At 39.1% G+C, this 57,671-nt stretch carries 45 protein-coding genes, 6 tRNA genes and 2 rRNA genes (1 of these 53 running past the window's edge); 25 read left to right on the top strand and 28 right to left on the bottom strand.

Annotated elements, in window-relative coordinates:
• Nucleotides 1-124 carry the start of a type II secretion system secretin GspD gene (gene gspD, locus A6E06_RS08065; protein WP_065593289.1) on the bottom strand. 1,910 nt of this gene lie to the left of the window's left edge, so only the first 124 of its 2,034 coding nucleotides appear in the window; it begins with the start codon at nucleotides 122-124; the stop codon falls past the left edge of the window.
• Between the two features lie 32 nt (nucleotides 125-156).
• A complete protein-coding gene (gene gspC, locus A6E06_RS08060; protein ID WP_065593288.1) occupies nucleotides 157-1,065 on the bottom strand; it encodes a type II secretion system protein GspC in 909 nt (302 codons plus the stop codon).
• 278 nt (nucleotides 1,066-1,343) lie between these two features.
• On the opposite strand from gspC, the gene hslR reads away from it, so the two are divergent.
• The 4 genes from hslR to A6E06_RS08040 all read left to right on the top strand — a co-directional run bounded on the left by hslR (nucleotide 1,344) and on the right by A6E06_RS08040 (nucleotide 6,832).
• Nucleotides 1,344-1,745 (top strand): ribosome-associated heat shock protein Hsp15, encoded by a 402-nt coding sequence (gene hslR / locus A6E06_RS08055; protein ID WP_065593287.1) that lies wholly within the window; start codon nucleotides 1,344-1,346, stop codon nucleotides 1,743-1,745.
• Between the two features lie 93 nt (nucleotides 1,746-1,838).
• Nucleotides 1,839-2,714, top strand: a complete 876-nt coding sequence (gene hslO / locus A6E06_RS08050) for an Hsp33 family molecular chaperone HslO (protein WP_065593286.1) — start codon at nucleotides 1,839-1,841, stop codon at nucleotides 2,712-2,714.
• Between the two features lie 344 nt (nucleotides 2,715-3,058).
• Nucleotides 3,059-4,684 (top strand): phosphoenolpyruvate carboxykinase (ATP), encoded by a 1,626-nt coding sequence (gene pckA / locus A6E06_RS08045; protein WP_065593285.1) that lies wholly within the window; start codon nucleotides 3,059-3,061, stop codon nucleotides 4,682-4,684.
• A gap of 177 nt (nucleotides 4,685-4,861) precedes the next feature.
• Nucleotides 4,862-6,832 (top strand): AsmA family protein, encoded by a 1,971-nt coding sequence (locus A6E06_RS08040; protein WP_065593284.1) that lies wholly within the window; start codon nucleotides 4,862-4,864, stop codon nucleotides 6,830-6,832.
• Between the two features lie 83 nt (nucleotides 6,833-6,915).
• Here A6E06_RS08040 and A6E06_RS08035 read toward each other — a convergent pair whose 3' ends face one another.
• The gene (locus tag A6E06_RS08035) at nucleotides 6,916-8,133 is read right to left on the bottom strand and encodes an EAL and HDOD domain-containing protein (RefSeq protein ID WP_065593283.1); all 1,218 of its coding nucleotides are present in this window, start codon (nucleotides 8,131-8,133) and stop codon (nucleotides 6,916-6,918) included.
• Nucleotides 8,134-8,378: 245 nt separating this feature from the next.
• On the opposite strand from A6E06_RS08035, the gene A6E06_RS08030 reads away from it, so the two are divergent.
• Complete coding sequence (locus tag A6E06_RS08030; RefSeq protein WP_065593282.1) at nucleotides 8,379-9,344, top strand: alpha/beta fold hydrolase; 966 nt, start codon at nucleotides 8,379-8,381, stop codon at nucleotides 9,342-9,344.
• A gap of 137 nt (nucleotides 9,345-9,481) precedes the next feature.
• Nucleotides 9,482-10,279 carry a Cof-type HAD-IIB family hydrolase gene (locus A6E06_RS08025; protein WP_065593281.1) on the top strand — a complete coding sequence of 266 codons (798 nt, stop codon included), beginning with the start codon at nucleotides 9,482-9,484 and terminating at the stop codon, nucleotides 10,277-10,279.
• Between the two features lie 146 nt (nucleotides 10,280-10,425).
• Here A6E06_RS08025 and xerC read toward each other — a convergent pair whose 3' ends face one another.
• The 5 genes from xerC to A6E06_RS19560 all read right to left on the bottom strand — a co-directional run bounded on the left by xerC (nucleotide 10,426) and on the right by A6E06_RS19560 (nucleotide 14,378).
• The gene (gene xerC, locus A6E06_RS08020) at nucleotides 10,426-11,337 is read right to left on the bottom strand and encodes a tyrosine recombinase XerC (RefSeq protein WP_065593280.1); all 912 of its coding nucleotides are present in this window, start codon (nucleotides 11,335-11,337) and stop codon (nucleotides 10,426-10,428) included.
• A complete protein-coding gene (locus A6E06_RS08015; RefSeq protein WP_065593279.1) occupies nucleotides 11,330-12,031 on the bottom strand; it encodes a DUF484 family protein in 702 nt (233 codons plus the stop codon). The genes xerC and A6E06_RS08015 overlap by 8 nt, the downstream gene beginning before the upstream one ends.
• The gene (gene dapF, locus A6E06_RS08010; protein ID WP_065593278.1) at nucleotides 12,028-12,858 is read right to left on the bottom strand and encodes a diaminopimelate epimerase; all 831 of its coding nucleotides are present in this window, start codon (nucleotides 12,856-12,858) and stop codon (nucleotides 12,028-12,030) included. Before dapF ends, A6E06_RS08015 begins: the two co-directional genes overlap by 4 nt.
• 78 nt (nucleotides 12,859-12,936) lie before the next feature.
• Nucleotides 12,937-14,190, bottom strand: coding sequence for a diaminopimelate decarboxylase (gene lysA / locus A6E06_RS08005; RefSeq protein ID WP_065593277.1), 1,254 nt, complete (start codon nucleotides 14,188-14,190; stop codon nucleotides 12,937-12,939).
• Nucleotides 14,191-14,258: 68 nt separating this feature from the next.
• Nucleotides 14,259-14,378, bottom strand: coding sequence for a lipoprotein (locus A6E06_RS19560; RefSeq protein WP_080889821.1), 120 nt, complete (start codon nucleotides 14,376-14,378; stop codon nucleotides 14,259-14,261).
• An 81-nt stretch (nucleotides 14,379-14,459) separates the two neighbouring features.
• On the opposite strand from A6E06_RS19560, the gene cyaY reads away from it, so the two are divergent.
• Nucleotides 14,460-14,774 (top strand): iron donor protein CyaY, encoded by a 315-nt coding sequence (cyaY, locus tag A6E06_RS08000; protein WP_065593276.1) that lies wholly within the window; start codon nucleotides 14,460-14,462, stop codon nucleotides 14,772-14,774.
• Between the two features lie 127 nt (nucleotides 14,775-14,901).
• Nucleotides 14,902-16,335: a M48 family metalloprotease gene (locus tag A6E06_RS07995; RefSeq protein ID WP_083190300.1), complete on the top strand. Its 1,434-nt coding sequence runs from the start codon at nucleotides 14,902-14,904 to the stop codon at nucleotides 16,333-16,335.
• Nucleotides 16,336-16,571: 236 nt separating this feature from the next.
• Here A6E06_RS07995 and prlC read toward each other — a convergent pair whose 3' ends face one another.
• A complete protein-coding gene (gene prlC, locus A6E06_RS07990; RefSeq protein ID WP_065593274.1) occupies nucleotides 16,572-18,614 on the bottom strand; it encodes an oligopeptidase A in 2,043 nt (680 codons plus the stop codon).
• Nucleotides 18,615-18,766: 152 nt separating this feature from the next.
• On the opposite strand from prlC, the gene A6E06_RS07985 reads away from it, so the two are divergent.
• Together A6E06_RS07985 and gorA are read left to right on the top strand one after the other, a co-directional pair.
• Complete coding sequence (locus tag A6E06_RS07985) at nucleotides 18,767-19,606, top strand: 23S rRNA (adenine(2030)-N(6))-methyltransferase RlmJ (protein ID WP_065593273.1); 840 nt, start codon at nucleotides 18,767-18,769, stop codon at nucleotides 19,604-19,606.
• A gap of 213 nt (nucleotides 19,607-19,819) precedes the next feature.
• Nucleotides 19,820-21,175, top strand: a complete 1,356-nt coding sequence (gene gorA / locus A6E06_RS07980; RefSeq protein ID WP_065593272.1) for a glutathione-disulfide reductase — start codon at nucleotides 19,820-19,822, stop codon at nucleotides 21,173-21,175.
• 84 nt (nucleotides 21,176-21,259) lie between these two features.
• Here the strand turns inward: gorA and A6E06_RS07975 are convergent, their stop codons facing one another.
• On the bottom strand, nucleotides 21,260-21,841 hold the full coding sequence (locus A6E06_RS07975) for a hypothetical protein (protein ID WP_065593271.1): 582 nt from the start codon (nucleotides 21,839-21,841) through the stop codon (nucleotides 21,260-21,262).
• Nucleotides 21,842-22,079: 238 nt separating this feature from the next.
• Here A6E06_RS07975 and A6E06_RS07970 point away from each other — a divergent pair, with 238 nt between their 5' ends.
• Genes A6E06_RS07970 through A6E06_RS07945 form a run of 6 tightly spaced genes read left to right on the top strand, consistent with a single transcriptional unit; the run spans nucleotide 22,080 to nucleotide 29,886 of the window.
• Nucleotides 22,080-22,643: an outer membrane beta-barrel protein gene (locus A6E06_RS07970; RefSeq protein WP_065593270.1), complete on the top strand. Its 564-nt coding sequence runs from the start codon at nucleotides 22,080-22,082 to the stop codon at nucleotides 22,641-22,643.
• Nucleotides 22,644-22,664: 21 nt separating this feature from the next.
• Nucleotides 22,665-24,002 (top strand): serine/threonine-protein kinase, encoded by a 1,338-nt coding sequence (locus A6E06_RS07965; protein ID WP_065593269.1) that lies wholly within the window; start codon nucleotides 22,665-22,667, stop codon nucleotides 24,000-24,002.
• 3 nt (nucleotides 24,003-24,005) lie between these two features.
• The gene (locus tag A6E06_RS07960; RefSeq protein ID WP_065593268.1) at nucleotides 24,006-25,442 is read left to right on the top strand and encodes a chromosome partitioning protein ParA; all 1,437 of its coding nucleotides are present in this window, start codon (nucleotides 24,006-24,008) and stop codon (nucleotides 25,440-25,442) included.
• The gene (locus tag A6E06_RS07955; RefSeq protein ID WP_065593267.1) at nucleotides 25,442-26,008 is read left to right on the top strand and encodes an ECF-type sigma factor; all 567 of its coding nucleotides are present in this window, start codon (nucleotides 25,442-25,444) and stop codon (nucleotides 26,006-26,008) included. Before A6E06_RS07960 ends, A6E06_RS07955 begins: the two co-directional genes overlap by 1 nt.
• A 48-nt stretch (nucleotides 26,009-26,056) precedes the next feature.
• Entirely contained in the window at nucleotides 26,057-27,661 is a 1,605-nt protein-coding gene (locus tag A6E06_RS07950) for a hypothetical protein (RefSeq protein WP_065593266.1), read from the top strand.
• Nucleotides 27,662-27,681: 20 nt separating this feature from the next.
• On the top strand, nucleotides 27,682-29,886 hold the full coding sequence (locus A6E06_RS07945; RefSeq protein WP_065593265.1) for a hypothetical protein: 2,205 nt from the start codon (nucleotides 27,682-27,684) through the stop codon (nucleotides 29,884-29,886).
• Between the two features lie 105 nt (nucleotides 29,887-29,991).
• Here A6E06_RS07945 and A6E06_RS07940 read toward each other — a convergent pair whose 3' ends face one another.
• Complete coding sequence (locus tag A6E06_RS07940; protein ID WP_065593264.1) at nucleotides 29,992-30,855, bottom strand: hypothetical protein; 864 nt, start codon at nucleotides 30,853-30,855, stop codon at nucleotides 29,992-29,994.
• 245 nt (nucleotides 30,856-31,100) lie between these two features.
• On the opposite strand from A6E06_RS07940, the gene A6E06_RS07935 reads away from it, so the two are divergent.
• Nucleotides 31,101-34,025, top strand: a complete 2,925-nt coding sequence (locus A6E06_RS07935; protein WP_065593263.1) for a hypothetical protein — start codon at nucleotides 31,101-31,103, stop codon at nucleotides 34,023-34,025.
• A gap of 77 nt (nucleotides 34,026-34,102) precedes the next feature.
• Here A6E06_RS07935 and A6E06_RS07930 read toward each other — a convergent pair whose 3' ends face one another.
• Both A6E06_RS07930 and A6E06_RS07925 read right to left on the bottom strand, forming a co-directional pair.
• Nucleotides 34,103-34,366 carry a hypothetical protein gene (locus A6E06_RS07930; protein WP_065593262.1) on the bottom strand — a complete coding sequence of 88 codons (264 nt, stop codon included), beginning with the start codon at nucleotides 34,364-34,366 and terminating at the stop codon, nucleotides 34,103-34,105.
• Nucleotides 34,350-35,234: a hypothetical protein gene (locus A6E06_RS07925; RefSeq protein WP_065593325.1), complete on the bottom strand. Its 885-nt coding sequence runs from the start codon at nucleotides 35,232-35,234 to the stop codon at nucleotides 34,350-34,352. The genes A6E06_RS07930 and A6E06_RS07925 overlap by 17 nt, the downstream gene beginning before the upstream one ends.
• Before the next feature lie 177 nt (nucleotides 35,235-35,411).
• Here A6E06_RS07925 and A6E06_RS07920 point away from each other — a divergent pair, with 177 nt between their 5' ends.
• Both A6E06_RS07920 and A6E06_RS07915 read left to right on the top strand, forming a co-directional pair.
• The gene (locus tag A6E06_RS07920) at nucleotides 35,412-37,292 is read left to right on the top strand and encodes a DUF294 nucleotidyltransferase-like domain-containing protein (RefSeq protein WP_065593261.1); all 1,881 of its coding nucleotides are present in this window, start codon (nucleotides 35,412-35,414) and stop codon (nucleotides 37,290-37,292) included.
• Nucleotides 37,293-37,302: 10 nt separating this feature from the next.
• On the top strand, nucleotides 37,303-38,019 hold the full coding sequence (locus tag A6E06_RS07915) for a 3'-5' exonuclease (protein WP_065593260.1): 717 nt from the start codon (nucleotides 37,303-37,305) through the stop codon (nucleotides 38,017-38,019).
• Nucleotides 38,020-38,108: 89 nt separating this feature from the next.
• On the opposite strand, the gene A6E06_RS07910 is transcribed toward A6E06_RS07915, so the two are convergent.
• The 10 genes from A6E06_RS07910 to A6E06_RS07865 all read right to left on the bottom strand — a co-directional run bounded on the left by A6E06_RS07910 (nucleotide 38,109) and on the right by A6E06_RS07865 (nucleotide 46,541).
• Complete coding sequence (locus A6E06_RS07910) at nucleotides 38,109-39,689, bottom strand: BCCT family transporter (protein ID WP_065593259.1); 1,581 nt, start codon at nucleotides 39,687-39,689, stop codon at nucleotides 38,109-38,111.
• 239 nt (nucleotides 39,690-39,928) lie between these two features.
• Nucleotides 39,929-40,870: an ABC transporter permease gene (locus A6E06_RS07905; protein ID WP_065593258.1), complete on the bottom strand. Its 942-nt coding sequence runs from the start codon at nucleotides 40,868-40,870 to the stop codon at nucleotides 39,929-39,931.
• Between the two features lie 2 nt (nucleotides 40,871-40,872).
• Nucleotides 40,873-41,850: an ABC transporter permease gene (locus A6E06_RS07900; RefSeq protein ID WP_065593257.1), complete on the bottom strand. Its 978-nt coding sequence runs from the start codon at nucleotides 41,848-41,850 to the stop codon at nucleotides 40,873-40,875.
• Between the two features lie 162 nt (nucleotides 41,851-42,012).
• Nucleotides 42,013-43,566, bottom strand: coding sequence for an ABC transporter substrate-binding protein (locus tag A6E06_RS07895; protein WP_065593256.1), 1,554 nt, complete (start codon nucleotides 43,564-43,566; stop codon nucleotides 42,013-42,015).
• 74 nt (nucleotides 43,567-43,640) lie between these two features.
• On the bottom strand, nucleotides 43,641-45,344 hold the full coding sequence (locus A6E06_RS07890; protein ID WP_065593255.1) for an ABC transporter ATP-binding protein: 1,704 nt from the start codon (nucleotides 45,342-45,344) through the stop codon (nucleotides 43,641-43,643).
• A 558-nt stretch (nucleotides 45,345-45,902) separates the two neighbouring features.
• Nucleotides 45,903-45,979, bottom strand: a tRNA-Pro gene (locus tag A6E06_RS07885).
• Nucleotides 45,980-46,063: 84 nt separating this feature from the next.
• Nucleotides 46,064-46,139, bottom strand: a tRNA-His gene (locus A6E06_RS07880).
• 42 nt (nucleotides 46,140-46,181) lie between these two features.
• A tRNA-Pro gene (locus A6E06_RS07875) sits at nucleotides 46,182-46,258 on the bottom strand.
• Between the two features lie 85 nt (nucleotides 46,259-46,343).
• A tRNA-His gene (locus A6E06_RS07870) sits at nucleotides 46,344-46,419 on the bottom strand.
• Nucleotides 46,420-46,464: 45 nt separating this feature from the next.
• Nucleotides 46,465-46,541 (bottom strand) — tRNA-Arg (locus A6E06_RS07865).
• A gap of 280 nt (nucleotides 46,542-46,821) precedes the next feature.
• Here A6E06_RS07865 and A6E06_RS07860 point away from each other — a divergent pair.
• Nucleotides 46,822-47,232: a cytochrome c5 family protein gene (locus A6E06_RS07860; RefSeq protein ID WP_065593254.1), complete on the top strand. Its 411-nt coding sequence runs from the start codon at nucleotides 46,822-46,824 to the stop codon at nucleotides 47,230-47,232.
• Between the two features lie 73 nt (nucleotides 47,233-47,305).
• Here the strand turns inward: A6E06_RS07860 and rep are convergent, their stop codons facing one another.
• On the bottom strand, nucleotides 47,306-49,321 hold the full coding sequence (gene rep, locus A6E06_RS07855; protein ID WP_065593253.1) for a DNA helicase Rep: 2,016 nt from the start codon (nucleotides 49,319-49,321) through the stop codon (nucleotides 47,306-47,308).
• 187 nt (nucleotides 49,322-49,508) lie between these two features.
• On the opposite strand from rep, the gene A6E06_RS07850 reads away from it, so the two are divergent.
• From A6E06_RS07850 to A6E06_RS07835, 4 genes are all read left to right on the top strand, one after another.
• Nucleotides 49,509-50,075, top strand: a complete 567-nt coding sequence (locus tag A6E06_RS07850; protein WP_083190299.1) for a TetR/AcrR family transcriptional regulator — start codon at nucleotides 49,509-49,511, stop codon at nucleotides 50,073-50,075.
• Nucleotides 50,076-50,093: 18 nt separating this feature from the next.
• Nucleotides 50,094-51,200: an efflux RND transporter periplasmic adaptor subunit gene (locus A6E06_RS07845; protein ID WP_065593251.1), complete on the top strand. Its 1,107-nt coding sequence runs from the start codon at nucleotides 50,094-50,096 to the stop codon at nucleotides 51,198-51,200.
• Nucleotides 51,201-51,211: 11 nt separating this feature from the next.
• On the top strand, nucleotides 51,212-54,283 hold the full coding sequence (locus tag A6E06_RS07840) for a multidrug efflux RND transporter permease subunit (protein ID WP_065593250.1): 3,072 nt from the start codon (nucleotides 51,212-51,214) through the stop codon (nucleotides 54,281-54,283).
• A gap of 108 nt (nucleotides 54,284-54,391) precedes the next feature.
• A complete protein-coding gene (locus A6E06_RS07835; RefSeq protein ID WP_065593249.1) occupies nucleotides 54,392-54,643 on the top strand; it encodes an accessory factor UbiK family protein in 252 nt (83 codons plus the stop codon).
• A gap of 81 nt (nucleotides 54,644-54,724) precedes the next feature.
• Here the strand turns inward: A6E06_RS07835 and ilvC are convergent, their stop codons facing one another.
• Complete coding sequence (gene ilvC / locus A6E06_RS07830; RefSeq protein ID WP_065593248.1) at nucleotides 54,725-56,209, bottom strand: ketol-acid reductoisomerase; 1,485 nt, start codon at nucleotides 56,207-56,209, stop codon at nucleotides 54,725-54,727.
• 126 nt (nucleotides 56,210-56,335) lie between these two features.
• Between ilvC and ilvY the strand changes: the two genes are divergently transcribed.
• Nucleotides 56,336-57,220 carry an HTH-type transcriptional activator IlvY gene (ilvY, locus tag A6E06_RS07825; RefSeq protein WP_065593247.1) on the top strand — a complete coding sequence of 295 codons (885 nt, stop codon included), beginning with the start codon at nucleotides 56,336-56,338 and terminating at the stop codon, nucleotides 57,218-57,220.
• A gap of 49 nt (nucleotides 57,221-57,269) precedes the next feature.
• Here the strand turns inward: ilvY and rrf (A6E06_RS07820) are convergent.
• The 3 genes from rrf (A6E06_RS07820) to rrf (A6E06_RS07810) all read right to left on the bottom strand — a co-directional run bounded on the left by rrf (A6E06_RS07820) (nucleotide 57,270) and on the right by rrf (A6E06_RS07810) (nucleotide 57,657).
• A 5S ribosomal RNA gene (gene rrf, locus A6E06_RS07820) occupies nucleotides 57,270-57,385 on the bottom strand.
• 17 nt (nucleotides 57,386-57,402) lie between these two features.
• Nucleotides 57,403-57,479: transfer RNA gene (locus tag A6E06_RS07815), tRNA-Thr, on the bottom strand.
• 62 nt (nucleotides 57,480-57,541) lie between these two features.
• Nucleotides 57,542-57,657, bottom strand: a 5S ribosomal RNA gene (rrf, locus tag A6E06_RS07810).
• Nucleotides 57,658-57,671 lie beyond the last annotated feature (14 nt).

Raw genomic sequence — 57,671 nt, 5'->3', positions numbered from 1 at the left:
CAATGTTAATGAACTCTTGAATATCCGTGCCTTTAAAGCTGGCACTAAAGTCATTTGCGATAGCCGATGTCCACATCATGCTACCCGCAAGTAATAAGGCTCCCTTGCCCATCCACTTTTTCACAGTACACCCTTACTCATTTTTTCATCTACCAGCTATAAACCGATAAAAATGTCATGTAGTTGTCCGTCACGTTGAACGGTTAAATTAAGCTCTGTCATTTCTGACATATTTTTCCACAATGTGCCCATTGCAGCAGGATCCGTTAAATCAATCCCATTTAAATTTTTTGCAATATCACCAGGCTTCAAACCTACCGAATCAAATAACTTTCGGTCTTTACCTGGGTTCACTCGATAACCTTCTATTTTTCCATCATTACTGACTTGAGAAAGACGAATGTACTTCAAAACAGATTGCGGATTCTTCGCCATTTCTTGACGAATAGTATCTAACTCATTTTGATCTGAATGTTGACGATTATTCCCTAAGACCGTACCTGAGCTGCCTGTACGATTTGGTTCTATTGAAATTTTTGTGTATTCAATTCCTTCCAGCATTAACGTTTCATCACGGCCATTATTTGCAATAATAATGCGATCTACGCTAATGGCTTTCACTGTTGCTCTTGTGCCATCAATGGTTTCATCAATACCATAAGTGTTCTGTTTTCCTCGATTTCCGATCACCGCTAAACTCAATTTAGGATTAGAACTCGCGACCACACCTGATAATGTCAGATTAAGCTTGGTTTTAGGTGCATCTTTTACTTCAACAGCCTTCGGCTGCTCTATGGCTTTTTCAGCATTAAACTGCCCAAACACTTGACCATTTAATAAACCAGATAAAGAATCATCATTATTTGTCTTTGATGAGGCATTGATAGCGACGGTTTTTGGTGACCATTGAGAAACAGAGGTTTGTGGAGCCAGCATCGACCAAAAAAGAGAGCCACAAATCCACGCGAGACAAGCCACCAAAACAACGGTTACCCCTTTCGATATTGCAGACTGATATATTGACCAATATTGAGAAATTTTTTCGATTTTCATATTAGCTATCATTAGGTACTGTTCTTCCTTTTCTGTCTCACAGAGCAATTAAACATTTGATGTATTTATGAATTATAAAATAACCAGTCATAATTTCCGCAAATGATTCTAATTTCTTAAATTACTAGAATACACATCACGTAATTGATGAAGATAACCGTGTATTAGAGCATTATTTCTCATTAATGACTCTACTTGCTTATCAATTTTGATTAATTCCCCCCAAAAGATTGAAAAAAAAAATCCTGACTCCATCTTAATAAGCAGAGATAAGACATTAGGTACCCATAATGAGTTCAAAATCCAATACTAGCGATGGTATCAGACTCGATAAATGGCTTTGGGCGGCTCGTTTTTACAAGACTCGTTCTATTGCTCGTAATATGGTTGATGGCGGGAAAGTTCATTATAATGGACAACGAACCAAACCAAGCAAATTAATTGATCTTGGTGCTGAAGTTAAACTTCGGCAGGGCAATAACGAAGAAATTGTCGTGATCATCGAGATCCTTTCAGATCAACGCCGTGGCGCTCCTGTTGCACAAACGCTTTACAAAGAAACATCAAACAGTATCAAACAACGTGAAGAAAATGCGAAATTACGCAAACTCAATTCACTTGGCAGCCCACACCCTGATAAACGTCCAGATAAGAAACAACGACGTGACATAATGAAGTTTAAGCAGCAATAAATCCGCTCTTTCTGTTTCACCCCTTATTTATATTGGCTGTTGTCGCTATACTAGAGCGACAACAACCCTCTAATACAATTGCTGGAGTATTTCATGGCAAATAACACATTGCATCGCTACCTATTTGAAGATTTATCTGTTCGTGGTGAACTGGTTCAATTAGACGATGCTTACCAACAAATTATTTCTAGCAAGGAATACCCAAAAGCAGTACAAAACCTTTTGGGTGAGCTATTAGTTGCAACCACACTATTAACTGCAACATTAAAATTTGAAGGCTCAATTACGCTTCAACTTCAAGGTGACGGTCCTGTTTCTCTTGTTGTCATTAATGGCGATAATGATCAAAAAGTTCGTGGTGTTGCTCGCTTTGATGGCGAAATTGCTGATGATGCCACACTGCACCAATTAATGGGTAAAGGTTACCTAGTTATTACTATCGCGCCAAAAGACGGTGAACGTTACCAAGGTGTTGTTGCACTTGACGGTAAAGATTTAGCCGCGTGTTTTGAAGGTTACTTTGAGCGTTCTGAGCAATTAAAAACTCGCTTATGGTTACGTCTGGGTGAATTTGAAGGCAAACCTCATGCTGCTGGTATGCTTCTACAAATTATGCCTGATGGCACCGGTTCAGCAGATGACTTCGAGCACTTAGAACAACTGACTGATACGATCAAAAACGAAGAGCTATTTGGCCTAGAAGCGGAAGACGTTCTGTACCGTTTATACAACCAAGATAAAGTACAACTGTTTGAACCTCAAACGGTTGAGTTTTTCTGTGGCTGTTCTCGTGAACGCAGCGCGGGTGCAATCGTAACGATTGATCGTGCTGAAGTTGACGATATTATAAAAACAGAAGGTAAGGTTTCTCTGCACTGTGACTATTGTGGTACAAGCTACAATTTTGACAGCATCGATGTCGCTAATATTTTTGAAGAAGCAACAAAAGGTAATGATACCGTTCATTAATTCTTCATACAGAATAAGTTCTTTATATTGTTTTAAAGCCAGCCATTAGGTTGGCTTTTTTTATACCTTTTTTTGATATGAAGCACATTTTGAATCGACTTATCCACACTTAATTTTGGTCAAATAATAATCAATTGCATCTAGCGCAATTGATTTCATTAAGAGTAGAATAGACATGTTTCTGTTTTGTGATGGTGATTAAATAACCTGTACTATTTTGTGGTTATTTCATGATATGACTCCCTGTTTTAATTTACCGCGTTGGTAGCATGGGTAGCAGTAAACAATATTAAAAAATAATTAAAATATTAAAAATCCCTACAAAATTCCTTTAAGGAGCACCTATGACTGTAATGGAACACAACAAGGCTGCACAACTTGATCTTACTCAATATGGCCTAACTGGCGTTACCGATATTCTCCGTAACCCAAGCTATGACCAGTTGTTTGAAGAAGAGACTCGCCCTGACCTAGAAGGTTATGAGCGTGGTGTTATGACTGAGCTTGGCTCAGTTTCGGTAGATACTGGTATTTTTACGGGTCGTTCTCCAAAAGACAAATACATCGTAAAAGATGAAACAACCAAAGATACACTTTGGTGGTCTGATCAAGGTAAAAACGACAATAAAGCCATCACTCCTGCTATTTGGGATGATCTAAAAGCCTTAGTCACAGAACAACTCTCAGGTAAGCGTCTATTTGTTATTGATGGTTACTGTGGTGCAAACCCTGATACTCGTTTATGCGTCCGTGTCATTACAGAGGTGGCATGGCAAGCGCACTTTGTAAAAAATATGTTCATTCGCCCAACAGAAGCAGAATTAGAAAGTTTTGAACCTGATTTTGTTGTCATGAACGGCGCGAAAGCGACAAACCCTAATTACGAAGCACAAGGTTTAAACTCTGAAAACTTTGTTGCCTTCAACCTAACTGAACGTGTTCAAATCATTGGTGGTACTTGGTACGGCGGTGAAATGAAAAAAGGCATGTTCGCAATGATGAACTATCTTCTACCACTGAAAGGCATTGCTTCTATGCACTGCTCTGCAAACGTGGGTAAAGAAGGTGATGTCGCTGTATTCTTTGGTTTATCTGGTACCGGTAAAACAACCCTTTCAACCGATCCAAAACGTCAACTGATTGGCGATGATGAACACGGTTGGGATGATGACGGTATCTTCAATTTTGAAGGCGGCTGTTACGCAAAAACAATTCGTCTATCTAAAGAAGCAGAACCTGATATCTACAATGCAATCCGTCGTGATGCACTACTAGAAAATGTCACCGTTCGTAACGATGGCACGATTGATTTTAATGATGGCTCAAAAACAGAAAACACTCGCGTTTCTTACCCGATTCATCATATAGATAATATCGTTAAGCCAGTATCAAAAGCAGGTCATGCAAATAAAGTCATTTTCTTAACGGCTGATGCATTTGGTGTCCTACCTCCTGTAGCGAAACTGACTCCAGAACAAACTAAGTACCACTTCTTATCAGGATTTACGGCAAAATTAGCAGGTACAGAACGTGGTATTACAGAACCAACACCAACATTCTCTGCAGCCTTTGGCGCGGCGTTCTTAACGCTACACCCAACTCAATATGCAGAAGTGTTAGTAAAACGTATGGAAGCGGTTGGCGCAGAAGCGTATATCGTCAATACTGGTTGGAACGGTACAGGCAAACGTATCTCTATCCAAGACACTCGTGCGATCATTGATGCGATTTTAGATGGCTCAATTGATCACGCTGAAACGAAAAATATTCCTGTGTTTAACTTTGAAGTACCAACCTCACTTCCTGGTGTTGATAAATCAATCCTAGACCCTCGCGATACTTATACTGACCCTCTACAGTGGGATAGCAAAGCAGAGGATCTTGCACAACGCTTCATCAAAAACTTTGCTCAATACACAGATAATGACGAAGGTAAGGCGCTTGTAAAAGCAGGCCCTCAACTTGACTAACCCAAGTTAATACCTCGATAAATTCAAGCCCTTCGGTAACGAAGGGCTTTTTTTATTCCTTTGATTCTCGTCTGGCTTTCAAAACAGTGATTACCTTTGAGTAAAACATTACAATAGCTTGATTGAACCTCACTTTTAATCCACTCTTTCTATTCTTATTTCTTTCTGGAGTTAACAATGTATACCATGCTGAAAAGCCTTGGTTGGTTTATCACTTTCTGCCTACTACTTGTGGTCGCATTTTTATCCCTTTTGCATACCCCTTATGCTCAGCCATTGTTAAATCCACTCGTTGAAAAATTATCGGATCAAACAATCTCTTTTGGTAAACTTAATTACTCAATTCAAGATCCTTTGCATCTTACGCTGTCAGAAATCACCATCCACACAGAGAATCAATTGCTCATACAACATGTCGATTTTTGGTTGTCTCAGCACCCTATACAACAACATAAATTGGCGTTTGATAGCATCAAAATTGATGGGTTAAGTTTACAAAATGGATTACCAAAGACGGAGCACCTCGATTGGATTTCGATTGCTCAATTAAGCATCTCTAATTTAGATTTTGCCAATGACGATCTGGTTATTCGCGACGCCCAAGCCCAGCTCACCAATTGGTCTGTTGAAAAAGAAAAAACATTGCCATTTGAAGGCGACTTCCAATTTTCGACTCAACAATTATATTGGCAAGGCGAAGCGCTTGATGATGTATTGATCGATGGCTACTACAGCGAAGATTACACGGCACTACATGGCATATCGCTCACTTGGCGTGATAGCACCATCACCGCTCAAGCTGAACTCAAAGAGAATAGATTATGGGTGATCCCTCAATTCACGCTGCGAAAATTTAATTTAGAGTCTGACAATGCCGACATTATTGGTAAGCCATTAGCATGGCTTGGTGAGCAACATTTCACTTACCAATTTGAACGAATTGATCTTTTAGATATTAATATTGAGCTTCCTCAGTTCTCAGTAAACAATTTAAGTTTGTCTGCTGAGAACGTACTACTGCCTTATCATTTATGGCAACAAAGTAATGCTAATATTTCTTTTAATGCCGATAGCTTGGTATGGAATGAACACCTCATTGAGAAACCTATTTTCAACCTAATGCTCAATGGTAAAGAGGCAAACATCTCAACGCTTTCTTTTGATATTTTTGATGGTAATGTTCAACTTGAAGGTAAAATATCCCCTACCGAAATAAACTTAAAGTCCCTAACATTAAGCCAAATAAAATGGCTACTTAGCGAAAAAGAAGTCTCCACTATTCAACAATACATCAAGCGACTTGAACAAGTTAACATCGCGGATCTGGACATTAATAACATTCAACTGATTCAACTTGATAATGGACATCCCTACCAAGTTTCAGGAGTAAACGTTGAAGGTCGCGATCTCGATTTATTACGCTATTACCAATGGGGATTATGGGATGGAAAACTGTCTTTTAGTGCCTCTAACGCCAGCTTTAATTACCTATTAAGTCAGCAGGTATTGATAGAGATGAACGCTGAAAATGGGTTATGGACAATAGAACGGGCACTCTTTCCTTTGGCAGAAGGACTTGTTGGATTAAATGGCAGTATTTATTTAACTCAAGATAGCCAGCCTTGGCAATTAGAAGCTTATGGTGATGGTTTACCAATCAGTTACCTCACCGCTTTCTTCCCAAATACCATCCCCTTAGAAGGTGTGGCTGAATTCAACTTAAATGCGAATGGTCTTGCGGCTAATCGAGACAGTTTTAATTACAGCTTTAATGGTGAATTAGCGATTATTCCAAGAGAGATGACAACCACCAAAACAGCGCAAGAATTATGGCAATTAAAATTAGGGTTAATGCCCGATAATGAACACCTTGAACCATCGCAACAAGAAAAAATCATTAATACAAAAGTACCACTAAGAACCTACCCTATTCAGGTTGATCCGATTAAAATAACGGCAAATAGAGGGCGAATTTCAATTGCACCAATAAATATTATTGGTGATGCCTTTAATTTCAATATTGAAGGGGATTACGATTTGGTCAATCCAGAAAAAGCGCAAACCGTGACTTCAATAACTCAGCAATGCCATCAATTAGTACAAAAACTGTTTTCCAAAGAAGTTCAGATCATTAACTATTGTCAGTAATAGTTATTACTGACATCAAACAAAAAGCCCCATCAACAGATCGCTGTTGATGGGGCTTTTATATTTTATAAGAAATAATCATTCTATTTCATCAAAATGCCTTGATACCAAGCTTCAGCCTCTTGATATGTTTTTTCTACCGTCTTAGGAGAAAAACCAAGTAAGCGGCTGTTTTTATCAATAAGATCCCAGTCACCAGACTTAATGCTTTCATATAATTCTAACATTGACCCAAGTAAACCCACACGAAGTAGGATCGCTTGTTCAATTTCGTCCGTTAATGACAACTGCTCTAAAACATCATCTAATTTACGATCAAGCAGAGCATCAAGTAGGGAAAATAAACCCACAATAAAAGCTTGTTGTCCTGGAGTTCCATTTTGACAACGGCAAATCATTAATTCACAAAAGCGTCCTTTTATTAAAGACTGCTTATAAAGCTCTTTTGGTTTATTAATTGCGGCATGTGCAGTGGCAACTAAAGTGACAAACAGTTTAATTTGTTCTTCGCCTAAATAAACTAACGCTTGTTTGAATGAAGATATTGGTTTTTCAAGTCGAACAGAGGTTGTGTTTACAAACTTAAGAAGCTGATAAGACAAGGATACGTCTTGGGCAATTAATTGCTCAATCCGAGCGAAATTTACCTCTTCACGGCACACTTCCTGAAATAACTGCATCGTTAATACTTCTTCAGGTTTCACGACTCGATTTTTAATAATTTGTGGCTTACTAAAAAAGTAACCTTGATAAAAATGAAAACCCGCGTCAAATGCTTGCTCAAACTCGTTGTAAGTTTCTACGCGCTCAGCTAAATAATGGCGCTTGCAGCCCTCTTTCTTTTTCTTTTTGACATAATCACACGCAACATCAATGCCTAATTGCATAATGTCTAATTTAACAATGTGTGAATACGGTAAAAATCGGTCCCACTCAGGATCCAAACTAAAATCATCTAAAGCAATAATGTAGCCCATTCGATGAAGATGTTTAATTGCACTAAAAAGTTCATCATTAGGAATACAGGTTTCTAATACTTCGACCACTATCTTTCGCTTAGGGAAAGCCGTTGGAATAAGAGAAAGTAAAGATTCTTGAGGAAAATTTATAAAACTACGAGGAGACTCTAATGCAGGGTTAGTTCCCGCCGACATAAAGTTTTCAACTAATAATCGACACGTGGCCTGATTTGCTTCCATCTCAGGAAACGCATTAGTCTCACCATCACGAAAAAGTAACTCATACCCTATCGTTTGTTTTTTTCGATTAAGTATCGGTTGTCGGGCAACGTATGCATACATAACTGGAAAACGGTATCCTGTGAAAATATATAGGTATGATAAACAATCATATCGGCGAATAACTCCAAATCTTGAGTAATTAAAATCAATGCCGACCTACTAAAAAAGCATAGTAGTCTAATCAAATGAGTAAAAAAATGCGCTTGCTTAAGAACTGTGCAAGAACTTACCAAAATATGATACACATTTCATTATTGTTATTATAATAATATGGAACCCGTATTAATAATCATGCTGTGAGCCTAATGAAAAAAGTCATCTTTACCCAAGAAGCAAACTACCTTGAAGCAATAAAAAACAACATCACCCCTTTTTGGGAAAAACGTCAATACGGATTCTTTCAAGGAGAAAAAGAGACCTCTCTTCATTGGATTAGCTTTACCAGCCCTACAAACACCAAAGCTATTATGGTGGTAAATGGACGTATTGAAAGCGTTCATAAATACCAAGAATTATTTTATGACCTGTTTTGCCAAGGGTATGATATTTATTCTTTTGATCACCGTGGGCAAGGTTTATCCGAGCGATTAACAGCAAATAGTGACATCGGCCATATCGAAGATTTTAATGATTATGTTCTCGATCTAAATAACATAACTCAGCACTTAATTACTCCCGAGCATTATCAAGATTGCTATTTACTCGCCCACTCTATGGGGGGAGCTATTGCAACCCAATATGTTGAAACTCATCCACATCCATATTCAGCACTCGCATTAAGCGCACCAATGCACGGTATTCATATACAACCTTGGTTAAAACCAATAGCGGGTCCAATTAGCCATTATTTGAGCCGCTGGGCTTCACAACCGTCCTATGCATTGGGCCAAGAACCTTATCATGCAAAACCTTTTCTAAATAACACGCTGACTCACAGTGAAGTTCGTTACCAGTGGTTTAGAGAATTATACGACTCAAAACCTGAACTTCAAATTGGTGGCCCAAGTAATCATTGGGTAAACCAAAGCTTAAAAGGCTCAAAGCGATGCATTAAACAAGCAGCATCTTGTGTTATCCCAACCTTGTTATTGCAGGGAGAAAATGATCGTATTGTCGATAATAATGCGCACATCGCCTTTCAAAAAAAAGCAGCCAATTGCCAACTCATCACTATTAAAGAAGCAAAGCATGAACTTCTATTTGAATCCGACGTGTGTCGAAATCAAGCCCTGACCGAGATCTTAGCTTTCTTTTCTCAACATAATAAATAATTAAAAACGTGACGATCCACTAAAGAAAAAAGAGGAAGGTCAATATTATTATCTTTACCCTCTTTTTTCCTTATAAAGTCACGTAAACTGACCTCAGTTGACTTCGAGTCTATTCTTTTCTTTTCCTCTGAGGCTTTATGATTACTATTGTTGCATCTGATCTTGACGGCACACTGCTTACTCCAGAACACAAAATTGCTGATTTCACTAAAAAAACACTTAATAAACTGCACCAACAAGAATTAACCTTTATTTTTGCGACTGGTCGCCACCACATTGATGTGGGCAATATTCGCAATGATGTGGGTATCCCTGCTTACATGATCACCTCTAATGGTGCTCGTGTTCATGATATTGATGACAATCTTATTTATAGCAAGAATGTTCCTGAAGCCTTAATTCCTCAAGTTATCGACCTGTTAAAGCATGATGAAAAGCTGTCTATTCACATGTACTCAGACGACAAATGGTTCTTAAACCAAGAAGATGAGAAGCTAAAAGAATTTCATGATAATGGGTTCACTTACACTTTATTTGATGTGAATAATCCGCCAGTAGAAAACATGGCGAAAATATTCATCACCATGCCTGAACATGAATATTTAGTTCAATATGAAGACCAATTAAAAGCACAGTTTGGTGACCAACTCATGGTGGCATTCTCTACACCTTGGTGTTTAGAAGTGATGGCCTCAGAAGTATCTAAAGGCGCAGCGTTAGAAGCGGTTGCTAAATTATTAGGTAAGACATTAGAAAACTGCATCGCGTTTGGTGATGGCATGAATGATTATGAAATGTTAAGCATGGCAGGTAAAGGGATCGTGATGGGCACATCGCATGAGAAAGTAAAAAAAGCCCTGCCAAATAATGAAGTTATCGGCTCATCTGTCGACGAAGCCGTTGCTCATTACTTAGAAAACTTACTGCTAAAATAAGCTTATTGACTGATTGGCCCATTATAGGCCAAATGGTTAACTACTGTTTAAAAACAAACAGTTAATATAAAAAAGTAGCGAACATAAAAAAGCCAGATGCGTAGTTATACTCATCTGGCTTTTTCTATTTTCATCCGGTCACTTTGTTATTTTTTCTTCGCCCTTGGGTGGGCTTTGTCATACGCTTGAGCAAGATGTTGAAAATCTAAATGGGTGTATATTTGAGTCGTAGAAATATTTTGATGGCCCAGTAACTCTTGTACTGCACGTAAATTACCACTCGATTCAAGCATGTGTGTAGCAAAAGAGTGACGCAATTTATGCGGGCTAATATGACTATTTACCCCTTGCTTCATTCCCCATTCCGCCATTCGTTTTTGCACATTTCGATGCGAAATACGAACGCCCAATTTAGAGACAAATAACCCTTTTTCTTCCGGTTTTGCCAATTGGTTTCGTACTTGTAGCCAATGACCTAACCACTCTTTCGCCTGACCAGAAAACGGAACTTTACGCTCTTTATCCCCTTTACCGATGACGCGCAGTTCGCCTTGACGTAATTGAATATCACGAACGTCAATCCCGACGAGTTCAGCCAAACGTAAACCTGCACCATACATCAACTCCATCATCGCTCGGTCTCGAATTGATAATGGGTCATCTCCATTTACTTCTAGTAATTGCCCCATTTCATCCACATCAATATTTTTCGGTAATGGACGAGATTTACGAGGCGCAGATACCCCTTTAGCAGGATTTGCCGTTAATACGTTACGGAATACAAGAAAATCAAAAAAACTGCGTAATGAAGATAATCGAGTCGATAGACTGCTCGCTTTTAACCCTGAGCGCATCCCTTTACTGGTAATTTGGCGAACCCAGCCCGCATCAACATCTTGCCAAGACTCCACACCAAGTTCGACTAATTGCTCTGCGATGGTAGTGAGTTGGCGCTTATAGCTACGCTGAGTATAAATACTTAAGCCTTTTTCATTACGTAAGAATTCATAAAAAGCATCAAGGTGTTTTGAATATTGAAGTGGAAGTGCATCACTCATGAGAAGTTTTCGACCATTGCATTAATAAATAATGGAACACACTAACCAGCTGTTCTAAAAATAGCGTATCCATATTCGGTTCAAAGTGCCCGCCATCACGACTAGCAAATGCCATGATCCCAACAGGCTTAGATTGCCCTAATGGAAGAATAGCAAATGAACCCAATTGGGTACTTGATTGGTTTAGCCCATCATAGGCCAATAAGTTATCACGCTCAGCTTGACGCAAGCGTCCTAAATAGGCGGAATGCCCATTCAAAAACTTTTTGGTGAAATTATCGAGTGCGATTTTATTAATATTATATTTAGGGTGAGAGTGATCAATAATTTTAATGTGCGCAGTTAAATTAAGAGACAGTGCTTTTTGTTCAATGATTTTTGCCGCTTGAGAAAACCCCTCGCAAGCCAACAGTTGTTTTTGTACATTTGAAAAATCATGAAATAAACGATCATTCTTTGCTGCAAGCGACATGAGCTGAGTAATTTCTTCTTCTAAATCACCAATGCGCTCACGTAATTTACTGACTTGCACTTCAACCAAAGAAACCACGCCTCGTTCAGGCGTGTCTACTTTTATTCGTCCAAGTAATTCTGGATGCTGCTGAAAAAAATCAGGATGGTCCATCAAAAATTGAGCCACAATATCTTCAGTTAGCTGAGTGGATTGCGGCTCGATTGGTGTTACGCCATTCATATAGATAATTGACCATCATAAACATGTGTTGCGGGACCGGTCATAAACAATGGGTAACCTGGGCCTTTCCATGAAATTTGTAAATAACCACCAGGTAAAGATACCTTAACGTCTTCCCCTAATAGTTCTTGCATGATACCGACAGCAACCGCACCACACGCGCCACTTCCACACGCTTGAGTTTCACCAGCGCCGCGTTCATAAACACGTAATTTCACTTCATTTGGTGACACGATTTCCATAAAGCCAGCATTCACACGCTCAGGAAAACGCTCATGACCTTCCACTAACGGGCCGTATTTATCAACGTCATAATTATCAACATCATCCACGACAGTGACACAATGTGGGTTGCCCATACTAACGACACCACAAAACAGTGTTTTATCATCGGCACGTAGTAAATACGTTTTCTCAGCTTGTGTTGCTTTAAATGGAATTTTATTTGGTTCAAATACAGGTTCACCCATGTTCACTGTAATTTGATCGTCATCTTCCACTTTTAAGGTCATTTTGCCTTTTTTAGTACTGACTAGAATACTTATTTTATTGGTTAGACCTTTCATTCTAACGAAACGTGCAAAACAGCGAGCGCCATTACCACATTGCTCTACTTCTGTGCCATCAGAGTTAAAAATACGGTAGTGAAAATCAGTTTCAGGATCATAGGGAGCTTCAACCACCAATAGCTGATCAAAACCAATACCACGATTACGATCCGCTAGGCGACGAATTAAATCTGGTGAAAAGAAAATATTTTGAGTTAAGCAGTCAACCACCATAAAGTCATTGCCAAGCCCGTGCATTTTAGAAAAATGAAAGTGCATAGTTGTTCTTCTTTTTTATATTTTAGGTTGAATACCAAAAGAGCAAGTAACGTTAAGCTGCTTGCTCTTTAATTTAAGTTAGTTTGGTAAGATGGATTCTAGTTCCCATAAAGAACTTAACTCTTCTCGTTTACGAACAAGATGAACTTGGTCCCCATCGACCATTATTTCTGCTGCGCGAGTGCGCGTATTATAGTTTGATGACATAACAAAACCATAGGCTCCAGATGAACGAACTGCAAGCAAGTCATCAGCTTCGAGAACTAGATCACGATCTTTACCTAAGAAGTCACCGGTTTCGCAAATAGGCCCAACTAAATCATAGCTTTGCGCTTCACCTTCACGAGGTGCCACTGGCACGATATCTTGCCACGCTTGATATAATGCAGGACGCATCAAGTCATTCATTGCCGCATCAATAATGGCAAAGTTTTTATGCTCTGTGTGCTTCAAGAATTCAACTTTAGTGACCAAGATACCGGCATTTGCTGCAATTGCACGACCCGGTTCAAAAATCAATTCAAGATCTTCACGACCCACTAAACGACTTAATAACGCCGTTGCGTATTCTGATGGTTGCGGTGGTAATTCATCACGATAAACCACTCCTAAACCACCACCCACATCAAGGTGACGAATATTGACACCTTGTGCTTTTAAGTCATCAATCAAGGCAAGAAGACGATCAGTGGCATCAATGAATGGCGTAATATCCGTTAACTGAGAACCGATATGACAATCAATACCTTGGATATCTAAGTTCGATAGGGTTTGTGCAAATTTGTATACTTCAGGTGCACGATCAAACGCGATACCAAATTTATTATCACGCAAACCCGTTGAAATATATGGGTGTGTTTTTGCATCGACATCAGGATTAATTCGCAATGATATAGGTGCAACAACACCCATTTCAGCAGCCACGGTATTTAAGCGTTCAAGCTCTGGTTCCGACTCAACATTAAAACATTTAATATTAAGTTCTAATGCACGACGCATTTCCACAGCCGTTTTACCAACGCCAGAAAACACCACTTTTGTCGGATCGCCACCAGCGGCTACAACACGCTCAAGTTCACCTTGAGACACAATATCAAAGCCTGAACCTAAACGGGCAAGTGCATTTAACACACCGATATTTGAGTTCGCTTTTACGGCGTAACACACAAGATGAGGTTGTTCACCTACCGAGCTATCAAATGCATTCCAGTGGCGCTCTAATGTCGCGCGAGAATATACATATAATGGCGTGCCATACTGCTCTGCTAATTGTGCAACCGGTAACTCTTCAGCCCAAAGTTGTCCATCATCCTTATAATTGAAATAATCCAATGTCGTCTTCCTTGTCTAGTTCAGTGCTTATTAGTCAGTGATTATTAAATACACTGACTACAAATAAATTATTCTGCTACTTCTGTTTTTGGTGCGTCATCTGCAGGCATGTACAACGAACCCGTTTGACCACAACCTGCCAGTGTTAAGGCACTCAATAGCATTAACGCCATCACTCTTTTTTGCATAAGATTTTACCATTAGTGTTAATATCTGGTTATGCTCTCTATAATCGCACCACAGCCAAGAAAAGCAATAGGATAAATAAGATGAATAACACTGAATTTCACGAGTTAGTCGATGCAAAACTGCAATTAATCGAAGATATGATTGATGAATCTGGTGCCGATATTGAGCCAGTAATCACGGGTAACGTTTTAACACTAGAATTTGAAAACCGCAGCCAAGTCGTGATCAACAAACAAGAACCAATGCACGAGATCTGGTTAGCGTCAAAATCTGGCGGCTTCCACTTCGCTTATACTGATGAGAAATGGACATGCTCTAAAACAGGCATGGAATTTATCGAAATGGTAAAAGAAGAGTGCCAAAAGCACGCAGATGAAGATATTGAGTGGGCTTAACCATTAATGTATTTCAAGCTCCCTTGATTCATTCAAAGGAGCTTATTCGCCTCTTCCCAATACAAAATATCAATATCTTGCTACGTTAAAAAAATCGTTTCTAATTATTCTCAACAAAGGAGTGCTGATGAATAAGACACACGCCCTACTTAAAATAAGTGCTTCTGCACTACTCGCGTTCTCTCTTTCTGGTTGTTCAGTAAGCCCAAATTACGACAAATCGGTCGGTGAAAAAAACTCACTGGTTATTGAGCAACAAATGGGGTTATACAACAATGAATCACTCGATCAATACGTAAAACAAGTCGGGGCTCGTTTAGTTTCTAATCTTGACTCTCCTCAATTTGATTTTAAATTTGAAGTCGTTGATGATCCTGTACCCAATGCATTCGCACTGCCAGGAGGATATATTTATATCTCTCGTGGCTTATTAAATCTGATGAACAGCGAAGATGAACTCGCTTGCGTATTAGCCCATGAAATTATTCATGTAACGGAAAGGCATTCAATACAGCAAATGAAACGCAGCATTCTGCCTGGGATAACCCAATTGCCCGGCAACATTGTCGGAAGTGTCATCAATGAAGATTTAGGCAATTTAATTAATACTCCCTTCGCTTTTAGTAGTAGCCTTTTAATGGCGAATTACAGCCGTTCTCACGAAACAGAATCTGATGATCTCGGTGTCGCATTAGCCGCAAAGGCGGGTTATGACCCAATGGCAATGGGCGTAATTTTAACGCGTCTAAATCACGCGGTAGAGTTTGAAACACAAAAAGAAACAGAAAAAAGCTACTTTGATAGCCACCCTTACACTCCTGAACGCGTAAGCCATGTTGATCACTCTGCTAGTATATTAACTGCCGCTTCATTGCCGCCTATTCACTCTAACTTTCTTAATTATCTCAATGGGTTAGTTGTTGGTAACAATCCAGAAAACGGTACATTTACTGATTCTCTTTTCTTGCAGCCTACGATGGGCTTCACCATTAATTTCCCTAAAGATTGGCAAACGGTTAACCAACCTCAAGTCGTTGCTGCCATTAATGACACGCAAGATGGATTCGTTGCTCTCTCTGTTTCTGAGCCAGAATATACCGCAGAACAAACCGCGCATCGATTCAGTCAATATTTAGAACAAAAATACAATTACGCAGCTCAAGTCAACACCATCGATTTACCGTGGGGAGCAAGCATGTATAACGTGCAATTGGTTGATGATAGTGCGGATAAAAAGGCATTTATCAATCAATATTGGTTAGATTTTAATGACATGACTTATCAGGTTTTAACGTTAAGTACTGATAACAATAAAGATGAAATAACGTCATCTGCGACATCACTGCAACCGATAACCAACCAGCAAATTGCGACTATCACTCAGCAAGAAATAAGGGTTGTAACCGCTCGTAATGGTGAGAACTTAAATACATTAACCAAACGTAATGACTCCCAGTTATCGGCTGAAGGGGTTGCGGTATGGAATGGTTTAAAAGGAAATGCGCCATTACAACAAGATCAAAAAGTAAAAATCGTCGTCACTCAACCTTATAAAAAATAATACCAATCACAGTAAGTCAGTGACCAGAAATAGCGAAGGAAAAATGCTTGAAAACAAGGCGGAGTTTTCTGATAAGTAGTTATTCTACAATCAAAAATTCCAACGCAGTTATCGAGCATTTTAACAAGCTAGGATGAACAATTATTTACTACGATTGGTATAAATATATCGATATAAAAAAAGGGCCTCAATATCATATTGAGACCCTTTTATTTTTCGTTGTTATAACGGCTTAATTACGCACCAATACCCGCATGACGTAACATGGCATCCACTTGTGGCTCACGACCACGGAAGCGTTTGAATAACTCCATTGGCTCTTCACTGCCACCCATTTCAAGAATATTATTCAAGAAACTTTGGCCTGTTTCTGTATTAAAAATGCCTTCTTCTTCAAAACGCGAGAACGCATCTGCTGATAATACTTCTGCCCATAGGTAGCTGTAATAACCCGCACCATAACCGCCTGCAAAAATATGACTAAAGCTATGAGAAAAACGGTTCCACTCAACACTTGGTAATACCGCTACTTTCGCTTTTACTTCAGCTAGCGTTTCTAATACTTTTGCACCTAGATCAGGATCGTAGTTTGTGTGCAATGTGAAATCGAACATTCCGAATTCTAACTGACGCAAAATAAACATCGCTGATTGGAAGTTTTTTGCCGCCAGCATTTTATCTAGCATCTCTTTTGGTAGCGGCTCACCCGTTTCATAGTGACCAGAAATAAACGCCAACGCTTCTTCTTCATAACACCAGTTTTCTAAAAACTGACTTGGCAATTCAACCGCATCCCAAGGCACGCCATTGATACCAGACACTGACGCCACATCAATTTGCGTTAGCATGTGGTGAATACCGTGACCAAATTCGTGGAATAAAGTAACCACTTCATCATGAGTAAATAGTGCTGGCTTACCACCAACAGGCTTACTGAAGTTACACGTTAGGTACGCCACTGGCGTTTGCAGTTCGCCATTTTCAGTTAAACGACGAACACGACATTCATCCATCCATGCGCCACCACGTTTGTGTTCACGCGCGTATAAATCTAAATAGAAGCTGCCACGTAAGGTGTTGGTTGAATCGAAGATATCAAAGAAACGCACTGATTCATGCCATACATCAACGCCTTCACGCTCTACCACTGTCATACCAAACACACGATTTAATACTTCAAATAGGCCAGAGACGGCTTTTGATTCAGGGAAATAAGGACGTAATTCTTCATCTGAAATCTGATATAGCTTTTGCTTTAATTTTTCAGAGTAATAAGTCACATCCCATAGATCCAACTCATCAATATCAAACTCTTCTTTTACAAACGCTTTTAGCTCTGCAACTTCGCGCTCACCTTGAGGTTTAGCCTTCGCTGCTAAGTCATTTAAAAAACCAAGGACTTGCGTTGGGCTCTCGGCCATTTTTGTTGCTAACGATTTTTCACTGTACGAAGAGAAACCCAATAGGCGCGAGACTTCATGACGAAGATTAAGCTCTTCTGAAATAAGATCGGTGTTATCCCACTTACCGGCATTTGGACCACGATCCGATGCACGAGTCACAAACGCTTCGTAAATTTCACGACGCAGTGGTTTATTATCAGCATAAGTCATTACTGGAATGTACGATGGCATTTCTAGTGTCAGTAACCAACCGTCCAACTCTTTTGCTTCGGCTGCGGCTTTTGCGGCGGCCATTGCTGATTCAGGTAACCCTGATAATTCCGCTTCATCGGTAATGTGTTTTGACCAACCCATGGTTGCATCAAGTACATTGTTGCTGAAATTTGAGCTTAATTCTGACGTACGCTTACTGATATCACCGTAGCGTTTTTGTTGATCCGCCGGTAAGCCAATGCCTGATAATTCAAAATCACGCAGCTCATCAACGATTGTTTTTTGTTGAGCTTGAGACAGCGTTGCAAACGCGTCACTCTGTTTAATTGATTTATACGCCTCGTACAGTCCTTTATTTTGACCAACCCATGTTCCGTACTCAGATAACGCAGGTAAACACGCTTCATACGCTTCACGCAATGCTTCACTGTTTTGCACTGAGTTCAAATGGCTCACTGGTGACCAAATGCGACTTAGGCGGTCATCGGTTTCTGCTAGAGGGATAATAATGCTCTCCCAACTTGGCGCAGCATCAGAGGCTAATACTTCTTCCACTTTAGCGCGACAATCTGCAATGGCTTGTTCTACCGCAGGCTGAATGTGTTCAGGCTTAATTTGAGAAAACAGCGGTAAATCAGTAAAGGTAAGTAACGGATTAGACATATTCATTCCTTTTCTATTTTTCATTTTTAGGATCGGCTTATCCCTTAAAGATGGTGCTTAATGGATAAAATTTCAATGGCTGATGCAAGAGTACACACATTGAGCTATAAACTTGGGTATAATCATAAGATTCCAATAGTGAGAGTTCATCCATGCTAAGTTATCGTCACAGTTTTCATGCAGGCAACCATGCCGATGTAGTTAAACACATTGTTCAAAGCCTTATCCTTAATTCATTAACTCAAAAAGATAAGCCATTTGTTTATCACGACACCCATTCAGGGGTTGGCCGTTACGATTTAACGCATGAATGGTCTGAAAAAACAGGTGAATACAAACAAGGTATCGAACGTATTTGGGATAAAACAGACATTCCAGAAGAAATTACCAGCTACCTTGATGCCGTAAAAGCATTAAACGAAGACGGTGAATTACGCTATTACCCAGGTTCTCCATGTGTTGGTCGCGCGCATATCCGTTGCTATGACCGCATGGTATTAACCGAGCTTCACCCATCAGATTACCCATTACTTGAACAAGAATTTGATCGTGATCGCCAAGTGTCTATTTATAAAGAAGACGGCTTTGCACGATTAAAAGCAAGTCTTCCACCAAGAGAGCGCAGAGGATTAGTCTTAATCGACCCACCTTATGAGCTTGCAAAAGAATACTACGACGTAGTTAACGCCATTGGCCAAAGCCACAAGCGTTGGGCTACAGGTATTTATGCGATTTGGTATCCTGTGGTTAATCGTTGTGACATCGACGATATGATCAAAGGCCTTAAAAAATTAGATATCCGTAACATTCTGCAAATTGAGTTAGGTGTTTCTGCGGATACTAACGAGCGTGGCATGACCGCATCTGGCATGATCGTCATTAATCCACCGTGGAAATTAGAAAGCCAAATGAACACGATTTTGCCTTTCTTAAAAGAAGCAATTGCCCCTGCAACTGGTCACTTTAAAGTAGAGTGGATTGTTCCAGAATAAAAAAATAAGGGTTCAGGCCGGTCGCAAGCTCCCTTAAAGGATTCAGGAAAAAAGATAGCATTTGCTCAGTTTTATCTCTTTCCTGAAACCTGCAAGCGAAGCGATCTGAATTCTCATCGCTTTTGAAACCTCGTAGGCCTTGAAAAAGAAAAATTTGGTCGCATTTCATACATAGTATGTAATAAGAATTAAAAAATTATTGGAGAGAAAGTAATGGCTACGCATTTTGATTATATCTGTATCGGTGGTGGTTCTGGCGGTATCGCATCAGCAAACCGTGCGGCTATGCACGGCGCAAAAGTTGCTCTTATTGAAGCGCAAGAGCTTGGCGGCACGTGTGTAAACGTGGGCTGTGTTCCTAAAAAAGTAATGTGGCACGGTGCGCAAGTTGCTGAAGCAATTAACTTATACGCTGAAGATTACGGCTTTGATGTTGAACTGAAAAAATTCAACTGGAGCAAAATGGTTGAAAACCGCCAAGCGTATATTGGTCGTATTCACGAATCTTACGATCGCGTTCTTGGTAACAATAAAATAAACGTAATTAAAGGCTTCGCTAAGTTTGTTGATGCAAACACTGTTGAAGTAAATGGCGAACATTACACAGCCGATCATATTCTTATTGCTGTTGGTGGTCGTCCAACCATCCCTAATATCCCAGGTGCAGAATACGGTATTGATTCAAATGGTTTCTTTGAGATCACTGAACAACCAAAACGCGTTGCGATTATTGGTGCTGGTTACATTGCGGTAGAGATTGCTGGCGTTCTTCACTCTCTAGGCACAGAAACTCATTTATTCGTTCGTAAAGAATCTCCACTACGTAGCTTTGACCCAATGATCATCGATACGTTAGTTGAAGTAATGAACACAGAAGGCCCAACCCTTCATACTCATTCTGTACCAAAAGAAGTAGTAAAAGAAGCCGATGGCAGCCTAACGCTTCACCTAGAAAACGGTGAAAGCCAAAACGTTGATACCCTAATTTGGGCGATTGGTCGTCACCCAGCGACTGATGCTATCAACCTAGAAAAAACAGGCGTTGCTACTAACGATCGCGGTTACATCAAAGTTGATGAATACCAATCAACTAACGTAAAAGGCATCTACTGTGTTGGCGACATCATGGAAGGTGGCATCGAGCTAACACCTATCGCAGTTAAAGCGGGTCGTTTATTGTCTGAGCGTCTATTCAACGGTCAAACAAACGCAAAAATGGACTACACATTAGTTCCTACGGTTGTGTTTAGTCACCCACCGATTGGTACGATTGGTCTTACTGAACAAGAAGCTGATGAGCAATACGGCAAAGACAACGTAAAAGTGTACACATCAGGCTTCACGGCTATGTACACCGCCGTTACTAAGCATCGTCAACCTTGTAAAATGAAACTGGTTTGTGCGGGCGAAGATGAAAAAGTGGTTGGCCTACACGGTATCGGTTTCACCGTTGATGAAATGATCCAAGGTTTTGCAGTAGCAATGAAGATGGGCGCAACTAAGGCTGATTTCGATGCCGTTGTGGCTATCCACCCAACAGGTTCTGAAGAATTTGTAACGATGAGATAGTCTATTTTTAGACTGTTTTAACGATAAAAACGCCGCCAATAGTTAATATTGGCGGCGTTTTTGTTCTCTAATTTGTATTTAAATTTAATGCGAGTGATGATGATGACCACAACCACAAGTCGGTGCAGCGATCACACTTTGTAGGGGATGAAACTCCATTTTTTCTTGCAGAGCTTCTGGTGTTAGTGAATTAATTAACTGCATGTTTTCCATATTTACGACATCTACATCGCTTAATGCACGTTGCGCTTTGGTCACTTCAATGAATTGACAGCTCAATGCTTCTGGCAACGTAAACTCACGAATCGCACACAATAAATTGGTTGCAGTATCTACCGCTATCATAGAAACAGATAGAGCTTTATCTTCTGTCAGTGTGAAGTAATCTTCAGGAATAGCGGCTGAGTTTAATTGCATTTCAAATGCTAGATCACCAAAACTAACCACAACCAAACAACCCCCATTATCAGAGGTAATGACACCAAGTTGCGCACCGGTTTGGCCTAACATCGCTTGTTCATCAGCGGTGATATTAGCAAGACCGACATAAAGCATATTTGGTAAGTCATTACGGAACAACTCAAGCATTGCGCCATCACCTTCTTGGAACGGGTGATCTGTAAACGTTTGTCCAACTTGAAATTGCGGAGTGTTGTGTTCAGCCATAATGATTACCTTCTATGCATTAACTCGATTTGATGAGACTAAGTGTAAGCTTTATTTGAAAAATGACTATCCCAGTAAAAAGAAAATGACTATTACGTTAGTGTAATAATGAAAGTAACACTCTAAAAATAAAGAAGTTATTCTACCCCTCAACTTTCATACAATATAGCCACCTTTAAATTGACTTACAGGCCTAAACATATAGAATGCGCCAAATTTATAAATATGCATTCCCCCAATGAATAAGTCAGCCTCTCGACTAACCACTCTCCTTATTGGATTATTAAGCACATATACTTATGCAAATGACATAGGCCATCTTTACTTTGGTGCCGATCTTAGCATCAGTAATGAAACCAAATTAGATGGATTTTCAAGTCCCCTTAATGAAACATCAGAGATTGGTTATAACGCCCATGTAGGTTACCTCTTTAATATACATAAGCTGGTCAAGTTAGGCATTGAAGCTGAATATCGACAACTTGGGGAAAATAACTATTTACATGAAATGATTGTCGAAAGTTCAGCGGTCTTTGTAAATCTAAAACCTAAATTTGTTAATTCAGAGACTCTACTTTATTCGGCTATATTATTAGGTGTTGGCAAAGTAGATTCTAATTTTAAAACCTATGACGCTGAAGTAAGCCACGTTAATACAGGGTTTCAGTATGGCATTGAAGTTGGTTATGATTTTAAATCAGGACTTTCTACCTACCTAGGCTATAAAGAACTAAAAACCGATATAGAACACATTGAATTAATTAGCACAGGTACTTATGCAGGAATGAGCTACTCATTTTAATATTATAATAAGAATATACACATGGCACTAGGTAGCACTACAACTGAAATTTTCTATCAGTTAATGGATTATAATCCTGCACAAAAGCAGGATTATTTACAGCAACTTAAAATCACAAACCTTGCACTATACCAAGAGATATTACCTCTTCTTGAGCATGAAGAATCCGATCAAATTGCTGAACTGTTTCAATTTACCATCCAAAAAACAGATCTTAATGATTGGGATTTTAGCCATCAAATAATTGATAAATACAAACTTACTAATGAATTGGGTCGTGGCGGTATGGGAGTGGTTTATTCTGCGCATCGTGCAGATGATACCTTCGAGCAAGAATTAGCTATTAAATTCATTCAGCCTATATTAAATAACGTATTAAGTAAGCACGCTCTTTTTGAAGAAGCGCAATTATTAGCTCGCCTGAATCATCCTTACATTGCCAAAGTGTTTGATGGTGGGCGATATGAAGAATACGTTTATGTGGTCATGGAAAAAATTCATGGCCACACCTTAGATAGTTATCTTATTAGCGAAGCGCCCTCAAAAAAACAAAAATTGGTGCTTTTTCAACATATTTGTGAAGCGATTGAACATGCTCATCAACATCAAGTATTACACGCGGATTTAAAGCCTGAAAATATTTTAATTGATGGACAACGAACACCAAAATTAATCGATTTTAATTTAACGCAAAAAGTTCAACATCAAGTGAGTACGAACATGAATGTACTTGCTTACAGTAAGGAATACGCTAGTCCAGAACAAAAAGCAGGTGACTATTTAACACAACAGAGTGACATTTACTCAATGGGTAAAATTTTAACCTTGTTGTTTCCGAATGAAATGCCTAATTCTGACATTTTTGCCGTACAACAAAAATCAACCCAAACCGAGCCAAGCGAACGCTATATTTCTGTACTTGAACTGCGTCAAGAGATAACCCGAATAATAGAATATCGGCCACTAACAAGTAAAAAAAACACGCCATTGTATACATTACGCTGCTTGATAAAACGTCGACCATTACAATCATTATTGGCAAGTGCATTAATCATATTAAGCCTCAGTTTTTCTATTGTATTGGTCTTACAAAACCAAAAATTAGAACAAGAAAAACAAATTGCAGAAAATATGATGTATGAAGTGACTCGTTTACTGTTTCATGCGAAAGGAACAAGATCGGCGCAAGTTACTGTAGGGTCAATCTTAGAGCTGACTCGTCGCCGAATTCTTTCAAATCCCGACTTACCGACCCATATCAAACAAAAAATGTTGTTGGCGATGATGACTCCTGCACCCAAAAGATCCATAGAAAATAGCCAAACCAAACCACATAATGCGTCATATTTAGAAGAATAAACCATGAAAAAAATGAAATGGATTCCACTTATACTATTAAGTATCACGACTGTCAGTCACGCCAATTCGGAAGTAAAAACGGGCTTTTTTATTGACTCCCCTGTTACTGGGCTCTATTACGAAACCAGTTCAAATCTCTCAGGTGTCACTAATAAAGGCGCTTTTGATTACCGCTCGGGTGATGTGGTGCATTTTTTCCTTGGTAAGGATAATTCTGGTTATTTAATTAGTACACTGTCTGCTCAAGAGGTGATCACCCCAACCCTAGCTAGCACGACACCAAGTAAAAGCATCAACCTTACCCGTTTATTGCTCTCATTAGACAGCACACCAAATAACCGTGACGAGATCATCTTAGCTAGCCAAGCCTTATCCGATACCGCATTTCAACAACAATTAAAAAATATTGATCTCTCTACGCTTGACCAATCTGCGCAGCAATTAAATATAGATTTAGTATCGATTGAAGATGCGGTAGAGCACCTCAACCAAAGTCAGCGCTACATTGAAAAAAACTTCACCTCTGATGAGATCATTTACCGTCCTTTAAATAAACATTTAATTGCTATTTACATTAAAAAACAAGACTGGAGAGGGCGTCGCTGCTATTACGACTTAAAATACAAAAATCACCCTAAATACTCTCCACCACTAGGAAAAATTGAATACTCAGTCGGAAAAGAGTACCTCACACAATACCCGAGTATTGGTGATTACTTTCAAGGCTGCCAATTAATAAAAGAAAAGGCCTTAACCCATGACCAAATCCCAATCAAAAAAACCTTAGGCTGGGGGGGGCTGATTGCCTGTGCTGCATCAGGCTGCACACGTAACGACCTTAATGGTTTTAATGTAGAAAACCGCAAAGACGAAGACGACTGGAAATACCGCTCTATCGCCATGAACTTTGACCCTGAAACTCAACTATACATGAGCAAAACACAAGGCTTAGGGAAAAACGAACATGTTAAATACTTTAATGTAGGCGAGTCATTTGGTTTTGTTTATGAAAAGAAGAAAGGCAGCAGTATCGCCTTTGAAGGTATTTGGCAGCAAACCCAGTATGAAGATGAAAAAATAACGCAATCTTGCTTACTTATTGAAGATAAAAAAATATTTACTACGCCGTCGAAAAAAGAGAACTGCCCGACTAACCGTGCCTCATACTCGAATGATGTAACCAACCAGTATGGCGACATGTGGTGGGTGCAAAATTCAACACCTTATGCAGAGTTAGAGCAAATGAATTTACTTGTTCGTTGGCATGAAAAAGGAAAAAAACCACAGTACACCTCCTGGGAATATCTTCCTGCCGGTGCGACATGGGATCAAGGCTTACTCTATCGTTATCAACAAAATAAACATAGATATCCTAATGGAGTAGAAGAGATGCATACTTTCCGGATCTCAGAGTTTAGAAAAATAACAGGACGAACATAATGACAAACTCATCTGAATTAACTCAAATAATTCATCAATGGCAATCAGGTAATAAAGGGGCAGAAAACCAATTATATCAATTTGCTTATCTACACCTACGCCACATTGCCAAAGAAGAACGTTTACGTATTGCTGAAAAATACGGTGACAATAATAATGTAATCAATGACAGCATGAACAGCACCACCGCTTTAATTCATGATGCTTACATCAAGTTGTCTCATTCTGACCTGGAAGATATAAGCTCAAAGCGTGAGTTTTTTCTCATGGCCGCTAAAATTATGCGTCAAATTCTGATCGATAATGCGCGCACTTTACAAGCAAAAAAACGCCAAAAGACCACCACTATAGAACAAGATAATGACCGTTTTGAGTTATTTGTCATCATGGATAAAGTGCTAGATACCTTTAGTGTTCGATATCCTCGTCAATCGAATGTCATCAAACTCAAATATTTAATGGGCTTACAAAACAAAGAAATTTGTTCACTCTTAGAGTGTAGCGCCAGTTTGATTGAAAAGGACCTCAAATTCTCTCGTTGTTGGTTACAGTCAAGAATGGCATAAACCCATTACTTTTCTCTTGTCGCCCCTCTTACTTTTTAGGTCTTTAAAATGGCTGTTCGTTTTTCATTATCGTCTATCTATTGGGTTAATTTTGCCATTATTTCACTCACAAGCGGCTGTTTTTTTTATATGGATCCGACGTCAAGCACAGAAAAAAAACAAACGACCAATACAATTAAAAACGAAGAGAATCATACAGATAAAACAAAAACAACCAACTGGCCTATGATAGGCCAAATGCATTCAAGCTCTGATGGGATAATTACAAAAAAGAAAGAACAACAAACATCAAGACTACTGCCTATAGCTATCTCTACAAATAAAAACAATGAGGCAGAGGTGCCTCTAGCCTCGTTTTTAAGTGATGCTCACTCATCAATTGCATTCTCAACACCATTAGAAAATAAACAATTTTTTTCACAGAAAAATCAAAAACCAGAGATAAATAAAAATATACAACAACGCCTTCAAGAACACTTAAACCATTGGGAGTTCACTGAATCAACACCTGTGAATTATGTATTTAATTTTCACGGATTATTTATCGATGCTGAGAGCGACTTTATAACTACTCGTGTGACTTTTTTCTCTGAGGGCTTACGTCTCAAAAACCGAGGGGCGCTGCTCATTACTGGAATACCAAAACCAAGTGAGCAGCCAAGCACACTTATTATCTCCGCCAGAGATGAGCAACATGGCGATAATGAAGACGCTTGGGTGCACGCTAGTTTTGATCTTCCAACACTCGGTGACGCTCCAATCACAGAGAAAAAACATCCTCTCTTAGACCAAATATGGTACCGATTAGAAAGTAGTTATCTCTTTTTAGATGAAGGATTTGAGTATGAGACGGTTTATTGTGAAGCCTTTAAATTTATCAATGACCAAGCCTATTATGCCAAAAGTACAACGAAGCAAACCTGCCCTGATGATGCGCAATTACAGCAAATTGGTACCTATCATTTAGAAGGTCAGACGTTGGTTGTGATCAGTAATCGATCGGTATTTGATACCAATCTAATTTGGGATATCAAACATTCATACCTCTCAACAAAGGGGAAAGGAGAAAGCCACTTAGCCACCGTGTCCAGCGGTAAACATGTTGAGACATATACGCTATTAAAAGACAAAACAGCAATGGAGAGTCGTTTAAATATCACTACCGGGCAGGAGCAATATCAAATGGAAAAATTTGAATACCTCTTACCTGTACGGAATAGCCAGGATGCAACCATACAAAATAAATACACTTATTTACCGGTAACCGCTGGCATTTACATTTTTGATAATAGGAAAATTGATTCACTTTATTATCAATCTGATTCGGATTTAAACATTAACTCTCAAACCCATGATATGCGATGCGAAGACATCACCTATTTTTATCAAAGCTCCACGATGGGTGGCCCAGGTGAATTCAGTGAGATCATTTCCACATCCTTAGATGACCGCAATGGCAGTCCGATTGAATGTGAGATGAGAACTGACACGAGCATCAATAAGACATTTGTTTATCTCGATTTAGATTACGATGACTACCATGAATTTGTAGAAGGAGAAGTCTACAGCTACGTTCTCAAGCCAAAACCTGAATACGCTCATATGGTGGAAGAGCTTAAATTAAATTTGATTTATCACGACCCAAATAAATAAGACTAATAATAGAGACACTCATGATAAAAAAACGCATTCTTTCCGTTACTATTCTTTTCGCCTTAACAGGGTGTAACGATGACCTATTGCTTGATACTGCACATCAAACCGTGCCAGCAATGCCAAACGCCATTATTTTTGATGATATAAACCATGATGGCATGCAAAGCACGGATTCAGAGCCAACACTAACCACAACGGACATGAAAGGTAAATTTCGCTTACCGTCAACCACCAAGCTAACGGGAGATCTCGCCGTTAAATCGCAAGATAATACGTTGGTTTTACGCACCCCTAACAACGAAAAAATCATCTCATCTCTGACTGATTTAGTGGTAATTGAGATGAATAAAGAGAGAAATCAGGCAAGAACAACCAAAGAAGAAGTGATACTAAAGCAAAACGCAATAAATAAGGTTGAATCAGAATTAGGGATCACAAACACAGAAAAAAGCCCCCTTTTCTCCCACTTTATCAATGAACAAAATACTGTACTCACAGATACCGCAGAGTATTTAACTGCGACTAAAATCAGTGACCCAATAGCCTATGAAAAGAACTCATTACTTATTGCATCAACCGCAAGTCAGTTAGCCAATAATCCTATTAAGTGCAGCATCGCAGAACAAACCTTGAGTGTAACGGCCAAAGGAGAGCGAGTATGTAATGCATCCATAACCATAAACCCTAGTCTTGCGGCCTATTTACAACAAAGTTTACCAAGCCCACTAAAGGGCACCGCTTTTGACGGGTTTGAAGCTTCTCTTTTCGATTTATTTAATAACGATATCGACCTCGGTAACAGCAGTAACGCATCGCCAATCACCCTTTATAGCCCAACCTTATCGGCGACAGGTATTACTGCAAGTATTCTATGGGGTAGCAACCTTAAATTATCACCGACGAACCTAGTTTCAGGTGGAGGAAAACACCTTATCATCTTAACTATGGATGACATTGGGCTTAATTTAGGCACGATTGATAACCCTAAAAATAGCTATGAAACCGTGTCCACGACCAGCGTCACGTTTGAATTAACTATTCTTCAAGATAATAATAACCTCAGTGTTAATATAGAGAAACACGCGCAACTGCAAACTAAGATTAATCAGTGGGATCTCTCTGTTGATGAGCCGTTTCGTACCACCCTACTATTAAACTCATTATTTAATAATCCGACAGATACCTTTAGCCATGTTGAGTTAAAGCGCATTGATATTAGCGGGCTTCAGTCTTTTGATCAAAATACCTCATCAATGACGATTGAGGGCACGCCTTTATATGCGGCCGAAGCAGGAAAAACGCTAATAATTTCTGGTGTAGATAAGCAAGGTGACCATGTAGATGCCATTTTTACGCTTCCAGAAGTTAAATCTAATTACTTACCACCAACAATAACTAACGGTGCCGACCTTGAAGATCGCTTTATTTATATCAAGCCCATAGAATCATTAAGAGATGAATCAGGTAATCACCTTGGAGCTGGTGTGGTGTGTGAGATCCGCTACTTTAACTCTACGGATTCAAGCCTCTATTCTTATGCTCGTATTTTAGAGAGTTATAGCCAATGCCCTGTTTTTTCTGAAAGCACTATCCCAAGTGAAAGTAATGGGTTTGAGAATTATGGTCAATATACGCGAGATCAGCCCTCAAACCGCATTACTTTTGAGCTAGAAGAGGATGGTGAATTTATGACAATAACTTATCAAGCCCAAGAGATAACCATTAATGATGAGTCACATTTACTAATGCATAACAGCGAAAGCATGGGTTATGAAAGTATGTATAACCTCAATACTGGTTATTTATCCACTAAAATCATTAATTCGGTGCTCGTTAACCCGCTCGATACCGACATTAACAGTCAGGTGAGTTTTTTAGATGATGATGCTCAACCACAGCAATTAAGCGTGACGGCCTCTATACCCTCTAGCGTACCAGCAGGTGAAGCGGGCAGTGCTGATGCTAATTTAATTTTACATAATATGACATGTGACCAAGCGACCAGTATCTATTCATTTACCGCTGACTATTCCATTATGGGAAATCCAATGATGTGGGACTTAGAGACTACATATGAAGATAAAGGCAGTGATTGCCATGTGGATTTTTCAAGCCAATCACGACTCTCTTCTGCGATTCATACTTTATATGGTGAAGTCAATACACCGTACGCGGCTAAATATGAGGAAATTTCTTTTAGTTTTAATAATTTAAAAGATTAGCCTTTCTTTATGAAATAAAGTAAATAAAGCCCCGGTGAAGATCGGGGTTTAATTTCATTAAATATAGATTAAAGTTCAATTAATTAGAATTTTTCCTATGATAGGCTAAAAACTCCAAATCGCTTGTAAACCAGTACTAAACGTATAAGTATCAGCTTCTGGTAAAGTTGCGTATCCACTCTTCATCTCCCGCTCAGTACATTCTCCATCAATCATCGTTACGCACGTTTCAAATTGTACTTTTTGTTTATCTGTTTCAAAGCGTTTTTCATAACCCAACATTGCATACCAACCTAAATGAAGGCCACGCATAACCTCATAACTAACCGTACCTTCAATTGAAGTTCTTACACCAAAATCATTAAATGTATTATCTTCAAATTGTGTATTTTTAGTCACGCTATAAATCGGTATACCAAAGACAGCTCGTCCACTGATCTTCCATTTATCATCACCAAATAAAGAGCCATTATCATAAGCTAAACCCAGGTCGACAAAGATATCTGTCGAGGTTTCTTCCCATGAGCCATAAAACACTTTATTAGTGAATCCGTTGTGATTTTTCATGCCATAACGAGTGTATGTTTGGTAGGTTAACGCGGGACCACCAATCACCCTCCACTCGTCTGTCATTTTATAATGCAATTGAATATTGGTTGCCGTTTTTAAATATTCAAATTGATTGGTCTGCATAAGTTGACTGTTATTATTCCAATCTTCTTGAGCACTTTGCGGTGAAAATGACGCTAAAGCATCTATCGAAAAGTCAAAATCCTCATTGATATAGTACAACCCTCCACTATTTAGTACTGGATTTGTGATCGTCACTTTTGATTGAAGAGTACCGTAATACTCTTCATACATCACATTTTCAAACCCGAACGTAAAATACGAATAACCGTAATTTTTATCTTCTTCCTGCGCCATTACAAAACACGGTAATAGGCCTAGCCAACATATTTTTCTCATCGTTTAAATCCATTGATTATTTTGAGCAGAAATATGAGTGATTCATTCCAAAAAACCAATAGTGCTATTGATAAAAAAGAAAAATAAATTTTACGGTTTTTTTCGTATTTTCCGTGTATTGAAAGTAGGAACAATTACACGTAAAAACGCGCATAAATAAAAAGCCAATAATAGGCTTATCTCATATAACTAAATTATTAAGAATGGGAATCGGCTAGTTCTCGTTTCAAAAAGGACTATTGAAAATGAAAAAAATAAGTTTATTAGCAGCGTCAGTGGCATTAGCGTTAGTGGGTTGTGGCGGCTCAGATGGTGGTTCAGATACCAATACAGGTACAGGTACACCTTCAGCTGGTGGTATCGTTATTACAGGTTTTGATGGTTATTTTAACAACGCTGTTGTGTTCCTTGATAGCGATAGTCTTGCTGGTACTAAAGGTCAGCTTGATGAAACTGATACAGTGTTTGGCTTGACTGATATCGATGGTAAAATCAAGTTACCTAAAGGCACTGACCTATCAACAGGCACTATTGCTCTACAAACATTAAAGCCTGGTGATATGACTGGGAAATTTTCTGATCAGCAACTTGCTCAACGTGTAACTAATGCTGAAAATAAACGTTTAGCTGAAGATAAACTTCCATCTGATTATTTTGATACCTATACAACAGACATGGATTTACCGGGCCAACCAATGGAGCACTCGGTTGTATTCCGCTCTCAACAAGATGGCGAGAATATCGTAATTTCACCAATTACTGACCTTGTTGCATTGCAACCAGCCGTTGTATATTCAACGGACAAAACTGCTGAACAAAAAGTGTGTGACTCATTATTCGGTGCGGAGAAAGTAACAGGTGAAGCTTGTACAACTAAACTATACTCTGACTTCACTAAATCAGATCCTGTTTTACATAAAACAGCACAAATTCTGACAGAAACAAAATCGACGGCAGTTGGTGATAATTACACAACAAAAATTGATGCTATTGCAAAAGTTGCAATGGAAACAGCTGAAACATTAAACACAGATAAATTAACCGACCCAACTTATAAACCAGTAATCGATACATCTGTAGCTGTCGACAATATCACACAGCCAACAACTACGACTTATAAAACATTAGTTAATGCTGATAAATACAATGAGATCCAAAACTCATTAGATAAACTAAATTTAGAACAAGCTCTCTCTCCAAAAGAAACAGCCCTACTATCTATTTCTGTTGCCGACTTATTTAGCGATAAAGATATTAATGGTACTGAGATTCTTGTTGTAACAGATACAAGTAACATCCCTAAAGGTATGGAATTTGAGATTATTAACAACGAATTAGTAATTTCAGGAGTTCCAACAGAAGCTGGTAGCTTTTCTCTTGTTTTTCACCCAGAAGCGGATCAACTAAATATTGATTCAAAAGTAACTGCTCGCTTCTCATTTGATGTGAGAGCAGAAGTTGGCGCTGTAGCTCCAACAGTAGATAACAATGAAGTTATCAGCCTACAAGATTCTATTTCTAATTTAGAGTTCGTTGTTGGTCAATCTTTCGTTGTGCCAGATGGTATCGTACTTGATGCTACAGCCTTATTTAATGACGCTGCTAAAACTATTGAATTATCATCAAATACAAATGGCCTAACAATTAAGTTAGATGATACTACAAATAAGATTCTAATTTCAGGTCGCCCAACCAGCACAGCAAAAGCAGGTGAATATTTTATTCAACTAAGAGCGACTGCGGATAACGGCTTAAGTAGTGACGTAGTTAAACTTGACCTTCCGGCCATTGTTGAAGCAATCGAGATTAATGATCACGAAGTAAAATTACTGCAAGATAAAATCAATACTCTTGATTTAACTGTCGGTGAAAAGATTGATCTTAATGGGCTAGATTTAGATATCACACCGATTTTTAATTCAAATGTAGGTGGAGACGTTGAATTTTACGCTGGTTTAGAATTTGATAAAAAATTAAAAAACAACCACGAGTATTACACAACGATTCCTGGGGTTCGAGTTCATACGGATGAAGTAAACGGCCTTGGTACTTTAACTATTTTAGGTAAACCGACAGAAGCAACCAAAAGCGGTTATTTCTACGTAGCAGCAGGCATTAACCCTGATGCTGAAAATGAAATCATTTCTAAAATGGTAAAAATTACTCTGCCTGATGTTAAGCCTGCGGATGAAGTGATTCCACCACCTCAGCCTGAAAATAATGTCAGCATGGAAAACACCTTCCTTTATGAATCTGCGGTTGAAGGTATCGATAGTGAAGATGGTCAATACTTAGGTTCTGGTGTTTCATGTGAAGTTCGTTACTTTATGAGCGATGGTGCAAATACAGGCACTGGTGAAATGTTCTCATCAATTCGCACAGTAGCAACTTTTGATGAGTGTCCTACCATAAGTAAAGATACGCAACCTAATATCGATGAAAGATTTGAATCTTTTGGCAAATATACCGTTGATAGCTATCACGTTATAAACCTACAAATGGAAGAAGAATACCGCGATGATAACGGTGAGCTTGTTCTTGATGCCAATGGAAATCCTTTAATGGAACAAGGTAATATCTATTTATCTGCAAAAATGTTTGATAATAAATTTATTACTACACTTAAGGAAACTATGACTCCTCCTGCTGAGGTCGATGAAAAACCATACTCATGGTTATATTCATATGCAGCGTCGACAACTCCAGACTCTGTAGATTCAATTATGGCTGAGTTGCACAAACTTGACGATAACAGTATTAACCAACTTGAAAATACAATTTATTTCACAGATGAATCCGGTAATATTCAACCATTAAGAGTTGATGCAACGATGAACAGTGTTGATCAAAATTGCTCAGGTGATATGTGTGAAAGTGGTTCTACTGATGCCGATATTTTCATCAAAAATATGTCATGTGATTTAGTAAAAAAAGTTTACTCATTTGATGGCTATTCAATCTCTGAGTACCCTATCTCTTGGGGAAATTGGGATGACACGACAAATAGTTACACACCTAATATTAATTTTTACCCACAAGGTGATTCATGTGGTGTTGACTTCACAAGTTACTCAGACATATCACTAGGCATTCACACTCTACACGGTGAGGTAAAAGAAGCTCACGAAGGTAAATATCAAGACATTATGTTTAGCTTCAAAAAAGACTAACTATAATTAACCAACAAAAGCCCCGGTAATCACCGGGGTTTCTTTTATCTACAAACTCAAATTTTTAAAAACCATGTTTACCCACGCGGCTTAAACTCCAACACTGACGCCTTCTGTCCGTCATTCACATCTTTAGGATTATTAATTACAATTAAATCTAATGCTCTACCTGTTGGGCTTAATAAGGCCAATTCTTCTTTGTTTTCATCTTCTAAACAAATATTTAATGAAATATCTGATAGCGCTTTTACACCAAACTCTTCTTCTAGGGTTTCTAATGCTTCTTGTAAATTCTCCGCCAGAGACTTACTGTCCCAACGACCTTTAAATTGGATTTCCAACGACTTTATCCTCTGTTTTTTTCGTACACACCACATTCAACATCGATGTGTTTTTTAATTTTCTGACTGCGCCATCCTTAAAGAGTCCAATAGTATTAGCCCCCCAATAAGGTAGTTGCATTGGCCATTTATCTTTCGTCATTATCGTTGAATCAATCAATATTTTCCATTGCTCTTTAGTCAATAACTCCATGTCTATTTTCTGACAAACGGTTTGAGCATTTTGTGCCGTAGCTCTGAGCCAAGGGATTTTATTTTCCATGTAAAAACCTTCATTTCCATTATCAATGAACGGCACAGCAAAATGAACTTGATTAATGATGGTTGCTTTACGGATCGTAATCGGATCGGGTTGTGGTTCGATTGCTTCTTCAGCGACTGCATCTGACTTAACAACAGTAGAAAGATCAACTTCACGTAATCCTGACTGTTTAAACAATCGCTGATTTTGTAATGCTGTGAGCTCTTTACTCGCAATAGAGTAATCAAGATAAGGACCAATTAAGCAGCGGTTAACTCCCTCTTCTTTTTTCATATTAATGGGTGCATCTACCGCTCGATGTATTTGTTCAATCGCTTCTTTGGTTAACGTTTTTTTAAACAAACCACATTGAATCCAATATTCCCTGCCCCCTGCTTGCTGCTTTACTGGTTTTCGTCCCCATAACCCTTCACCGATCGGGCAAGATTCAGACAAGACATGCCCTTCATTTCGATTTTCTTCTTTAGGAAAACAAACCGCTGACAATATACCTTTATTTAAGGCCACATGTTCTGTCGCTTTTTCACTCGCAGATACACTTGTTATCGTTGCGATACTACCGAGAACTCCTAATGTTATTACCGTTTTTTTTATTAATTTAGTCACTAGACTTCCCCAAGCAAGTTTTAACAATATTATCAGCATAACAAAAGTTCAGTTTCAGATCCGAGAACCGATTTCCAATGCCTTAATATCACTCAATTTAATAGAATTAAAATAGCTATCCATAAGGCGATAAACTAAAATTATAGTCTATCCTCCTTTATTTACGTTGAGTGACACATGGAAGTTGAACTGTTAGAAATCCAACATTTTTTATCACAATACCCTCCGTTCAGTTTATTACCAGAAGAGGCGATAAAAGAAGCAGCCGAAAGCGTTGAAATTTCATACTATCGTGCAGAAAGTATGGTCATTGGATTTGGTGATGAGATTAAAGATCTCTACATGGTCCGCAGTGGTGTCATTGAAGTTTATCGTCGTAATGGCGAGCTCTATAACCGACTAGATGAAGGCAGTATTTTTGGACAAATGGGCTTATTAATGAATAATAAAGTTCGTTTCCCAGCCAAAGCTCTCAATGATTCTCTTCTGTATTGTATCCCTGAATCTGTATTTGATGATTATTGTGAACGTTATGATGAATTTTCAGATTTTGTTGAAGTGGAAGACGCCACTCGTCTAAAGCAAGCGGTAGAAAGTAATCATGATGATGCGAATGATTTAACCACCTCGAAAGTGAAAACATTATTGACTCGTGAAGCGGTAATGATCACAAAATATGAAACGATTCAATCAGCGGCTAAAACAATGGCTGAAGAGAATGTTTCTGCGGTTTTAATTACCGATCCTGAAATCGATACTGATGAAGAAGATAACGACTTTGTCGGTATTATTACCGACCGAGATTTATGTACAAAGGTACTTGCCTGCGGATTAGATTTCGAAACTCCGGTTTCTGAAGTTATGTCGACAGAGCTTATTTCACTCGATCACAACGCCTATGTATTTGAAGCGATGCTGATGATGCTGCGCTACAACGTGCATCATCTTCCTGTTCTTCGCAACAAACAACCAATCGGGGTTCTTGAGGTTTCTGACATCGTACGTTACGAATCTCAAAATAGTCTGTTGTTTGTAAGCAGTATCTTCCAACAGCAAACCATCGAAGATTTAGTCATTCTTTCAAGCCAACTAAAAGACTGCTTTCTTCGAATGGTTAATGAAGACGCTAACTCTCACATGGTGGGAAGTGCGATGTCTGAAATTGGTCGCAGCTTCAAACAACGTTTATTAGAACTTGCAGAAGAAGATCTTGGTCAACCGCCTGTGCCTTATTGTTTCTTAGCATTAGGGTCAATGGCTCGCGATGAACAACTGATTGTTACTGATCAGGATAACGCGATTATTTTAGATAATGACTACAATGAAGCTGAGCACGGTGATTATTTTAAAGCCTTATCTGCTTTTGTTTGTGATGGATTAGCCGCGTGTGGCTATACTTATTGTACTGGCGATATCATGGCAACCAATCCTGAATGGCGTAAAACCCAATCGGAATGGGAAGAATGCTTTGCTGATTGGATTGATAATCCAGATCCTCAAGCATTATTAAACAGCTCTATCTTCTTCGATTTAAATGGCGTTTATGGCCGAACTAAATGGGCAGAACAACTGAATGGCTTTATTGTTCGTCGTGCGAAAAAGAACAATCGCTTCCTTGCTTGTCTTGCGAGAAATGGCCTCCGCCGAACGCCACCACTTGGGTTCTTTAAAGATTTTGTGATGGAAAAAGACGGCCGTCATAATAATTCAATTAACTTAAAACGTCGCGGTACGGCACCACTTGCTGATCTCATCCGTGTTCATGCATTGGCGATAGGATCTCAGGCTCAAAATTCATTTGAACGCTTAGACGATATTATCGAAGCGGGGATTTTACCTAAATCAAAAGGCAGCGATCTCCATCATGCAATGGAATTAATTTCATTAGTTCGCTTACGCCACCAAGCCTTAGACGTAGAAGCAGGAATTGAGCCTGACAATAATATTGAGCCTGAAAATATGTCTGATTTTGAACGCCGAAACTTAAAAGATGCGTTCCAAGTACTGAGTAACGCGCAGAATTTCCTTAAGTTCCGCTATAGCGCCAACAAATTTTAAGGGGTGAATGATGATATCGAACATTCAACAAGAAATTCTCAATTGGCCAGCTTTCTTTACTCATAAGTTTGAGTCCAGTAAAGATAAACGTCTTCAAAAATTTTATCAAACGGGTACTTACGAAGAAGAAACACCACTCAAAGATATTGAGTTTGTTGCTTTAGATTTTGAAACCACAGGATTAGATGCTAATCAAAACAGCATCATTAGTATTGGTTTAGTTCCTTTTACTTTGGAGCGTATTCGTTGTCGTGAATCGCAACATTGGTTTGTTAAAGCACAAGATAGCCTAGAAGAAAACTCTGTCGTTATTCACGGTATCACTCATTCAGATTTACAGGGTGCCCCTGATTTACGTCGTATTTTAGAGAAAGTATTGGATGCATTGGCAGGGAAAGTGGTCGTGGTTCATTATCGTAAAATCGAGCGTGACTTCTTTGATATCAACTTGCGTAATCTTATTGGCGAAGGGATTGTTTTTCCTGTCGTCGATACGATGCAGATCGAAGGTGATTACCAACAAGAGCAATCTAAAGGGTTAATAAATTGGATTAAAGGAAAACGCCCAGAATCAATTCGATTAGCCAACAGTCGATTACGTTATGGTTTACCGGCCTATCCTCCTCATCATGCTCTCACTGATGCAATTGCAACCGCTGAATTATTTCAAGCCCAAGTTCGTCATCATTTCTCAGAAAATGATCCGATTAGAAGGCTATGGCAATAACAATTAAATAGATGTTTAAATAATATAAATACAAAAAAGCCGATGAAGATTATCTCTCATCGGCTTTTTATTGTTTATTCACTTAAGAATTAAGAACGGTTATGTTTCTCTGTTCTCATGCCCATAAGCAAACTGACACACATCACTAATAGAATAATGGTAAACGGCAGTGCGGTAGAAATAGCACCCGCTTGAAGCGCTTCAACCGCTTGTGTTCCACCAACCCATAGTAGAGCAACGGCAATTGCTCCTTCCATAAACGCCCAAAAAACACGTTGTGGAATTGGCGCATCAACTTTACCACCAGCGGTAATACTATCGATAACCAATGAACCAGAATCTGATGAGGTAATAAAGAACACCAATACCAGCACAACAGCAATCAACGATAAAATGTTACCCATAGGCAATGCATCAAACATTTGGAACATTGCTAGAGAAGCGTCAGTTAACCCTTCAGAACCAAGTGTTCCTACATTATTAATGACTTGATCAATCGCTACACCACCAAATGTCGACATCCAAAGCACAGTAAAGACCGTTGGTACGACTAATACAGCAATCAAGAATTCACGAACGGTACGACCGCGAGAAACACGAGCGATAAACATACCAACAAATGGAGACCATGAAATCCACCACGCCCAATACGTCACTGTCCAACCATGCATCCACGCTTGATCCCCACGACCATGTGGATTACTTAATGGAATAATATTTTCAATATAACCCATTATAGTAGTTGGAATTGTCCCCATTGATACAGAGAACGAAACCAAAGCAACAAAAGCAACCAATACAATCGCAATGATCATATTAATATTACTGATAATTTTTACACCACCATCAATACCGCGCATTACCGAAACAACCGCAAGTAAAGTAACAATGAAAATAATCGCAACTTGTAAACCTAAGCCACCTTCAATACCAAATACGTGCTGGAAGCCACTTGCTGCTTGTTGGGCACCAAGACCTAAAGAGGTAGCAAGACCAAATAAAGTCGCTAGAACCGCAAGAATATCAACAATATGACCTGGCCATCCCCATGTACGATCTCCTAAAATTGGATAGAAGATTGAACGCATAGAAAGCGGTAAGCCTTTATTATAAGAAAAGAACGCTAGTGATAAGGCAACAACACCATAAATAGCCCATGGGTGAATACCCCAATGGAACATGGTCGCACCAAGTGCTAATTGTCTTGCTTCTGGAGTATAAGCTTCCACACCTAATGGAGTTTCAAACCAACCGGTAAAGTAAGCAACAGGTTCTGCAACCCCCCAGAACATAAGACCGATACCCATACCGGCAGCAAATAACATCGCAATCCAAGAGATCATCGAGTAATCAGGTTTGGCTTTATCACCACCAAGACGGATCTTACCAAATGGAGAGACAATCAATGCTAAACAAAAAACAACAAAGATGTTCGCAGACCACATAAACAAACCATCAAATGCATTGATAATTTGTGACTTTAAATCATTTAAAACTGTTTTCGCGGTTTCTGGATCCGTCACTGCAACTGCAATTAAGAAGAGTGCAATTAAACCAGCACTAATACCGAAGACGGTATTATGAATATCCAATCCCCATTTTTGAACGTTATCCTGTCCAACAGTATAATCCGTATTATCTATACTGTACTTGTCCTTATTTCTACTCATTATTCCTCACTTCGAGCCTTAGCTCTCTGTTTTGGTTTAATTCAAATACTCGCTTTAAAATATTTAAACACACCCTATGATCCTAACAACTGAGCAAATTATTACCAGTAAAAGCGGTAAATTAGCCGATAAAACAACAAAACAAGCCAAATACTCGCCTTTGTAAGACATTGTTCATGTTTTACAGATAAAAAAAAAGCGATGAACTAAATCATCGCTTTTCTGCTTATTTTAACATATTAACCTTTATAAATTTTCGGGTTAAATACGTCTCTCAGCCAATCTCCAAGTAGATTAATGACCAAAACTAAAGTAACTAATACCAAACCAGGAAAAGCCGTGATCCACCATGAACCAGAGAAAATATAGTTAAAACCAATACTGATTAATGAACCTAGTGAGGGTTGATCTACCGGTAGGCCTAAACCTAGGAAAGATAACGCTGCTTCTGACATAATCGCATTGGCAATTTGAACCGTTGAGATAACCAAAATAGGAGATAAACAGTTAGGTAAAATATGACGGAACATGATTCTTGGAGAACGGAATCCCATCACTTTTGCTGCCTCAACGTATTCTTTTTTCTTTTCAGCCAATACTGATGCTCTAATAGTACGCGCATATTGCGGCCATTCAGCAATACCAATAATCACAACCAACATGATCACCGCATACTGACTAAAGAATTCGGTTCCAAAACTGGCTTTAAAAATGGCTGAAACAATAATCGCAACCATCATGGTTGAGAATGATAACTGCACATCCGCAAAGCGCATTAAGAAGCTATCAATTCGTCCACCGAAATACCCTGCAGAAAGACCAATAACGATACCGAGAGTCAGCTGTACTGCTACCGCTAGAAAACCAATCGTCAATGACAGTCGAGACCCATAAAGGATAGTCGATAAAACATCACGACCTTGGTCATCTGTACCTAGAAGGAAACGCTCATCTCCCTCTTCCATCCAAGATGGCGGTAGCTCCGAGTCCATAATATCAATAGAACTTAAATCGTATGGATTGGTTGGCGCTAGAACGGGTGACAGTAGCGCCCCCAATACAAAGACTACAAAAACAGCAAAGCTAAACATTGCTACTTTGTCACGTAAGAAGTAGTACAAGAAATCCGATGATTTAAATCGTTCCCAACGCGTTGGAACGTGGTTAGTTGTCGTGTTCATGATTACGCTCCTTTGCCTGTAATATCTACTGTGGGGTTAATTAATCCATATAACAAATCGACAATCGTATTGGTTACGACGAAGATCAAACCTACAAAGATAACGTAAGCCGTAATCAAAGGTGTATCTACACGGTTAATCGCTTCTAAAAATAAGAAACCCGTTCCCGGCCATTGAAAGACCGTTTCAGTCAAAATGGTATAAGCCACCATCGTACCGATTTGAACCCCACCCACTGTTAATACTGGTAACATGGTATTTTTAAGCGCATGTTGATAATAAATTTTGTTTGTTGCGATGCCTTTTGCCTTTGCAAACTTGATGTATTCAGAACTCAGTACTTCGATCATTTCTGAGCGAACCAAACGAATAAATAAAGGCAACATAATTGAAGCAAGAGAAACACATGGCAATACTAAGTGCGCTAAACCATCAATAGTAAAGAATCCTGATTCCCAACCGAATAAATTATAAGTCTCTCCTCGCCCATAAGACGGTAACCAATTTAACTCAATAGAAAATACATACATCAGCATGATTGCGGTTAAGAAGACTGGAATAGAAATACCAACACTACTAAACGCCATGATCGCTTTGGTAAAAAAACTTTTGGGATGAATCGCAGAATACACACCAAGAGGTATCGATAAACAAATAATGATTAACGCCGCACCCAACACTAATTCCAGTGTCGCTACGAGTTTATCAAGAATGACCTCAACCGCTGGTTTTTTAAAAAAGTAAGAGGTGCCCAAGTCACCTTGAACTGCATTAGTAATGAAACGAGTATACTTTGTGACGAATGGATCATTTAATCCAAGATCATCTCTCAGAGCTTGACGCTCTGCTTCTGAAACTGATTGTCCAACCAATTCACGTAACGGGTCACCCAAGTTATCTTGAATGGAAAACGCAACCAGACTGATCACAAACATCACTATCAGAGCCTGAAACAGGCGCTTGACCAGAAACGTAAACATCCCTTGTCCCCTTAATCTATCCTAAGAATGACATGATAATTATCATGCCGAATACCTACTAACTCGCATTAGCTTAGGAGGTATAACACTTTTTTATTGTAATTTAGTACAAAGAAAGGTTGCTTTGATTCATTCAAAGCAACCTAATTTATTACTTAGTATTTACTCAACAACTAAATCACCAAAGTATGGGTATTCCATTGAGTTAACAATTGGTTGAATATTGATGTTTGATTTTGCGCCCCATGCAAGATTCTGCCAATGCAAAGGAACAAATGCCGCGTCGTTATACAACGTATCTTCTACTGTTTTCAGCATTTCACTGCGTTTTGCAGGATCCGTTTCTACGTTTGCCGCTTCAATTAGACTGTCAACTTCAGGGTTTGAATAGTGACCACAGTTATACTGACCTTTACCTGTTTCTTCATTACGAGTCATCGTTAAGAACTCAGTAAGGTTCGCTGAATCTTCAGTATCTGAGTGCCAACCGATCATCATCATATCCGCTGAACATAAATCAAATTCTGGCCAATATTGTGCTTTTGGCAACGTTTTAAGATCCACTTTGATGCCGATCTTAGACAACATTGCTGCCGCTGCTTGAGCGATTTTTGCATCATTAACATAACGGTTATTTGGCGCCATCATGCTAAGTTTGAAACCATCTTCGTAACCCGCTTCTTTCATCAACTCTTTTGCTTTTTTAAGATCATAACGTGGAACTAAATCAGCGTCATAACCAGAATAACCAGGAGGAGATTGCTGACCTGCAGCAGTAGCAAAGCCTTTCATGATTTTCTTAACGATACCTTCGTTATTGATTGCATGAACGATAGCTTGACGAACACGTACATCTTTTAATGCTTCGTTACTTGTTTGATTCATTTGGAATGAAATTAGACGAGTACCTGGCAATGTAACTAAATCGATGCCCTTCGTATTTTTCACTCGCTTATGATCATTAGGTGCCACAGGTGCGATAACGTCTACGTCACCAGAAAGAAGTGCAGCAACACGTGTGGCATTTTCTTTAATTGGAACCAAAGTCAGCTCATCGACGTTACCTGGAGAATTTTTATCCCAGTAACCATCAAAGCGATCAAAAACAACTTTTACGCCTTGTTCACGAGATTTAACAACAAATGGACCAGTACCTGAGATGTGCGTTGAAGCAAATGAATTACCGTGTTTTACAATTTCACCTTTCTCTTTACCATCTTCAGTTTTACCTGTGTAGAACTTACTGTCCATAGGGAAAAGGTAAGTCGCGGTTTGCAAAACTAGTGGATAAGCACCTTTAGAAACAAGTTCTACCGTGTAATCATCAATTTTTACTAATTTTTCGTACGGTGCGAAAATCGCTTTAAAATCCGCAGAATCTTTAAGGCGATTAAATGTCCATACCACATCATCTGCAGTCATTGTGTTGCCAGAATGGAACTTAACGCCTTTACGTAACGTAAAACGGAACGTTTTGTCATCGACACGTTCCCATTTTTCTGCCAAACGAGGTTCAAAGTCGAACTCTTGCGTATAACGAACTAGGGGATCAAACACCATGTGGGACAGTTGCAATGTACCGCCTGATAGTTGCTCATGTGGGTCAAGAGATACTGGGTCAGCATCATAAGCTACCGTAATATCTGCAGCAGCAGCACTAAAGCTTAGGCCAGCAGCCATAATCGCGATCGCTAATTTAGTCTTAATGGTTTTCATTGCATAACTCCTTATGCGGGAATCAATCCCTAGTTTGTTGTATTTTATTTATTATTAGACGGTTTTCACCGTTGTTACCCTTCTCTTAACCCTTTAAATTCAGGCATAAGAGAAATTAATTTTTTGCTGTATTCGTGCTGTGGATTCGTATATAGGTTTTCTGTTGGGGCAACTTCAAGCAATTTCCCCATTTGCATTACACCTACACGATCACACATCTGACGAATAACGGGTAAATCGTGGCTGATAAACAACATGGTTAAATTTAACTCATCTTGTAAATCTTTTAATAAGTTGAGGATTTGCGCTTGAACCGATACATCCAAAGCAGACGTTGGCTCATCACAAATTAATAGACGAGGGCGAGTAGCAAGTGCTCGCGCAATTGAAATTCGTTGACGCTGACCACCAGAAAATTCATGCGGGTACTTCAATGCAGCCATTCGGCCTAGACCGACATGATCCAAAAGATCATTAACGATCTGTTGCGTTTCTGATTCTGAACGCGTTAATTTATGAAAACGAATCGGTTCTGCGATGATATCGAAGATTTTCATACGTGGATTCATTGAGGTATATGGATTTTGAAATACCATCTGCATTTGACGACGCATTGGACGACGTTCTTTTTCAGATTTAAGCGCAGTAAGATCAATCCCTTCAAAGGAAATTGAACCTGAATTTGGCGGGTATAAACCCGTGATAATACGTGCAATAGTTGATTTGCCAGAACCAGACTCACCAACCAGACCAAAGGTTTCCCCTTCATGGATTTCAAAGCTAACATTATCTGAAGCTTGAACATATTCTCGACGACTTTCAAACATAGAGTCTTTCGTCACAAAGCGAAGGCTTACATTATCGACTTTTAACAATGGACCGGAATATTCACGCTGATCTTGGCTTTGTCCTAACCAATGTGTTTTTACATCAATAGATTCATGCTCTACCGCTTCTTCGATATAACTCACTAAAGGAAAGCGTTCTAACTTAATATCTGAACGAGGCACTGCGGATATCAAACTACGTGTGTATGAATGATCAGGGTCGCCCAATACTTTTTCTGTCTTACCAAACTCAACTAAATCACCACGGAACATTACGGCAACTTTATCGGTAACGTTAGACACAACACCCATATCATGAGTAACCAACATGCAGCCTACGTTTTTCTTAACGCAGAGATCTCGGATAAGACTTAATATTTGATCTTGAATTGATACATCCAATGCTGTTGTTGGTTCATCTGCAATAATTAAATCGGGCTCACCCGCTAACGCTATCGCAATAACAACACGCTGACGCATACCACCTGAAAACTGATGTGGATACTGTTTAAGGCGGTTTTCAGGCTGTGGTATACCAACTTGATTCATAAGAGACAAGGCACGTTCATAGGCCTCTTCTGATGATACTTTCAAATTAGCATGAATGGTTTCTATGATTTGTTGTTCAACAGTAAATAGAGGATTTAGAGATGTCATAGGATCTTGGAAAATAAACCCTATTTTAGAACCTCTCACTTTTCGCATCGCTTCTGTAGATAGGCCTGAAATCTTCTCTCCATCTAAAAATACCTCTCCGCTGGCGATAACACCGGGAGGGCTTAATAAATCGATAACAGCATTACCAACGGTTGATTTCCCCGCGCCTGACTCACCAACAACACCAACGATCTCACCACGTTCAATTGAAAGCGACAATGATTTTACTGCGGCATGAACGCCATGGCGAGATGGGTATTCGATACGTAAATCTTTAACTTCTAAAAGTGACATTATCAGACTCCGACTACTCGGCAGCATCCTGCCCTGTCTGTATATTGATTCCATTCATAACTGTGATGAACAGCAGTTACTTGATAAGAACATCAATGTAGTCAATTATTCACAAAAAAGCAACAATCAAAGAGTATAAATCTACTATATGCCTTTTTGCTGCATAAATAATCATTACCATTCGCTTTAATCGATATCTATCGCTATTGAGATAAACGCAAAATCAATAATAAACAACCAGTTATTAATAATTAAATAAATAGGAAGTAAAACTGCTTACGTTCTAATTTAGATAACTTTACATAAATAGTCGTAACATTTATAAGCAAACGTTTAATTGGTTTAAGCGGGTTATTTAGGATTTAATATCTAAAAACCCTTTATAACTTAGTGGATATAATCAAAATAAAGGTAAAATCAAGCGATAGAAACTTAGAAAGAGAAGAAGAAAAAGAAGAGTAAAAGCACAACTTAAAATAATGATTTTGTGATGAAGGTTAGAATAATATAACGCAGAAATGAAAAAAGCCTCGTCATTTCTGACGAGGCTTTTAAATGTGGTCGGTGAAGAGGGATTCGAACCCCCGACCCTCTGGTCCCAAACCAGATGCGCTACCAAGCTGCGCTATTCACCGATTTTTTATTTGATTCTTGGGATGTTACTTGAATCAAAATAGGGAACATCATTTACGGAGTAAATTTAGTTACCTTAAAATTAATGGGGTGGCTAACGAGATTCGAACTCGCGACCACCGGAATCACAATCCAGGGCTCTACCAACTGAGCTATAGCCACCACAAATTTTTTATATAACCGCTACTGCGATTATTGAAATAGTGGTCGGTGAAGAGGGATTCGAACCCCCGACCCTCTGGTCCCAAACCAGATGCGCTACCAAGCTGCGCTATTCACCGACAAATTTCGTTTCGATTCTTGGGATGTTACTTGAATCAAAACTGGAAACCTGTATTTACTAAGTAAACTTGGTTACCAAAATAATGGGGTGGCTAACGAGATTCGAACTCGCGACCACCGGAATCACAATCCAGGGCTCTACCAACTGAGCTATAGCCACCACTACTTTATTACGTTTTTCTGTGCCTTTAATTTCTATTCCGGATGGCACGCCCGAAAGGATTTGAACCTTCGACCTTTGGCTCCGGAGGCCAACGCTCTATCCAACTGAGCTACGGGCGTATACCCTATCGGCGGAGAGGAATAATACGGATATGGGTGTCCTTCGTCTAGTGTTTTTTTTACTTTTTTTATCGTTTGGTCTCTTTTTCGACAATTTATGCCTGTTTATCCTCATTTTCTTTAAACTAAGTGGTTTATTGCAACAATTTAAGCAGATATACTCACCCAATATTTACATGAAGTTAACGCGGCTATTTTGTTAAGTTCGCTTTTCTGCTCGGTAAATACAATAAAATTAGCTTAAGCCAATAATAATAACTGGGAGTGTAAAGTGAGCTTTATGGAAAAATCTATTCGTAACATCATTATTGCAACAATCGCTGCATTAACTTTTTCAACTACCTCTTTTGCAGCAAGTAACTCTGACGATGCGATAACTGAGCGAATTAAGCCTGTTGGACAAGTTTACCTAGCAAGTGATGTTCCTGTTGTTGTTGTGGAACCGACAGGGCCGAGAACGGGTGAGCAAGTGTATAAAACTTTCTGTACTGCCTGCCACTCAACTGGGGCTGCTGGGGCACCAAAAACTCAAAACGCAGCAGACTGGGCTCCTCGCATAGCAAAAGGGATGGATGTATTAAAGGAGCATGCTCTTAATGGCTTTAACGCTATGCCTGCTCGTGGGACTTGTATGAATTGTACTGATGATGAAGTTGTAGATGCTATTAACTATCTAGTTAAAGGGTTATAAATAAATCCTGATCTAATTCAAATCGACAAGTTAATAAAAAATGCCCACAGCAAAATAGTTGTGGGCATTTTTATTACTTTTTGAGCATGGCTCTAAGGTTCGCTATATTACTTTTTCCTCTTTCCATCCTCTCATCTTGAGAAAGTTTTGGCTTTTTCATTTCCCAATCTAGATCGTCATGGGGAAGCTCTTCAAGAAAACGACTTGGCTCTGGACGAATTAACTCTCCATATTGACGACGCTCTTTACATAGAGTAAACGTCAGTTCTTTTTGTGCTCGCGTTATTCCTACGTAAGCTAAGCGTCGTTCTTCATCAACATTATCTTCATCAATGCTCACTTGGTGAGGTAAAATGCCTTCTTCCACTCCGATTAGATAAACATAAGGGAACTCAAGTCCTTTAGAGGCATGCAGAGTCATTAATTGAACTTGATCTGCCCCATCAGCATCTTCACTACGCTCCATCATGTCTCGTAGGGTTAAACGTTGAACAACTTCTTTTAATGTCTTTTCTTCATTATCGTAATTATCACCTTCTAAATCAGCAACAATCCACGAATAAAGATCAGAGACGTTTTTCATTCTCATCTCTGCTGCTTTTGCGCTAGTAGATGTCTCGTACAACCAATCTTCATAGTGAATATCTTTCACAAGAGAGCGTACCGCTTCAACGGTATTACCACGTTCTGCATTTTCAGAAATAGAAACAATCCAATGGCTGAAACGACGCAACGACTCCAGCCCCCTTCCTGATAACGTTTGCTCTAATCCCATTTCAAAACTGGCTTCAAACAAGCTCTTTCCACGCATATTGGCGTATGTGCCTAGCTTTTCTAAAGTCACAGGACCAATTTCACGACGAGGCGTATTCACAACTCGTAAAAAGGCATTGTCATCATCAGGGTTTGTTAGCAGACGTAAATACGCCATGATATCTTTAATTTCAGATCGAGAGAAAAAAGAGGTCCCACCTGAAATTTTATAAGGAACCCTATTTTGCACTAAGGATTTCTCAATCAAGCGGGATTGATGATTACCACGATATAACACAGCATAATCTTTATAATCAGTTCGATTTAAGAATCGATGCCCAATGATTTCACCCACCACTCGTTGAGCTTCATGCTCATCATCTTTTGCTGTGAGTACTTTTATCTGCTCCCCATCAGGGATTTCTGAAAAAAGACGTTTTTCAAATACGTGAGGGTTATTAGCAATAAGTATGTTAGCCGCTCGTAGAATTCGGCTGGTCGAACGGTAATTTTGCTCCAGCTTAATCACTCGTAAATTTGGATAATCTTCATTTAATAGCACTAAGTTTTGAGGCTTGGCACCACGCCACGAATAGATAGATTGATCATCATCTCCTACAACCGTTAAGCGCCCTCTCTCTCCGACTAATAACTTCACCAATTCATACTGACTGGTGTTGGTATCTTGATACTCATCCACAAGTAAATAGCGGATCTTCATTTGCCAGCGTTCACGAACCTCTTGATTGGTTCGAAGCAGTAATACTGGTAATGATATAAGATCATCAAAATCAAGCGCGTTATAGGCTTTCATTTGCGTTAAATACATTTCATAGCAAAAAGCAAATAATTGGTCTTGCTCCGAACGAGCAAAACCTTTTACTTGCGCAGGGGTTAGCATGTCATTTTTCCAATTGGAAATACTGCTTAACAACTGGCGCAATAAATCTTTATCACCATCAATCTGCTTTTCTGTGAGCTCTTTTAATAAAGCCAATTGGTCTTGATCATCAAATAAAGAAAAACCGGCTTTCAGCCCAAGCACTTTATATTCTCGTCGAATAATATCTAAACCTAACGAGTGAAAAGTAGAGACCATTAACCCTCGTGATTCCTGCTTATTTAACGTTTGTCCGACACGCTCTCTCATTTCTCGCGCAGCTTTATTGGTAAACGTTACCGCGGCAATGTTTCTTGCCTTATAGCCACACGTCTGAACGAGGTAAGCTATTTTATTTGTGATTACACGGGTTTTACCTGACCCTGCACCAGCCAATACTAAACATGGCCCAGAGACAAATTTTACTGCCTCATCTTGCTGTGGATTAAGTCTCATGAATCACCTATAAAATCGATAATGAATTATTTGCGTCTATAATAAAGCGGTCGACTTGGGAATACCATGTAAACAATCAATGAAAAAATGTGATCTTTACGTTTCTTGACACAAAAATAGATTACATTTTATTCGCCGTGCCCTAAAATAATGAATGAACGTTCATTCATTTCATAAGGACCAATTTATGAAAGAAAAGCGGCGGCTTATTTTAGAGTCAGCAGAAATGTTACTTGCTAGAGATGGCTTCCATGGCTTATCTATGCAAAAAGTAGCGAATCAAGCAGGCGTTGCCGCAGGTACGATTTATCGCTACTTCGATGATAAAGAAGCGTTAATTCAAGAAATTAAGTTCAATATTCTGAACCGTGTGGCTTGTGCTATTCAAGCTGATGTGTGCGATACCGACCCATTGAAAGTTCGCTTTCGTACCATGTGGTTAAACATTTGGCACTTTGCTATTTCAGAAAAGAATACTTTTTTGAATCGTAATCAATACGACTCTCTCCCTTCTACTGATCTGGTGAAATTTAAGGAATTAGAGGAAAAAATGTTTGCCCAAGTAAATCAACTCTTTGTCGATGGACTTGAACAAGGTGTATTTAAACCTCTTAGCGTAGAAATATTAACTGGCCTTAGTTTAGAAGCGAGTGTTTGTTTAGCTCGAAAACATGCTCAAGGTTTTTTTACTTTAACAAACGATGATCTCGATGCGGCAATTGAAGCCAGTTGGGACGCTATTATTAAACACTAATTTGGAGTTCTAATCAGAATGAAAAAGTGGACTTTCTTTATGTTACTTCTTGCCCTACTTCTTTTCGGTAGTGTGATTGGTTTTAACATGTTTAAACAACAAAAAATCGCTGAATATATGGCTAACCGACCTGAGCCTGAGTTTCCGGTGACAGTTGAAACTATTAGTTCATCTCATTGGACTCCAACAATTGACGCGATTGGTTTTATTGAACCAAACCAAGGTGTAACACTAACTACTGAAGTTAACGGTATTATCGATAAGATCTCGTTTGATTCTGGCAGCCAAGTGAAAAAAGGGCAGTTACTGATTTCTCTTGATTCTAAAGTAGAGAAAGCCAATTTAAAAAGTACTCAAGCTCGCCTACCAGCTGCGGAAGCAAAATATAAGCGTTATAAAGGCTTGTACAAAAAAGGGTCTATTTCTAAAGAATCGTACGATGAAGCGGAAGCAAATTACTTCTCTCTTGCTGCTGATATTGAAGGCATGAAGGCATCAATTGAGCGTCGTGAAATTAAAGCACCGTTCTCTGGTGTTGTAGGTATTCGTAATGTGTATCTTGGTCAATACTTACAACCAAGTACTGATATCGTACGTTTAGAAGATACTAGTATCATGCGTTTACGCTTTACTGTTCCTCAAACAGATATCTCTCGTATCAATATTGGTCAAGAAATTGATATTAGTGTCGATTCATACCCTAACGATATCTTCAAAGGATCGATTAGTGCGATTGAACCTGCGGTAAACATTCAAAGCGGTCTAATTCAAGTTCAAGCTGATATCCCTAATAATGGCGGAAAGCTACGTAGTGGTATGTTTGCTCAAGCAGATATCATCTTACCGACATTAGAGAACCAAGTTGTTATCCCACAAACAGCAATTACCTACACTCTTTATGGTGATAATGTTTACATCGTAACTGAAAAAGACGGTGTTAAGCGTGTTCAACAGCATGTTGTGAAAGTTGGTGAGCGTTCAGAAGCTATTGCTCACATTCTTGACGGTGTTAAAGCTGGCGATGTCGTTGTTACATCTGGCCAAGTACGCTTAAGTAATGATGCCAAAGTACGTATCGTGGAAAGCGATGCAACAACACCACCAGCTGAAACACCAATGCTGTAATCGGAGGAACTATGCGCTTTACTGATGTTTTCATTAAACGTCCAGTTTTAGCGGTATCAATCAGCTTTTTGATTGCTTTGCTTGGTATCCAAGCTATCTTCAAAATGCAGGTTCGTGAATACCCTGAAATGACGAATACCGTTGTAACGGTAACAACAAGCTATTATGGTGCGAGTGCTGATCTTATCCAAGGTTTCATTACTCAACCCTTAGAGCAAGCGGTGGCTCAGGCCGATAATATAGATTTCATGACGTCACAATCTGTAATGGGTCAATCAACCATTACTGTAACGATGAAATTGAATACGGACCCCAATGCCGCATTATCTGACATACTAGCTAAGACTAACTCTGTTCGATCACAACTTCCAAAAGAAGCAGAAGATCCAACCGTTACCATGTCAACAGGTTCAACCACTGCGGTACTTTATATTGGCTTCACAAGTGATGAACTTGTATCAAGTCAAATTACCGACTACCTAGAACGAGTGGTTAACCCACAACTATTTACCGTTAATGGTGTTTCAAAAATCGACCTTTATGGTGGTATGAAATACGCACTACGTATTTGGTTAGATCCTGCCCGTATGGCGGCAATAAACATGACCGCGACGGATGTTATGGGTGTATTAAATGCCAATAACTTCCAATCAGCAGCAGGTCAAGCAACCGGTGAGTTCGTTCTTTATAATGGTAGCGCAAACACACAAGTTTCTAATGTAGAGGAACTTGAACGTTTAGTTATTAAAACAGAGGATGGTGAAGTCGTTCGCCTAAGCGATATTGCTAAAGTATCTCTAGAAAAAAGTCACGATGTATACCGTGCAAGTGCAAATGGTAAAGAAGCCGTTGTTGCCGCAATCAATGCCGCACCAAGTGCTAACCCTATTAACATTGCAGCAGATGTTTTGGCGCTTTTGCCTCAACTAGAAAAAAACCTTCCTACAAACATCAAAATGAACATCATGTATGATTCTACGATTGCGATTAACGAATCAATTCATGAAGTTATTAAAACAATTATCGAAGCGGCAGTCATCGTACTTATCGTTATCACGTTGTTCTTGGGCTCATTCCGAGCTGTAATCATTCCCATTGTGACTATCCCATTATCACTTGTTGGTGTGGCAATGGTTATGCAGGCGATGGGTTTCTCATGGAACTTGATGACTCTACTCGCGATGGTACTCGCCATTGGCTTGGTAGTAGATGATGCAATCGTTGTACTAGAAAACGTAGATAGGCACGTTAAGCTTGGGGAGACTCCATTTAGGGCCGCGATTATTGGTACGCGTGAAATCGCAATACCTGTAATTGCAATGACTCTAACATTGGGTGCTGTGTATGCTCCTATCGCTATGATGGGTGGTATTACTGGTTCATTGTTTAAAGAGTTTGCTTTAACGCTCGCGGGTTCTGTATTCGTTTCTGGTATCGTCGCACTAACACTATCTCCTATGATGTGTTCTAAGATGCTTAAAGCAAATGAGGTTCCAAGCAAATTTGAAAGTACGGTTCATCATTTTCTTGATGGTATGACAAACAAATATGAACGAATTCTTGGCTCGGTAATGCAACACCGTCCAGTAATAATTGCGTTTGCTGTTATCGTTTTTGCTAGCCTACCATTACTCTTTAAGTTCATTCCAAGTGAACTTGCTCCTTCGGAAGATAAAGGGGTAGTAATGCTTATGGGTACAGGTACATCTAACGCTAACTTAGATTACCTACAAAATACGATGAATGATGTAAATACAATCCTTTCAGACCAACCTGAAATTGCATTTGCTCAAGTATTTACGGGTGTACCTAACTCAAACCAAGCATTTGGTATCGCTTCAATGGTTCCTTGGAGTGAACGAGAAGCAAGTCAAGCCGAGGTAACAGCTCGTGTTGGTAAATTAGTTCAAGATGTACCTGGTATGGCTGTTACTGCATTCCAAATGCCTGAACTTCCTGGTGCAGGTTCTGGCTTACCAATCCAGTTTGTAATTACAACACCAAACAGCTTTGAGAGCTTATTCCAAATAGCTACCGAAGTATTAACTGATGTTAAAGGAAGCCCTCTATTTGTTTATTCTGATATCGATTTAAACTTTGATTCTGCGACAATGAAAATCAACATCGATAAAGATAAAGCAGGCGCTTATGGCGTAACCATGCAAGATATTGGTATTACGTTAAGCACAATGATGGCTGATGGTTATGTAAACCGTATCGATCTAAATGGACGTTCTTATGAGGTTATCCCTCAAGTCGAACGTAAATACCGCCTAAACCCTGAATCAATGAATAATTATTATGTTCGTTCGATCAGTGGTGAAGCTGTACCATTAGGTAGCTTAATCTCAATTAATGTAATTGCCGAACCGAGATCATTGCCTCATTTCAACCAATTAAACTCTGCAACCGTTGGTGCTGTACCTGCGCCAGGAGTTGCTATGGGCGACGCTATCACTTGGTTTGAAGATATTGCAAACACAACACTACCAAGTGGATATAATCATGATTACATGGGTGAAGCCCGTCAATATGTGACTGAAGGTAGCGCACTATATGCAACCTTTGGTTTAGCATTAGCGATCATCTTCTTAGTTCTTGCGATTCAATTTGAATCTATTCGAGATCCATTAGTAATCATGGTATCTGTTCCGCTAGCAATTTGTGGTGCTTTAATCGCTCTTGCTTGGGGCGCGGCAACAATGAATATCTACTCTCAAGTTGGTTTGATAACGCTTGTAGGCTTAATTACTAAGCATGGTATTCTTATTTGTGAAGTGGCAAAAGAAGAACAACTCCATCACCTCAAGAATCGTATGGAAGCCGTAACCGAAGCTGCTAAAGTTCGTCTACGTCCAATCCTAATGACGACGGCTGCGATGATTGCAGGTCTTGTTCCTCTAATGTATGCAAGTGGTGCTGGTGCGGCTCAACGCTTTAGTATTGGTATTGTAATCGTAGCTGGTCTAGCGATTGGTACGTTATTCACACTGTTCGTACTACCTGTAATTTATAGTTACTTAGCAAGTGAGCACAAACCATTACCTGTTTTTGAAGAAGGTAAAGAGATTAAAGAATCTTAATGGTCAATTGATATTAAAGGCTACTTCGGTAGCCTTTTTTTTATTTCGATAGCGACAATTGGCAAGGCTTTACTTAGAATAAAGAAAATATTCAATTAAGGGTAAATGATGTTTGATCCAAAGAAATTAGAACAAGTAGCAAAACAAATTCATGACTCAATGCCGCAACCAGTAAAAGAACTAGGTAGCGATGTTGAGCAAAAAGTTCGCCAAGTTATCCAAGGCCAATTAAATAAGCTCGATGTTGTAGGTAGAGAAGAATTTGATGTTCAAACTCAAGTTCTGTTACGCACTCGCCAAAAAATCACGGCGATGGAACAAAAACTGGCTGAATTAGAAAAAAAACTATCAGAAAAGTAATTCGATAGAATCATAATTTACGCATAAAAAAATGGCTTAACCATCACTGGTTAAGCCATTTTTATATTCATTTGGAATTAATTAGCCACCAACTGCAATACGCTTCATATCACTCATATAGCTACGTAGCTCTTCACCGATATATTCTACTGGATGGTTACGAATTGCTTCATTAACAGCGATTAACGTTGCATTATCAACTTGATTTGATGTTTCACCTAAACCACGACCAATTACGTTAGTCTCAACTGATGGCATAAACTTCTCACGAAGTAGTGGCGTTGCTACATTAGCAAATAAATAATTACCATATTCAGCCGTATCAGAAATTACTACATTCATTTCATACAAGCGCTTACGAGCAACTGTATTTGCAATTAGTGGTAGCTCATGCAGTGATTCGTAGTATGCAGACTCGTCAACAATACCTGATGAAGTCATTGCTTCAAAGGCTAATTCAACACCAGCACGAACCATAGCAACAAGTAGAATACCGTTATCGAAATATTCTTGCTCTGAAATCTCTACGTCTGACTCAGGGTAATTTTCAAATGCAGTTTGACCTGTCTCTTCACGCCAACCTAATAGGTTCACATCATCATTAGCCCAATCAGCCATCATTGTACGAGAAAATTCACCTTGAATAATGTCATCCATATGTTTGTTGTATAGGGGACGCATTAACTCTTTTAGCTCTTCAGATAGTTCGAACGCCTTTACTTTTGCAGGGTTAGATAGGCGATCCATCATGTGAGTAACACCACCAAATTTAAGTGCTTCAGTAATCGTTTCCCAACCAAATTGTAGCAATTTACCTGCATAGCCAGGCTCAATACCATCAGCGATCATCTTCTCATAAGAGACAATTGAACCCGCTTGTAACATGCCACATAAGATAGTTTGCTCACCCATTAAGTCAGATTTCACTTCAGCGACAAAAGAAGACTCAAGACAACCAGCTCTGTGGCCACCTGTACCCGCAGCCCATGCCTTTGCAATATCCCAACCTTCACCTTTTGGATCATTTTCAGGGTGAACAGCAATCAATGTAGGTACACCAAAACCACGCTTATATTCTTCACGTACTTCTGTACCAGGACACTTAGGCGCAACCATAACAACCGTTATATCTTTACGGATCTGCATCCCTTCTTCTACAACATTAAAGCCGTGAGAATAACCTAGCGCTGCACCTTCTTTCATTAGCGGCATTACAGTTTCAACAACATTTGTATGTTGCTTATCTGGCGTTAAGTTAACAACAAGATCTGCTTGAGGAATTAGTTTTTCATAGCTTGCAACTTCAAAGCCATTTTCTTTGGCATTTTTATATGACTGACGCTGTTCATCAATCGCTGCTTGGCGTAGTGCATATGCTACATCTAAGCCTGAGTCACGCATATTAAGACCTTGATTAAGACCTTGAGCACCACAACCTACAATAACCACCTTCTTTCCTTTAAGGTAATCAGCTTCTGTTGCAAATTCCTCACGGTCCATAAAGCGACAACGACCAAGTTGATCCAACTGCTCGCGTAAATTCAGTGTGTTAAAGTAATTAGCCATGATAAAACTCCATAAATATCATTTAATCCATTAGGATGATCTTGTGTATAAAAAGATAATAACGAAAGATTAACATTGTCAAAAGTGATATATTAGCAACACATGATTGCAATATAGGCAACATAAATGAACATAAAACTTCTACAAACTTTCCTACATCTTTGTGAAAGTCATAGCTTTACTCAAACATCAAAAGCGATGCACTTAAGCCCTTCAGCTTTAAGCCGACAAATTCAAAAATTAGAAGATGACGTTGGGCATCCATTATTTATTAGAGATAATCGAAGTGTTGAACTAACAACAGCAGCTAAGCAACTTATACCTATAGCCTTAAATATATGTGCGGAATGGAGTGGTTACAAAGCAAATTCTAATACCGTTAATAATACACTTAAGGGGCAGCTTAATTTATTTTGTTCAGTAACGGCAAGCTACAGTCATTTACCTCAATTATTAAACGATTTTAAAGTTAACTATCCCCACATAGATATTAAACTATCTACTGGTGATCCTGCTCAAGCGATCAATAAGATTGAAACATCAGAAGTAGATATTGCAATATCAGCTCTTCCAGAAACCCTATCAAATAAACTCGCCTTTGAAATTATCAGCGAAATACCACTATCAATCATAGCTCCAATTGGTAACAATCACTTCATCAGTGAAATTAATAAAGAAAATAAAAATTGGAAGTCATTGCCTTTTATTTTGCCTGAGTCTGGGACTGCGAGGAATAGAGCAAATCAATGGTTTAAGGAGCAGAAAATTAAGCCCACAATTTACGCTCAAGTATCAGGACATGAAGCAATTGTGAGTATGGTGGCGTTAGGTTGCGGTATAGGTATTGCTCCAGACGTGGTAATTAATAACAGTCCAGTAAAAGATAAAGTTCAACGCCTAAACATATCACCTATAGCTCCATTTAAATTAGGGTTATGCTGTAAAAAATCAAAACTAAATGACTCTGTTATTCAGGCTCTTTGGCAAGTTGCAGAAAATACTTTTATTTAATGATTAAAACGAAAAAAGGCTTCCCAATGGGAAGCCTTTTAAAATTCAAGCCTAGCGATGTCCTACTCTCACATGGGGAGACCCCACACTACCATCGGCGCTATTACATTTCACTTCTGAGTTCGGCATGGGATCAGGTGGGTCCATAATGCTATGGTCGCTAAACAAAATCTGTCAGTAAATGGTGCTGATACCCAGACTCGAACTGGGGACCTCACCCTTACCAAGGGTGCGCTCTACCGGGCTGAGCTATATCAGCAATAACTATTTACTTTTGTAATGGAAAAAAAGCCATCCTTTGGATGGCTTTTTAAAATTCAAGCCTGGCGATGTCCTACTCTCACATGGGGAGACCCCACACTACCATCGGCGCTATTACGTTTCACTTCTGAGTTCGGCATGGGATCAGGTGGGTCCATAACGCTATGGTCGCCAAGCAAATTCTTTCTAT

Origin of the sequence: Aliivibrio sp. 1S175, from assembly GCF_001690985.1 — a bacterium.
In the GTDB taxonomy this organism is placed as follows: Bacteria; Pseudomonadota; Gammaproteobacteria; order Enterobacterales; family Vibrionaceae; genus Aliivibrio.
Note: the sequence above shows the minus strand (reverse complement) of the source record. Positions and strands in the feature narration are given on the sequence as shown.

Bases quoted from the DNA above. Each gene is read 5' to 3' on its own strand.
- ilvC (WP_065593248.1), bottom strand. From the start codon at position 56,209: ATGGCTAATTACTTTAACACACTGAATTTACGCGAGCAGTTGGATCAA.
- A6E06_RS08015 (WP_065593279.1), bottom strand. From the start codon at position 12,031: ATGAATGGCGTAACACCAATCGAGCCGCAATCCACTCAGCTAACTGAA.
- A6E06_RS07900 (WP_065593257.1), bottom strand. From the start codon at position 41,850: ATGTTTACGTTTCTGGTCAAGCGCCTGTTTCAGGCTCTGATAGTGATG.
- A6E06_RS07995 (WP_083190300.1), top strand. From the start codon at position 14,902: ATGAATAAGACACACGCCCTACTTAAAATAAGTGCTTCTGCACTACTC.
- A6E06_RS07935 (WP_065593263.1), top strand. From the start codon at position 31,101: ATGAAAAAAATAAGTTTATTAGCAGCGTCAGTGGCATTAGCGTTAGTG.
- hslR (WP_065593287.1), top strand. From the start codon at position 1,344: ATGAGTTCAAAATCCAATACTAGCGATGGTATCAGACTCGATAAATGG.
- A6E06_RS07960 (WP_065593268.1), top strand. From the start codon at position 24,006: ATGAAAAAAATGAAATGGATTCCACTTATACTATTAAGTATCACGACT.
- A6E06_RS07940 (WP_065593264.1), bottom strand. From the start codon at position 30,855: ATGAGAAAAATATGTTGGCTAGGCCTATTACCGTGTTTTGTAATGGCG.
- rep (WP_065593253.1), bottom strand. From the start codon at position 49,321: ATGAGACTTAATCCACAGCAAGATGAGGCAGTAAAATTTGTCTCTGGG.
- A6E06_RS07910 (WP_065593259.1), bottom strand. From the start codon at position 39,689: ATGAGTAGAAATAAGGACAAGTACAGTATAGATAATACGGATTATACT.
- A6E06_RS07890 (WP_065593255.1), bottom strand. From the start codon at position 45,344: ATGTCACTTTTAGAAGTTAAAGATTTACGTATCGAATACCCATCTCGC.
- A6E06_RS08030 (WP_065593282.1), top strand. From the start codon at position 8,379: ATGAAAAAAGTCATCTTTACCCAAGAAGCAAACTACCTTGAAGCAATA.
- pckA (WP_065593285.1), top strand. From the start codon at position 3,059: ATGACTGTAATGGAACACAACAAGGCTGCACAACTTGATCTTACTCAA.
- A6E06_RS07920 (WP_065593261.1), top strand. From the start codon at position 35,412: ATGGAAGTTGAACTGTTAGAAATCCAACATTTTTTATCACAATACCCT.
- A6E06_RS07845 (WP_065593251.1), top strand. From the start codon at position 50,094: ATGAAAAAGTGGACTTTCTTTATGTTACTTCTTGCCCTACTTCTTTTC.
- A6E06_RS07835 (WP_065593249.1), top strand. From the start codon at position 54,392: ATGTTTGATCCAAAGAAATTAGAACAAGTAGCAAAACAAATTCATGAC.
- A6E06_RS07955 (WP_065593267.1), top strand. From the start codon at position 25,442: ATGACAAACTCATCTGAATTAACTCAAATAATTCATCAATGGCAATCA.
- gorA (WP_065593272.1), top strand. From the start codon at position 19,820: ATGGCTACGCATTTTGATTATATCTGTATCGGTGGTGGTTCTGGCGGT.
- hslO (WP_065593286.1), top strand. From the start codon at position 1,839: ATGGCAAATAACACATTGCATCGCTACCTATTTGAAGATTTATCTGTT.
- A6E06_RS07860 (WP_065593254.1), top strand. From the start codon at position 46,822: ATGGAAAAATCTATTCGTAACATCATTATTGCAACAATCGCTGCATTA.
- A6E06_RS08040 (WP_065593284.1), top strand. From the start codon at position 4,862: ATGTATACCATGCTGAAAAGCCTTGGTTGGTTTATCACTTTCTGCCTA.
- A6E06_RS08025 (WP_065593281.1), top strand. From the start codon at position 9,482: ATGATTACTATTGTTGCATCTGATCTTGACGGCACACTGCTTACTCCA.
- A6E06_RS19560 (WP_080889821.1), bottom strand. From the start codon at position 14,378: ATGCAAAAAAGAGTGATGGCGTTAATGCTATTGAGTGCCTTAACACTG.
- A6E06_RS07840 (WP_065593250.1), top strand. From the start codon at position 51,212: ATGCGCTTTACTGATGTTTTCATTAAACGTCCAGTTTTAGCGGTATCA.
- cyaY (WP_065593276.1), top strand. From the start codon at position 14,460: ATGAATAACACTGAATTTCACGAGTTAGTCGATGCAAAACTGCAATTA.
- A6E06_RS07975 (WP_065593271.1), bottom strand. From the start codon at position 21,841: ATGGCTGAACACAACACTCCGCAATTTCAAGTTGGACAAACGTTTACA.
- A6E06_RS07950 (WP_065593266.1), top strand. From the start codon at position 26,057: ATGGCTGTTCGTTTTTCATTATCGTCTATCTATTGGGTTAATTTTGCC.
- A6E06_RS08035 (WP_065593283.1), bottom strand. From the start codon at position 8,133: ATGTATGCATACGTTGCCCGACAACCGATACTTAATCGAAAAAAACAA.
- A6E06_RS07985 (WP_065593273.1), top strand. From the start codon at position 18,767: ATGCTAAGTTATCGTCACAGTTTTCATGCAGGCAACCATGCCGATGTA.
- A6E06_RS07895 (WP_065593256.1), bottom strand. From the start codon at position 43,566: ATGAAAACCATTAAGACTAAATTAGCGATCGCGATTATGGCTGCTGGC.
- A6E06_RS07905 (WP_065593258.1), bottom strand. From the start codon at position 40,870: ATGAACACGACAACTAACCACGTTCCAACGCGTTGGGAACGATTTAAA.
- dapF (WP_065593278.1), bottom strand. From the start codon at position 12,858: ATGCACTTTCATTTTTCTAAAATGCACGGGCTTGGCAATGACTTTATG.
- A6E06_RS07970 (WP_065593270.1), top strand. From the start codon at position 22,080: ATGAATAAGTCAGCCTCTCGACTAACCACTCTCCTTATTGGATTATTA.
- prlC (WP_065593274.1), bottom strand. From the start codon at position 18,614: ATGTCTAATCCGTTACTTACCTTTACTGATTTACCGCTGTTTTCTCAA.
- A6E06_RS07915 (WP_065593260.1), top strand. From the start codon at position 37,303: ATGATATCGAACATTCAACAAGAAATTCTCAATTGGCCAGCTTTCTTT.
- ilvY (WP_065593247.1), top strand. From the start codon at position 56,336: ATGAACATAAAACTTCTACAAACTTTCCTACATCTTTGTGAAAGTCAT.
- xerC (WP_065593280.1), bottom strand. From the start codon at position 11,337: ATGAGTGATGCACTTCCACTTCAATATTCAAAACACCTTGATGCTTTT.
- A6E06_RS07850 (WP_083190299.1), top strand. From the start codon at position 49,509: ATGAAAGAAAAGCGGCGGCTTATTTTAGAGTCAGCAGAAATGTTACTT.
- A6E06_RS07965 (WP_065593269.1), top strand. From the start codon at position 22,665: ATGGCACTAGGTAGCACTACAACTGAAATTTTCTATCAGTTAATGGAT.
- gspC (WP_065593288.1), bottom strand. From the start codon at position 1,065: ATGATAGCTAATATGAAAATCGAAAAAATTTCTCAATATTGGTCAATA.
- A6E06_RS07945 (WP_065593265.1), top strand. From the start codon at position 27,682: ATGATAAAAAAACGCATTCTTTCCGTTACTATTCTTTTCGCCTTAACA.